General features: G+C 63.8%; 45 protein-coding genes and 1 tRNA gene (2 of these 46 running past the window's edge). 19 read left to right on the forward strand and 27 right to left on the reverse strand.

The genetic code is table 11. From position 1 onward, the window contains the following. The 8 genes from C7450_RS10280 to aepX all read right to left on the reverse strand — a co-directional run. On the reverse strand, positions 1–964 hold the 5' portion of the coding sequence (locus tag C7450_RS10280; RefSeq protein WP_245449592.1) for a succinylglutamate desuccinylase/aspartoacylase family protein. 107 nt of this gene lie to the left of the window's left edge; 964 of the gene's 1,071 nt are visible here — the first part of the coding sequence; the start codon lies at positions 962–964; its stop codon lies beyond the left edge, outside the window. A gap of 1 nt (position 965) precedes the next feature. After that, entirely contained in the window at positions 966–1,793 is an 828-nt protein-coding gene (locus C7450_RS10285) for a class I SAM-dependent methyltransferase (RefSeq protein WP_110374364.1), read from the reverse strand. A gap of 53 nt (positions 1,794–1,846) precedes the next feature. Further along, on the reverse strand, positions 1,847–2,440 hold the full coding sequence (locus tag C7450_RS35080) for a GNAT family N-acetyltransferase (protein ID WP_425351173.1): 594 nt from the start codon (positions 2,438–2,440) through the stop codon (positions 1,847–1,849). After that, positions 2,440–3,576: an aminotransferase-like domain-containing protein gene (locus C7450_RS10290; RefSeq protein ID WP_146227317.1), complete on the reverse strand. Its 1,137-nt coding sequence runs from the start codon at positions 3,574–3,576 to the stop codon at positions 2,440–2,442. Before C7450_RS10290 ends, C7450_RS35080 begins: the two co-directional genes overlap by 1 nt. Before the next feature lie 34 nt (positions 3,577–3,610). Next, positions 3,611–4,231 (reverse strand): CDP-alcohol phosphatidyltransferase family protein, encoded by a 621-nt coding sequence (locus C7450_RS10295; RefSeq protein WP_110374366.1) that lies wholly within the window; start codon positions 4,229–4,231, stop codon positions 3,611–3,613. Further along, positions 4,231–5,043: a phosphocholine cytidylyltransferase family protein gene (locus tag C7450_RS10300; RefSeq protein WP_110374367.1), complete on the reverse strand. Its 813-nt coding sequence runs from the start codon at positions 5,041–5,043 to the stop codon at positions 4,231–4,233. Before C7450_RS10300 ends, C7450_RS10295 begins: the two co-directional genes overlap by 1 nt. A gap of 40 nt (positions 5,044–5,083) precedes the next feature. Continuing rightward, on the reverse strand, positions 5,084–6,280 hold the full coding sequence (locus C7450_RS10305; protein WP_110374368.1) for an aminotransferase class I/II-fold pyridoxal phosphate-dependent enzyme: 1,197 nt from the start codon (positions 6,278–6,280) through the stop codon (positions 5,084–5,086). 70 nt (positions 6,281–6,350) lie between these two features. Beyond that, positions 6,351–7,244, reverse strand: coding sequence for a phosphoenolpyruvate mutase (gene aepX / locus C7450_RS10310; protein WP_245449594.1), 894 nt, complete (start codon positions 7,242–7,244; stop codon positions 6,351–6,353). Positions 7,245–7,662: 418 nt separating this feature from the next. Between aepX and C7450_RS10315 the strand changes: the two genes are divergently transcribed. Then, a complete protein-coding gene (locus tag C7450_RS10315; RefSeq protein WP_170147181.1) occupies positions 7,663–8,379 on the forward strand; it encodes a GntR family transcriptional regulator in 717 nt (238 codons plus the stop codon). 555 nt (positions 8,380–8,934) lie between these two features. On the opposite strand, the gene C7450_RS10325 is transcribed toward C7450_RS10315, so the two are convergent. Further along, positions 8,935–9,864 carry a GntR family transcriptional regulator gene (locus C7450_RS10325; protein WP_110374371.1) on the reverse strand — a complete coding sequence of 310 codons (930 nt, stop codon included), beginning with the start codon at positions 9,862–9,864 and terminating at the stop codon, positions 8,935–8,937. 850 nt (positions 9,865–10,714) lie between these two features. Here C7450_RS10325 and C7450_RS10330 point away from each other — a divergent pair. Genes C7450_RS10330 through C7450_RS10340 form a run of 4 tightly spaced genes read left to right on the forward strand, consistent with a single transcriptional unit; the run spans position 10,715 to position 17,721 of the window. Then, positions 10,715–13,204: an FG-GAP-like repeat-containing protein gene (locus C7450_RS10330; protein ID WP_170147183.1), complete on the forward strand. Its 2,490-nt coding sequence runs from the start codon at positions 10,715–10,717 to the stop codon at positions 13,202–13,204. Next, on the forward strand, positions 13,194–16,112 hold the full coding sequence (locus C7450_RS10335) for an RHS repeat-associated core domain-containing protein (RefSeq protein ID WP_110374373.1): 2,919 nt from the start codon (positions 13,194–13,196) through the stop codon (positions 16,110–16,112). The genes C7450_RS10330 and C7450_RS10335 overlap by 11 nt, the downstream gene beginning before the upstream one ends. A gap of 11 nt (positions 16,113–16,123) precedes the next feature. Continuing rightward, positions 16,124–16,795, forward strand: coding sequence for a hypothetical protein (locus tag C7450_RS33520; protein WP_146227318.1), 672 nt, complete (start codon positions 16,124–16,126; stop codon positions 16,793–16,795). A 23-nt stretch (positions 16,796–16,818) separates the two neighbouring features. After that, the gene (locus C7450_RS10340) at positions 16,819–17,721 is read left to right on the forward strand and encodes a DUF4214 domain-containing protein (RefSeq protein WP_146227319.1); all 903 of its coding nucleotides are present in this window, start codon (positions 16,819–16,821) and stop codon (positions 17,719–17,721) included. Between the two features lie 254 nt (positions 17,722–17,975). Here C7450_RS10340 and C7450_RS10345 read toward each other — a convergent pair whose 3' ends face one another. After that, positions 17,976–18,305, reverse strand: a complete 330-nt coding sequence (locus C7450_RS10345) for a putative quinol monooxygenase (protein WP_110374375.1) — start codon at positions 18,303–18,305, stop codon at positions 17,976–17,978. After that, the gene (locus C7450_RS10350) at positions 18,302–19,117 is read right to left on the reverse strand and encodes a helix-turn-helix domain-containing protein (protein ID WP_110374376.1); all 816 of its coding nucleotides are present in this window, start codon (positions 19,115–19,117) and stop codon (positions 18,302–18,304) included. The genes C7450_RS10345 and C7450_RS10350 overlap by 4 nt, the downstream gene beginning before the upstream one ends. Before the next feature lie 108 nt (positions 19,118–19,225). Here C7450_RS10350 and C7450_RS10355 point away from each other — a divergent pair, with 108 nt between their 5' ends. Continuing rightward, complete coding sequence (locus C7450_RS10355) at positions 19,226–19,588, forward strand: nuclear transport factor 2 family protein (RefSeq protein WP_110374377.1); 363 nt, start codon at positions 19,226–19,228, stop codon at positions 19,586–19,588. A 371-nt stretch (positions 19,589–19,959) separates the two neighbouring features. On the opposite strand, the gene C7450_RS10365 is transcribed toward C7450_RS10355, so the two are convergent. From C7450_RS10365 to C7450_RS10385, 5 genes are all read right to left on the reverse strand, one after another. Beyond that, positions 19,960–20,034: transfer RNA gene (locus tag C7450_RS10365), tRNA-Gln, on the reverse strand. Positions 20,035–20,216: 182 nt separating this feature from the next. Further along, on the reverse strand, positions 20,217–23,333 hold the full coding sequence (locus C7450_RS10370; protein WP_110374379.1) for an efflux RND transporter permease subunit: 3,117 nt from the start codon (positions 23,331–23,333) through the stop codon (positions 20,217–20,219). A 98-nt stretch (positions 23,334–23,431) separates the two neighbouring features. Further along, the gene (locus C7450_RS10375; protein WP_110374380.1) at positions 23,432–24,565 is read right to left on the reverse strand and encodes an efflux RND transporter periplasmic adaptor subunit; all 1,134 of its coding nucleotides are present in this window, start codon (positions 24,563–24,565) and stop codon (positions 23,432–23,434) included. Positions 24,566–24,775: 210 nt separating this feature from the next. Next, a complete protein-coding gene (locus C7450_RS10380; protein ID WP_110374381.1) occupies positions 24,776–25,534 on the reverse strand; it encodes an ABC transporter ATP-binding protein in 759 nt (252 codons plus the stop codon). A 21-nt stretch (positions 25,535–25,555) separates the two neighbouring features. Then, complete coding sequence (locus tag C7450_RS10385; protein ID WP_110374382.1) at positions 25,556–26,365, reverse strand: ABC transporter permease; 810 nt, start codon at positions 26,363–26,365, stop codon at positions 25,556–25,558. 553 nt (positions 26,366–26,918) lie between these two features. Between C7450_RS10385 and C7450_RS10390 the strand changes: the two genes are divergently transcribed. Continuing rightward, on the forward strand, positions 26,919–27,626 hold the full coding sequence (locus tag C7450_RS10390; RefSeq protein WP_110374383.1) for an orotate phosphoribosyltransferase: 708 nt from the start codon (positions 26,919–26,921) through the stop codon (positions 27,624–27,626). 194 nt (positions 27,627–27,820) lie between these two features. Here C7450_RS10390 and C7450_RS33525 read toward each other — a convergent pair whose 3' ends face one another. Further along, the gene (locus C7450_RS33525; RefSeq protein ID WP_146227320.1) at positions 27,821–28,063 is read right to left on the reverse strand and encodes a hypothetical protein; all 243 of its coding nucleotides are present in this window, start codon (positions 28,061–28,063) and stop codon (positions 27,821–27,823) included. Between the two features lie 298 nt (positions 28,064–28,361). On the opposite strand from C7450_RS33525, the gene C7450_RS10395 reads away from it, so the two are divergent. Both C7450_RS10395 and C7450_RS10400 read left to right on the forward strand, forming a co-directional pair. Continuing rightward, the gene (locus C7450_RS10395) at positions 28,362–28,718 is read left to right on the forward strand and encodes a hypothetical protein (RefSeq protein WP_146227321.1); all 357 of its coding nucleotides are present in this window, start codon (positions 28,362–28,364) and stop codon (positions 28,716–28,718) included. Between the two features lie 188 nt (positions 28,719–28,906). Further along, on the forward strand, positions 28,907–29,500 hold the full coding sequence (locus C7450_RS10400; protein ID WP_110374385.1) for an SCO family protein: 594 nt from the start codon (positions 28,907–28,909) through the stop codon (positions 29,498–29,500). Here C7450_RS10400 and C7450_RS10405 read toward each other — a convergent pair. Next, entirely contained in the window at positions 29,451–31,334 is a 1,884-nt protein-coding gene (locus tag C7450_RS10405) for a glycosyltransferase (RefSeq protein ID WP_170147184.1), read from the reverse strand. The two genes, C7450_RS10400 and C7450_RS10405, sit on opposite strands and share 50 nt — an antisense overlap. 256 nt (positions 31,335–31,590) lie before the next feature. On the opposite strand from C7450_RS10405, the gene C7450_RS10410 reads away from it, so the two are divergent. Next, positions 31,591–32,448 (forward strand): transporter substrate-binding domain-containing protein, encoded by an 858-nt coding sequence (locus C7450_RS10410; protein WP_245449596.1) that lies wholly within the window; start codon positions 31,591–31,593, stop codon positions 32,446–32,448. Positions 32,449–32,687: 239 nt separating this feature from the next. Next, the gene (locus tag C7450_RS10415; RefSeq protein ID WP_110374388.1) at positions 32,688–34,403 is read left to right on the forward strand and encodes a lysine--tRNA ligase; all 1,716 of its coding nucleotides are present in this window, start codon (positions 32,688–32,690) and stop codon (positions 34,401–34,403) included. Positions 34,404–34,453: 50 nt separating this feature from the next. On the opposite strand, the gene C7450_RS10420 is transcribed toward C7450_RS10415, so the two are convergent. Beyond that, a complete protein-coding gene (locus C7450_RS10420) occupies positions 34,454–35,083 on the reverse strand; it encodes a S24 family peptidase (protein WP_110374389.1) in 630 nt (209 codons plus the stop codon). A 477-nt stretch (positions 35,084–35,560) separates the two neighbouring features. Between C7450_RS10420 and C7450_RS34480 the strand changes: the two genes are divergently transcribed. Continuing rightward, positions 35,561–35,920: a DUF952 domain-containing protein gene (locus C7450_RS34480; protein WP_245449598.1), complete on the forward strand. Its 360-nt coding sequence runs from the start codon at positions 35,561–35,563 to the stop codon at positions 35,918–35,920. After that, positions 35,917–36,999 carry a quinone-dependent dihydroorotate dehydrogenase gene (locus C7450_RS10430; RefSeq protein WP_110374391.1) on the forward strand — a complete coding sequence of 361 codons (1,083 nt, stop codon included), beginning with the start codon at positions 35,917–35,919 and terminating at the stop codon, positions 36,997–36,999. Before C7450_RS34480 ends, C7450_RS10430 begins: the two co-directional genes overlap by 4 nt. 14 nt (positions 37,000–37,013) lie before the next feature. Here C7450_RS10430 and C7450_RS10435 read toward each other — a convergent pair whose 3' ends face one another. After that, complete coding sequence (locus tag C7450_RS10435; protein ID WP_245449600.1) at positions 37,014–37,346, reverse strand: DUF6460 domain-containing protein; 333 nt, start codon at positions 37,344–37,346, stop codon at positions 37,014–37,016. A 36-nt stretch (positions 37,347–37,382) separates the two neighbouring features. Here C7450_RS10435 and C7450_RS10440 point away from each other — a divergent pair, with 36 nt between their 5' ends. Then, complete coding sequence (locus tag C7450_RS10440) at positions 37,383–38,327, forward strand: alpha/beta hydrolase (protein ID WP_110374392.1); 945 nt, start codon at positions 37,383–37,385, stop codon at positions 38,325–38,327. A gap of 13 nt (positions 38,328–38,340) precedes the next feature. Here C7450_RS10440 and C7450_RS10445 read toward each other — a convergent pair whose 3' ends face one another. The 3 genes from C7450_RS10445 to C7450_RS10455 form a co-directional block, all read right to left on the reverse strand. Then, a complete protein-coding gene (locus C7450_RS10445; RefSeq protein ID WP_110374393.1) occupies positions 38,341–39,000 on the reverse strand; it encodes a LuxR C-terminal-related transcriptional regulator in 660 nt (219 codons plus the stop codon). A 126-nt stretch (positions 39,001–39,126) separates the two neighbouring features. Further along, complete coding sequence (locus tag C7450_RS10450) at positions 39,127–40,848, reverse strand: cisplatin damage response ATP-dependent DNA ligase (RefSeq protein WP_110374394.1); 1,722 nt, start codon at positions 40,846–40,848, stop codon at positions 39,127–39,129. Next, entirely contained in the window at positions 40,845–41,924 is a 1,080-nt protein-coding gene (locus C7450_RS10455; protein ID WP_110374395.1) for a ligase-associated DNA damage response exonuclease, read from the reverse strand. The genes C7450_RS10450 and C7450_RS10455 overlap by 4 nt, the downstream gene beginning before the upstream one ends. A 294-nt stretch (positions 41,925–42,218) precedes the next feature. On the opposite strand from C7450_RS10455, the gene C7450_RS10460 reads away from it, so the two are divergent. Next, positions 42,219–44,717: a ligase-associated DNA damage response DEXH box helicase gene (locus C7450_RS10460; RefSeq protein WP_210206419.1), complete on the forward strand. Its 2,499-nt coding sequence runs from the start codon at positions 42,219–42,221 to the stop codon at positions 44,715–44,717. Between the two features lie 39 nt (positions 44,718–44,756). Then, a complete protein-coding gene (gene pdeM / locus C7450_RS10465) occupies positions 44,757–45,479 on the forward strand; it encodes a ligase-associated DNA damage response endonuclease PdeM (protein ID WP_110374397.1) in 723 nt (240 codons plus the stop codon). Positions 45,480–45,483: 4 nt separating this feature from the next. Here the strand turns inward: pdeM and C7450_RS10470 are convergent, their stop codons facing one another. From C7450_RS10470 to C7450_RS10480, 3 genes are all read right to left on the reverse strand, one after another. Continuing rightward, a complete protein-coding gene (locus tag C7450_RS10470) occupies positions 45,484–46,242 on the reverse strand; it encodes a TIGR02186 family protein (RefSeq protein WP_110374398.1) in 759 nt (252 codons plus the stop codon). Then, a complete protein-coding gene (locus C7450_RS10475) occupies positions 46,242–47,162 on the reverse strand; it encodes a sulfite exporter TauE/SafE family protein (protein WP_110374399.1) in 921 nt (306 codons plus the stop codon). The genes C7450_RS10470 and C7450_RS10475 overlap by 1 nt, the downstream gene beginning before the upstream one ends. Positions 47,163–47,320: 158 nt before the next feature. Then, the gene (locus C7450_RS10480) at positions 47,321–50,413 is read right to left on the reverse strand and encodes an SEL1-like repeat protein (RefSeq protein WP_146227322.1); all 3,093 of its coding nucleotides are present in this window, start codon (positions 50,411–50,413) and stop codon (positions 47,321–47,323) included. 353 nt (positions 50,414–50,766) lie between these two features. Between C7450_RS10480 and C7450_RS10485 the strand changes: the two genes are divergently transcribed. From C7450_RS10485 to C7450_RS10495, 3 genes are all read left to right on the forward strand, one after another. Further along, positions 50,767–52,575: an acyl-CoA dehydrogenase C-terminal domain-containing protein gene (locus tag C7450_RS10485; RefSeq protein WP_110374401.1), complete on the forward strand. Its 1,809-nt coding sequence runs from the start codon at positions 50,767–50,769 to the stop codon at positions 52,573–52,575. 67 nt (positions 52,576–52,642) lie between these two features. Next, complete coding sequence (locus tag C7450_RS10490; RefSeq protein WP_110374402.1) at positions 52,643–53,851, forward strand: acetyl-CoA C-acetyltransferase; 1,209 nt, start codon at positions 52,643–52,645, stop codon at positions 53,849–53,851. 27 nt (positions 53,852–53,878) lie between these two features. Next, a complete protein-coding gene (locus C7450_RS10495) occupies positions 53,879–56,083 on the forward strand; it encodes a 3-hydroxyacyl-CoA dehydrogenase NAD-binding domain-containing protein (protein ID WP_110374403.1) in 2,205 nt (734 codons plus the stop codon). 243 nt (positions 56,084–56,326) lie between these two features. On the opposite strand, the gene C7450_RS10500 is transcribed toward C7450_RS10495, so the two are convergent. Next, positions 56,327–57,671: the final stretch of a PAS domain-containing hybrid sensor histidine kinase/response regulator gene (locus C7450_RS10500; RefSeq protein ID WP_110374404.1), read on the reverse strand. It continues 2,237 nt past the right edge of the window; the window shows 1,345 of its 3,582 coding nt (coding positions 2,238–3,582); the start codon falls outside the window, past its right edge; it ends in the stop codon at positions 56,327–56,329.

Genomic DNA, 57,671 nt, shown 5'->3' on the forward strand with positions numbered 1-57,671 from the left:
GCACGACGCCGCCAACTCCAAAATAGACCGGTATAGGCTTCCGCCATGGCTCGTCCGTAAAATGGATGCGGCCCGCGTCCTGACCATCGTCCACAGTATCGCCAAGGTTTACGAGTGGCTCGAACAATCCATTTGCTGGCGCATAGACGAACTCCTTGGGTTGAACGCGATAAAGAAGCCGGATTGAACCAGATTGAGGCTCCTCGGGAGCCTTAGCGAGGAGACCAACGTGATGCAGTAGGCGGGCAAGTCCATTCTCCGCCGCAGTGAGCAATCCGAGTGAGGCGGTGCCTCCACCGCCCAACTCAGTCGAGAGACAAGGGATTCCTCCTAGGCGATCGCAGGCGCCGGTCAGGCTGCGGTCTCCCCCTGTGGACCCATCGGTCGCGAACCCGACAGGCAGCCCAAACACCCGCATGAGGTCAAGGTCCCGGCGAAGTTGCGAGGTCGACTTCGAGGAAACAACCACCGTTGAAGGCAGGTATTCCAATGAACCTCCTCCTGAGTGAAAGTCGCAAACGAGGTCGCAGCCGGGCAATAACACCGTTTCAATGAAATGAGCGATCATCATGGTTGGAGGTCCGTTGGGATCTCCTGGAAAACTACGATTCAGGTTGCCATGGTCAAAAGGTGAAACACGCTGACCAGCCTCAACGGCCGGAGCGTTCGCTCCTGGCAGAACGATGAGCTGTCCCCGAACGTCGTCCGATTGCAGTGACTGGATCAGCTTGATCAACATGATCTGGCCTTCCCATTCGTCGCCATGGCTGCCCGCGATCAACAGAATCCGAGGACCGGATCCGTTCTTGATGCTCGCGATGGGAACGGGAATCCATCCATATGCTGACTCGTTTGTCGAGATTGGCACGCGAAGGTAACCAGTCGTCTTTCCCTCTTTTTGAAGATCGATTTCGGTCCAGATCCTTGACCTTTGCATCGTTGTCCTGCCTTGCATGGTCGACATGTCAAGCGCCACAAATAGCGGTTGTAAGTTCAGTGGTGTATGTCACATCGATGATGCCGTTCGCATCGCAGTGATCGGATATAATTGACCGCAACTCGCCCATAATCGCGGCGTCGCCCCTCTCCGCACGGGCCATTTTGACTTGAATCGTCGACAAGGCAAAAGCTTCAAAGCCCTCGGAAGTAAACTGTCTCGGCCAGTCCCACTTTTGCAGCAAGACACCTGAGAAGCGATCATCCGAGGTCAGTTCTGCATGGAAGTCAGCAGCCGAATGGCCGCCCCGAGCATCTGCGTACGTGCCGGTCCGGTATCCAGGAACGAACTTTTCGAGGAATACCTCGAAGGACCGAAACAGACCGGCCTCACACCTTCGCTTGTTTTGCAACAGGGCGAGAAGACCTTCACTGACCAAGACCCGATGGGCCTCGGTATAAAATTGCTCCCGATCGAAGAGCTGTGCGGCGCCGGCCGCAGTTATCACAGCAACGGATCGATCACCGAACGGAAGCCGCTCGGCCGGAGACTGCACAAATCGGATCGGTCGAACTGTTGTTGTCGCTTCGAGAGCTCGCTGGATCATCATTGAGCTTGGTTCAAGACCACGGATTTCAAACGTTTCGCCAAGAGCGTCCGATAGCATCCGTGTGAAAATACCTGTCCCACAGCCCACGTCGACTATCCGACGCGAGGAGCTGCCGAGAGCGAGAGTTCGCTTTGCGATCTCTTGGACGACGTCGTCTGGATATCCCGGTCGTTCCTTATCATAGTGTTCGCCAAGCGACTGATAATGTTCCCACGCAATGGGCTTCGTCAGAATTTTGGTCGACATGACATTTCTCCAGAGAGCGCGTGCGACTTTTGATCCTGCATGTCTGCAGCATATCAAGACCCGCGGACGTCCACGTGACACCGGCGAAAAGGTGCGGCTCGGGCGAGCTTGCAAGCGCCCGCGCTCGGCCGCCCCAAATGTCGTGCGAACCGATAGTGGGGTTGGAGACCCGGGATATTTCGCTCGCCACCAATTTGCCTGAAACTATGATGCCGATAAAATCCACCTGCTGTTGTTCTCCCGTTGCACCACACCAGGACACCCCCGCGCCTACGAATTTCGCGTAAACCGTGCTCCAACACGGCGCTGGCAAATCCAAGCCGTCGAAACTCCGTAGCCGTTGCCATGCCGCGGATCCTCCAAGCGCTTCCCGGGACGCGCATTTCCTCAAGTCCCATATCTTCGAGAATGAAACTGCCGACAGAGGCCAGGAGCGGACCGCAGTACGCTCCGACGTGAAATACCTCGTCGGCGTAGGGATATGCCGGCACTGGTTTCGGCGGCGCAGGGGCCAACGCCATAGTCCGAAGCTCGAAGCCCGCCTCCTCAGAAATCAGACAGACGCGCAGATCGGTATCAGCCAAAGGGACCTGACCAATCGTCCCTGGGTGAGATGAGTAATTGTTCACTTTCACCTCCCTTTTCATCAGCGCGCGTCGTGAAGAGACGCGATGATCGCCAGTCCGCGTTTGAGTTCGTCTTGGGTCGACGGCACTCCAAGGCCGATTCGAAACTTGTGATCTCCACGTTCATTGTTGACTGCGAAGGAATCGCCGGCGCCCACAACCACTCCGGCGTCGAGAGCTGCCTTCACGAATTCCGAGAGCTGCCAGCCTCGTGGCAAGTCGATCCAAAGATGATAGTTGGACGCCTTCGACGATATCTGCTCACAGGGCAGGATTGATGCGGCGAGAGCCCGGCGTCTCGACGTCTCCAATCGCACTGACCGCAAGATCTCATACGCAATGCCGCTTGAGAGCCAGTGCGATGCAACCTCGGCCACCAGAGGTGCAACCATCCAATTTGTGGTCCGCACTCCGGGCCAAAAGACATCCTTTGTGATATGGGCGTTTGGCCCAACGACATAAGCTACTCGCAGCTGCGCAGCGAGCGACTTACTCAGTCCAAGCATGTACCAGCTGCGCTCAGGCGCATAGACGGACAGCGGAGGAGGGGAATTTTCAGGGAGCATGCCATAAATGTCGTCTTCGAAGAGCCATAAATCATGGCGTCGAGCCACTTCTGCAATTTCGGCACGTCTAGCATCCGACATCGTGGCCGAGGTGGGATTATGCAATGTAGGCATGCAATAAAGTGCACGAGCATCATCGCGCATCTCTGCGCAAGCTCGCTCGAGGCTGGTGGGAGTGATCCCCTCATCATCCATCGACACAGGATGGAGCTTGATTCCAAATAGTCTCGATAGAGGCTTTATGGCTGGATAAGTCAGCTCTTCAACGAGCAGGGTACCTCCTGGCTTGACGAAGTACGCCATGAGCATAGCGAGAACATTTTGCGAACCGCTCGACAAAACCACGCGTTCCGGATCTGGCTTCTGGTCGAACCGTTGCGCAAGCCAGGTCGATGCAGCTTCTCGATCGCGGGCTGTCCCCATGAAGCGTGGAAAACGGATCGCGTCGGCGATGTTTGCCCCTCCAAGATCAACAAAACTGTCCTCCAAGGCGCGCTGAACCAAAGGGCTCGGTGGCGGAAAATTCCGTCCGAAGTCGATAGATGATGCGGGGACTTGCGCAGCCTTTTTGATACCGGAAAGATCGTCCACAATTTGCCTCCCTAATCATGTGTTTTTCACGAGCCTAAGGCTCCATCGTTGACACCATCGCGAGCGCAATCGAAGCGGCGAGCGCGAAGGCCGTCGCGATCGGGACAGCCACGCCACGAATGGCCGGGACACGAATTGCGGTCGTCACATGCAAGATCGCCAATATGATAAAGGCCGCTGCGACCAACGTCGGAAAGACGGAAGCCGGAATGACCGGGCGCGATAGGAGCATGATGGCCAGAAGCGGAGTGTCGTAAGAAACCGGAATGCCAGTGAACCGCGCGCCGCTTGTCAGCCCAACGTTCTCGAAGTAGCTGAGCCGTATCGCACCTGCCAGAACCAAGAGCAAACTTGCGACCAGCGATAAGGCGCTGCCTTCGCCAACGAGAATGATCACTGCGGCCGGAAACACAACACCATGGATGAAGTCTGCAAAGCCATCAAAGCTTTTCCCAAAGTCAGCCACGCCTGGGCGGCGAAGGTGGCCCGTCTTGCGGGCGACATGCCCGTCCCAGTGGTCGAGGAACCACGTCCAGAGCATCGCGGACGTGCCGAGCTCGACATGGCCGTTCAGCGCGAGGAACAGGCCGGCGATCGCGAACACATAGCCGACGGCGGTGATGGCGTTGGCGTAATCGCGGAGATAGAGCAGCATCATCGCGCTCCTTCTTGCAATCGCGCCAGCACGCCCCCTTCGGCTCCCCGCTCTATGCGATCTGCGAAGATGCTCTCGGCGATGCGCAGATCGGCCTCGCTATCGATTTCGTACCATTTGAGGTCGTCGCACCGGGCTGCCGCCAGCCGCAGCCCATGCCGTTCGATGAGGCGCGCGAACAACTCCTCCGTATAGGATTTGACCGCGCCCGCACCGACGATCTCGTCGAGATAGGGAACGATCTTCGAACGCAGGTCCGTGCCCGACAATCGAATGAGATTCATGGTCTTGAAGAGCTGCGGCGACCCGCTGGCGAGATCGGCGGCCGTTTGCTTCATGCGGAACTCGGCGATGTAGCCGTTATCGGCAAGGACGACAGCAGAGCCTTCCATCATGGAATCGAACGGCGCGACAGCCGTGACGTTCTGCGCGTCGCCTAGGTTGAGGCAGCGCAGCGCGTCGAGCTCGAAAAGCACGTCGCCCTCAAGCAGATAGGTGTCGCCCTGCAGCAGCGCCTCTCGCGCCAGCCAAAGCGAATAGGCGCTGCCTGTTCTGTCGAAGACGCTGGATTCGACATAGGTGATGTCCAGATTGCCGAAGCGGAGGCCGCATGCATACTGGATAGCATCCTTGCGATAGCCGACGACGATGGTCACGTCCTCGACTCCGACGGCTTCGAGATTGCGCAGCGCGTTGAAGAGGATTGGCGTCCCATGCACCGCCACGAGGGACTTGGGCATGAGATCGGTATGGGGGCGAAGACGGGAGCCAAGCCCTGCGGCCAGAATGACGGCCTTCTTTATCTGCGTCATGATCAATCTCCGGTTCGAGGGATGGAAATGAGGTGGCGGCCTAACGGCTTTTCAGGGCGTTGAGCGTGCCGACCAGCTTTTCCAGGGCTGGGATCAGAAGCTCGGGCAGCGCGCCGAAGGACAAGCGCAACCCGACCGGATCGCCGAAGGTCGAGCCGGCCACGGAGGCGACGCCGGTTTCCTCGAGGAGGAGGCGCGCGATATCGTCGACCGTCTTGACCGGACCTCCGACCGGCAGCCCGGCAAGCAACTCGGTCAGGTCGAGATAGAAGAAGAACGAGCCATCCGCCCGCGGTACGGGCACATCGGGGAGCCGCGCCAGGATCGCTAGCCCGTCAGTCCGCGCTTTGGTCAGGCGCGCGAACATATGCTTCTCGAACACGCCGTCCGTGGCCGAGAGGTGGTGCAGGATTGCGTGCTGGGCGATGACATTGGCATTGGACGTCGTGTGGCTCTGCAGTTTCTTCGCCGCCGAGACGATCTCGGGTGGAGCGGCGAAGTAACCAAGGCGCCAGCCGGTGATCGCGAGTTCCTTGGAAAAGGCATTGACCAGGATCGTTCGCGAGCGGACACTCGGATGCGCGGTAACGATCGATTCATGCGCCTCGCTGGTGTAGACGAAGCTCGAATAGCATTCGTCCGAGATGATCCAGAGCTGATCGTTTATGGCGAGGTCGCCGATCGCCTGCAGGGTCGCCCGGTCATAAACGGCACCCGTCGGGTTGTTGGGCGAGTTGAGGATGATTGCTTTCGTCTTCGGCGTCACCGCGGCTCGGATGCTGTCGATCGTCGGGACGTAGCTCGGTCCCTTGACGTCGACGAAAACGGGCTTGGCGCCGGCGAGCAGGACCTGCGACGGGAAGGTCGGCCAGCAAGGCCGGAAGATGATCACTTCGTCGCCGGGGTTGAAGACGGCCAAGGCCGCATCGAGGAGCGCCTGCTTGGCGCCGTTGGTGATGACGATATTCTCGGCGGTCCATTTCACAGGTGTGCTCGCCGTCAATTTCGTGGCCACCGCTTCGCGCAGCGGCATGATCCCGATGGAATCGGTATAGCGGTTGACGCCGGCGTCGATTGCGGCAATGGCGCCGTCGCGTACCGTCTTCGGCGGTGCGATGATCACCTCTCCGGCCGCAAGGTCGATGATCTCTTTTCCGGCTGCGGCTGCAACTTTTGCGGCCTCTCTGGCGGCGGCGGTTCCCGATCCCGAAAGCAAAGACATCCGTTGCGCAAGCATGTGCGCCTCCTTTGATCGGACTGTTGGTGGTGTGGCCTTTGGCGGCTGTTTCAGCGCCGGCCGACGCGATTCATGCGTGCTTGGGCAGGTAGCGATCTTCCGCTGCCGCGAGCTCGTCATAGTGGAGAAGGCCAAACACCTCCTCCAGCGTCGCCACCTCCGGCTCGACACCGGCGATGCCTTCCTCGGCCATGATGCGGTCGCAGGTGGTGCGCATGGCAGAAATCGCCGCACGCATATTGTGATTGGCCCAGATCACGGTGGAGATTTGCGCGTCGCGGTAGGCCGATACTGGAGTTTTATAGTATTTTGTCGGCACGATCACGATCGGCAGCTTGCCCGCCCACCGACGGGCAAAGTCGAGAATCTCGGTCGCCTCGCTTTTGCGGGAATGGATCAGGATGGCGTCGGCACCGGCATCCGCATAGGCGTCGGCGCGATGCAATGCCTCGTCGAGGCCATAGCCGGCGATCAGCGCTTCGATCCTTGCGACCAGCACGAAATCGGGTCCGGTCGTGTCCTTGACCGCCTTCAGACGGCCCGAAAACTCATCGATTTCGGCGAGTGGGTGGCGATTTCCGACGAAGGAATTCATCTTGGGAAAGCCCTTGTCCTCGAGGCACACACCGGAGGCGCCGCGCTGCTGCAGTTTCCCAGCCAGCAAACGGGCATTGTTGAAATTGCCGAAGCCGGAATCTCCATCGACCAATATCGGCAGGTCGCTGGCGTCCGCCATACGCTCGACCACATCGACGACCTGGGTCCAGGAAGCCTCGTTGGCATCGCGATAGCCAAGGCTCGACGAGATCGACAGGCCAGACGCCCAAAGCCCCTTGAAGCCGGCCTGTCGGGCGATTGCCGCCGAGAGGCCGTCATGGGCTTCCATCAGATAGGACAGGCCTTTCGATACGATCAGATCGCGCAAGGTTTCGCGCGCCTGGTTGGGCGGTAACGCAATATTCATGGATTTGGTTTGTAGCATACGATTCATTGTCATATTCCCTTCACAACTCGCGAATTTGATATCAAACCACCAACCGTCAAGCAAAGATAAATATCATTCAAGCAAAAATTGCGATAAAACAAGCAATGATTGCTATAAGAGAGATATATTAGAGAGTTTGTAACTAGTGGGTTCTCGATTATTGAATATAAGAAGAGGAGAATATCGGCATTTAGGCCATTGATTGAGAATTATATTAACTGAGATAAAGCCATCTATAACGACTACTATAACCGTCATTATAGTGGCCGATATATCGACGAATATAATGTGATCCGGCTAATGAAAAGGGAGGCGTCATTCCGCGGCAACGCGAAATGGGATGCTCCCGGCTTCAGCCGGAAAGCGGATGCAGACTGGCGCGTGAGGGCGGATAGCGGTGACAGAAGAGGAGGGCGGGCAGGCCGATAGGGGCCTTAGTTCCGCGATCTACCAGAGGCTGAGGAATCTCATCATCAAGCACGAGATTCCCGCCGGTCAACGTCTGGACACGCGCCGCTTGGCTGAGGCCTTCGCGGTCAGTTCCGGACCGGTACGAGATGCCATCAACCGGCTGACCGGGGAGGCCCTCGTGCAGCATGTCGCGTCACGGGGCTATTTCGTCCGGCCGATTTCCGAGGTCGACCTCATCGAAGCCCATGAAATGATCTTCATGGTGCTGCGCCATGCCGTGCTCTTCCCCAGGAGACCATTCGAAACGGTCGGGCTGCAGATGGCCGCAGCACAGCGCGTAGCCGGGGTCCTTCCGGATGCCGCGGAAGAAATCGTGAAACAATACACTTTCTTTAAAGAGACCCTCTTCGAGCGGATCGCCGGATTGAGCGGCAATGCGACGGCGGTCGCATTCACACGACATTGTCTCGACAGGACGCATTATGTCCGGACCCGCGATCTGCTCGATCCCCTCCATCTTGAGGCCGTGGGCGGATTGATGGAAGAACTCTTGCAGAATCTCACCATTGGCGAACGCGAAAGGGCGCTGCTGGTGCTGGAGACGTTGCTCGACCGCAAGCTGCCGCGACTGTCGGTCCTGGTGGCTCAAATCGAAAACCAGATCCTGGCGCAGGACCTGTTGTTTGGTGACCTCGATGATTGATCCGGAGACTGCGTAACGAACGATATTAAAAGAAATGAGCACATGAGCCGAGACGACGCCAAGATCCGTTATCTGCTCATACAGTCGCCCGCATCATTGATGATTTCGAGCTCGTCTTCCTGATCCTGCGGTACGGGGTGAACAGCAATACATGCAGCTTCAGCCGCGCCGGCCTGCAACCACCCTTCGAGATCAACTTCTGTCAGGGCGGCATCGTTGTGGAAATCAACTCGGAGATATATGGGTCGTCCTTACCGACCGATTTTACCGAGCGGATCGCAAATCGGACAGACGACGTCCAAATGATCAGCGCGGTCTGCGGCTGCATCGATCGGACCCTGCGGCTCGCCGAAGCGCAGAACCGCGTCTATTGCGAGGAAGATGCACGAAGCCTGCTCGCTCTCACCGATGCCATGATGCGCCGCGACGCAGGGGATGCAACCGCCAGCCTCGCCGCACAACGCACCGGTCACGCCGACAGGCTTCCCGAACTAACGGGCGTAACGGTAAAGCCGTTGGCTTATCGTCCTTCCATTGCGGAGCCGATGCCGCCCTTCAATGATGCTGCTGAGGATTCCGATTGCCGCGCTTCACCAATGCCGGCCGGGCTATATTCAATAGAACGCCTTCCATGGTGCCGGCCGAGCTATTCTGCAATCGGCGGGCTCGCATGACGGCTTCTGCGTAACGTTGATAATGGACGGTGAAGCGGTTCATTTCATGCGCGATGATCGCATCGATGCTGCCGACCGCGAGATCGAGGCGTTTCGCCGCGATCTGTTCGGTCAGTTGCGCCAGCATGGGCGCAAGCTCGAAGGCTGCTTGTGACTCGTGCGAGACCACCCGCCGGAACGCCAGTGTCTGATCGAATATCCTGAGCAGATGCCATCGCGGCTGACGCGGATAACAGGTTCGGGCCAGGCGGCGAATGATGGCTTCTATCCACCAGAAAGCGTGATCGGCATTTGCACTTTCGCACAGCGCGCGGCGGCAGCGTTCGGCGGACAGTCCTACAGCGACGATGGCCTCCTGATGCCCATGGAGGAACACCTCATCCAGCCCGACGACCGCGATCGCCCGGCTAATCGAGCAGGCCTGAACGATATCGGTCTGCGAGAGGCTCTTCGCAAAGAAGCCCTTCTCGGCACGGTGACGAATCAATCCCTCATGCGATGCCCGGAACAAGGCCTCTCGGACAGGTATGTGACTCACTCCGATCGCGTTGGCAAGTGCCTGAACATTGATCGGAGCCCTGTCTGAGAGAACATTATGCGTTACATAGTTCTTTATATATTGGAACGTTAGGCTCTGCCTATGCGATACCAAAGGTGCCTCCCAGTGCAAATTACGGCTCGGGACCTCACCATTGCTTGTCTGGCGCATTGCGGATCTATAATGATTACCTAACCGGGCGCGGTCTCGCAACTGTAGATATCGACAGTACGCTCCGAACGCGATTTCCACCAAGAGGATCGGGCCGCGCATCACTCTGCCGTCGTTTGTAGATTTCGCCAGCGGCTGACGCCCGCAGTACTCCGGCCGAGACGTTCGGCGGCATCTCGGTGGGGCGCATCAGAGGAAACCGCGGTAAGCACCCGAATGCGCAGATCGACCGAACGGGCGTTCGACACATCCGCCGCCCTCCACCGGCAGATAGTTTGAATCAGACCGGGCCTGGAAGCCCGCTGAGCACCTGCGTGCCATCGGAGTCAAAGGCGATGGCGGCTGTGATAGTCGCCATCGCCCGGAGCACTCCGCAAACGGCCATCTTAGACTTAAGTCTAATCCCCTTGCCTGATGCGAGGCATTCCAGGTTAGCGGGAAAATCAGAGCAATTTCCGATCGTTCTACGGTTAACGGTCGATAAAACAAATTTATTGCCAATTGTCGCGAAGCATTTAGGCTTGAGCCTGGGCATTCGAAGCTTGGGGAGAAGCAGATGTTGTCTGGCAACGGCACCCGTGCGTCCGCGTTTTGCTGGACGTTGCTTAGCCCCCTCAAAGATATCGCCAGACGTGCGGCGATCAGCGGGCTGGCGGTCAGCGTCGCGCTCGGCACGATGCCGGTGCAGGCCCAGACGGCAGGGCCCTCCCCCGCCGCGACAGCGCCCACGGCACCAGCCTCCAGCCCGGCTCCGTCCCAGGCGGCGCCCGGTGTGCCGCCGATGGGGCCGCAGATCCGGGCGCCGCGGCCCCTGGGGCCGCCGGTTTTGCCAGGCCCAGCCTCTCAGAGCCCGCAACCGACAGCGGCACAGCCCTCACCAACACCATCGCCCGCGGAGATGGCCACCGGTCAGAGGGCGCCGGGGACGCCGGTTCCCTCGGGGGCCGGTGGGGTGACCCCCGATCCGGTGAAGAGCGAACCGCCTGCCATGGCGACGCCCAAGTCGGGGGCCAAGGCGGAGGCCAAATCCGAGGCCAAATCCGAAGCCAAACCGGATGCGGCCAAGGCCGAGACGGACAAGGCGAACACCGACAAGGCTGATACGGACAAGAAGGACGCGGAGAAGGCCGAGACCGAGAAAGCAGGCGGCCCGACGGTCCTGGCTGAGCAGACACCCTCGGCCATCACGATCGGTGACTTCGACAAGAAAGCGCCGGAAGACCCGGAAGCGCCCTTCAACGGCAGCTTCACCCAGCGCATTCCGCTGGAGGTGCCGGGGTTCCGCGGCCTCGAGCCGAAGCTCAGCCTCGTCTATGATTCGAGCCAGGGCCTGCGCGCCGGCGGCATGACGGCCGGCCTCCTCGGGGTCGGCTGGGACCTCGGCGGCCTCTCCGACATTGTGCGGGTGTCGCGCGTCAATGGCGCACCGCGTTTCAACACCGACGACACCTGGCTGCTCGATGGCGCCGAGCTTGTGCCCTGCGCCCAGGCCCCGTCCAGCCCGAGTTGCAGCTATGGCGGCAACTTTACGACCCGGGTCGAGAGCTACAAGCATATTCTCTTCAACGAAGGTGAGAACTCCTGGACCATCAAGGCCAGGGACGGCACCCGCTATATCTATCAGTCGTCGCTCTGGTTTCAGGGCGTGCCGGAGTCGCCCGAGGCCGGGCATTACCGCTACATGTTGCAGCGGATCGTCGACTGGCGGGACAACGAGGTGGTGTTCGGCTACGAATGCCCCTCCTTCGTCGTCTGCTATCCGATCCGGACCGAATACAACGGCACCCTGATCAAGTATTTCTGGCAGAGCCAGGGCGACCAGCAGAAGACCCAGCTCGCGGCCGGAACGGTCATTGCCGTGGCCGATCGCCAGTTGCGCAGCGTCTTCGTCACGAACGACAACGTGACGATCCGCGCCTACGGGCTCGACTACGAAGTAAGCCCGGCGACAGGCCTGTCACGCCTCATCCGGGTGCAGCAATACGGCAAGGACGCCGTGTTCGACAACGGCGCGGTGGTCGGCGGCACCGCGCTGCCGGCGATCGAGATCAGCTACACCAATACGGGGGTGTCATTTACTCTGGTTCCCGGCATCGCAGGCGGCAAATACATCGGCGACTTCAACGGCGACGGCCTTAGCGATGTTTTCGCCGCAGCTCCAGAAGGGAACACACAGGTCCCACCTGAATGCATACCTTATCCTGCCTACACTTACCTATCGACGGGGAGTGGCTACGATGCGGGGCAAGCGCTGAACCTCTCCTATCCCGCCCTGAACTGCTATGTCGATGTCGGTAACGACCGATGGGCGGTCGGCGACTTCGACGGCGATGGGCGCTCGGACCTCGTTCGCAGCTATCAGGTGGTAGACTATCCCACCAACCCCAACGATCCGAACGCGCCAAAGATCACAGGCTTCGGCTTAACCTTCTATCGCTCGACGTCTTCGGGCTGGGTCGCGTCCAGCCTGCTCGACCCACTTTCATCTGTACCTGTTTATACGGGTGGGGAGATAGCTGCAGCCGATTTCGATGGCGACGGACGCGATGAACTGGCGGCATTTGGCACAACTGCGGGCGGTGGAGGCCTATCCGGACGTTTTGTCTGGAACGGCACCACATTGGTGCTGGACCCGAACCTCGCGCTGCCGCCTATCAGCATAGGAGGCGTCCCTGCCCAGCCTCCGCTTTCGCGGATTAGTGACTTCAACGGCGATGGCAAAGCCGATTCCATCGTCTTCAGCCAGGGCCCGACCGTCGGCGACACGTCGTATGAGATTTGGTTATCCAATGGGATGGGGTTCATTTCCCAGGGGATCCAGACCTTTTCAGGCTTGCCCTTCTTCACCCTCCAGCAGGGCATTCAGAGCGGCGATTTCAACGGCGACGGCAAGGCTGACGTGCTGCTCTTTGCAGCCCGCGGTGATGGCCAGTGGGATGTCAATGTGGGGCTCTCGACCGGGCGTTCACTCGATCGCCAGATCTGGGCGGCGCCACAATGGGTCGCTTATACGCCTGGCACTGAAGGCGGTATTGCGATCGGCGATCTGGATGGTGACGGGCGAAGTGATGTTATCATCGCCGCTGCCACGGAAGCACGCTTGCTGCTCTCGCGCGGCACGAGCTTCGCCATCAGCTCCGCGCCGATCGCAGGCCTTGTGAGTACACCGGGAGATGTGAACGGAGATGGCAAGGCCGATATCGCTAGCCTTCTCGGCCTCTATCTCTCGCAAGGCGGCATCCCCGACCTCCTCTCTCAATACAAGAACGTCTTCGGCGGCTACACCCACGTAGAAGGGCACGAGCTCGACGCCCCTCCTCGACACCCGCTATCTCTGGGACAACCAGCCCTACACGGTCTATCCCTCGACCGGCAACCTGACCCAGGTCGACCAGTGGCGCAACACCGACAACACGCTCGCCGTCACGGCGATGACCTATGATCAATGGGGCAATCTGACGGCCCAGGTCGATCCGGTCGGCAACCGCTTTGAGTACACCTACGACGGCACCTACCACATCTTCCCCATCAAAACGCGCAACCCGCTCTACTTCGCGCCGGTCATTGATACCCGGCAGGAAACCACGGCGACCTACGACACCCTCTGCGGTCTGCCGGCGACCACCACCGATATCGACAGCCTCGTCACCACCTATGGCTATGATGCGCTCTGCCGGCCGACCTCGGTGGTCAAGCCCGGCGGCGACTATACGCTGACCACCTATACCGAAATCGGCAATCCGCAGACCCAGGCGGTCACCACCCTGACCCCGCCAGCCACCGGCAGCCAGCAGGTCTGGACGTCGCGCTTCTTCGACGGCATGGGCCGCACCTATGCCACCACCATGGACGGCCTCATCGTCGAAGGGCTCGCCTTCAACCCGCGCGGCCTCGTGCGCCAGCGGGAGGCGCCGCATTATTCAGGCCAGCCAGCCTATCCCACGAACTTGACCTATGACGCGCTCGATCGCCTGGTGCTGACCACCAATCCGGACAACAGCACGGTCACGACGAGCTACCAGGCCTCGCCCGATGCCTTCGACCAGACGACGGTGGTCGATGAGCTCGGCCGCACGACCATCACCCACCACGATCCTTACGGCAACACGGTCTTCCTCGATCGCTTCAATGCCGGCGTCCGTAACCGCATGTCGATGCAGTATGACGCGGTCGACCGGCTGTTTCGCGTCACCGACCAGCCCGGCAATCTCTGGGTCTATGGCTACAACTCCCTGTCGAACCGGGTGTCGGCGCTCGATCCCAACCTCGGCCAGTGGTGGTATGCCTATGACCTCGCCGGCAATCTCACCTGGGTCACCGATGCCAAGGGCCAGCACACCACCTACACCTATGACGGCCTGAAGCGCGTCAAGACGAAGACCCTGCTCGCCACCACGCCGCAGGCGACGACGACCACCTCGACCTATGACGAGACCCGGCCGGGCTATGCCAATGGCGGCAAGCTCACCACGGTCACTGACGCCGCCGGCACCATCCAGTACGACTATGACGCCAACGGCCGGCCGGTGAAGACGAGCTGGCAGGTCGACGGCACCACCTATGCCTTGACAGCCACGCTCGATATCGGCGGCTATGTCCGGGGCAAGACCTATCCGGACGGCGACCAGATCGGCACCCCGGGCCAGCCCTGGACCTATGACATCTACGGCTCGCTCAAGACCATCCCGGGTCTCGTCAGCACTATCGACTACAACGCCCGCCGCCAGACCACCGCCATCACCTATGCCAATGGGGTCTCGACCAGCTTCGTCTATAACGACGCCCGCGGCTGGCTGAACAGCTACACCACCACGAAGGGCCCCAGCGTCTATCTCGGCGGCCATTACAGCCGCGCCGCCACCGGCCGCATCAATAGCGTCACCGCCTCGCCGGGCTCCCCGGCCGACGGCTGGCAATATGGCTATGACGACCTCGACCAGCTGCTGACGGCGACCCATCTCGACTTCCCCGGGCTGCTCTCGCAAAACTTCACCTACGACGCCGCCTTCAACATGACGTCGAACTCGCAGCTCGGCACCTACACCTACCCGGCACCGGGCCAGCCGCGCCCGCATACGCCGACCCAGGTCGGGGCCTCCGCCTATAGCTACGACGCCAACGGCAACCTCTTGGCCGGCTCCAACCGCAGCTACAGCTGGGACGGCGACAACCGCCCGGCGACGGTCACCATGGTCACCGGCATCACGACGGCCATGACTTATGGGCCGGACGGCTCACGCCTGAAGAAGGTCGCCAATACCGGGCCCAACCGCACGCCGCAGACGACGCTCTATCTCGGCCCGGAGATCGAGCGCGGCCCCGACGGCGTCTGGCAGAAATACCCCTATCCCGACATCAACAAGCGCGGCACGGCGGCGACCTTCCTGCATCGCGACCACCTCGCCACGGTGCGCTCGATCACCGACGCCGCCGGCGCCGAGGTGCTGCACCGCTATTACCGGCCCTACGGCCAGATCCCGATCACCACCTCGACCTTCAAGGAGGCCAAGGCCTTCATCGGCGAGCGCCAGGACAGCGAGACCGGCCTCCTCTATCTCAACGCCCGCTTCTACGATCCTGCCCTCGGGCGCTTCATCTCGCCGGATTGGTATCTCCCCACCGACCCCGGCGTCGGCACCAACCGCTACGCCTATGCCTTCAATGATCCGATCAATAAATCCGATCCGAATGGGCATATCTGGCAGGCCCCGGCTCGGGGCGCGCTGATCGGGGCGGCCTCTTCGTACGCGGTGCAAGAGGCTGAGATTGCCTTGGGATTACGCACCGAAATTAACTACAATGCTATAGCTTATGAGGCTCTTATCGGAGCGGTCACCTTGGGGCTTGCCGGTCGCGAGAAGGAGGTTGATCTCGCGGTGCATATGTTCAGCCGGGCACTTGGCAGGGCACTGTTTAGCGAGAGTAGGACTAGGTTTGATGAAAACCGCGCTATCGGAAAAGCTGGAGAGCAGCTGGTAGGGCAGGATCTCAAAGGGAGAGGTTATGAGGTCTTTGCGCAAGTTGGACTTCGAAGCAAGGATGCGTTCGCGATTTTCGATTTTGTTGCTGTCAAGGATGATGTGATCACAGCGATCGAGGTCAAAACGGGAGACGCCATATTGTCCAAAGGTCAGGAAGCAATTAGAGATGCCTTTAAGGCCGGGTATGACGTAGTGGTCGCTCCGACATCTAAAAATGCGCCGACTTTAAGAGGGCGTTCTGTGGGAGCTGTGCAAGAAAATAGGCTAAGCAGAGAAGACGTTCTTGGTAAGGCGCGAGGAGTAGATCCATTCGAGGCAGCTCAGGACGAAACCAATCCAGATGACGAAAATTCGGCGGAATTTCAGTAGTAGAGTGATAAATGTCTACAGAAGCGATTATCCCCACGACGGTCGATGCAGAGGTTTTCCGGGCGGCGGAAGACTTTCTTACTCTCGATCAATTCAAGTGTCGGGCAAGCAATGGCGCTCTGAATGCGGTCCGCTCTATCGATAATGAGACGGTTTTTCTTATTCACATTGCCCGTAAGAATTATTTCCGCGAGTGGAAATACGAACTGTCATGCTCCATTAATTGGAAAATTATCTACAGTAATATTTCCATATTGGGAGGCAATTTCAACGAAAGGCAGTGGAAAAATAGGGCTCTCATTTCTACTGGGACAAGCAAGGCGTCGGTATATAGAGATTGGGGGGATAATCGTTTCTCGTTCACTAAAATTGATGACGCAAGTTATATAATTGGAAATATGCGAGAGTTTTACAATAAAATCTGCGTGCCTTTTTTTGAAAAATGGAATTCATTTGAGATTTCCAAGAATGAGTTCTACAATCACTCCAAATCGGCTGAAGATATTGTTCTTCTGCGTAGAGATTTATCGTTAATCGCAATATCTATAGCTATAATTAAACGTGATGTTGATATTGATGAATTGATAGAAAATCACAGATTATATCTTGCCAAGATAAATGAGAGCTCAGTTGATGTTATTGACGACTTCGTTGGAAGACTTCGGGACGCTGGACTGTTGTGATTGATGATCTGGAGAGCATCGCCATGCCCGCCCAACAATTCACCGCACAGATGTACAATGCCTTCCTCGGGCGGGCGCCGGAGCCGAACGGCTATGCCTGGTGGGTCTCGCTTTATCCCGGCATGACCGAGACGGCCTTCATCAATGCCTGGGCGGCCACGGCGGAAGCCAAGGCCCTCAATCCCTGGATCGACAGCCCGACGCTGACCAACGCCCATATCTTCATCGCCTCGCTCTATGTCCATCTCTACGACCGCATCCCTGACGCGGCCGGCCAGACCTATTGGGCCAATGAGCTCCAGGCCAGCGGCATCGCCCCGGTGCTGCTGACGCTGCTCGGCGTCGGCGGAACGGACGGCGCCGTGCTCGCCAACCGCACCGAGGTCGGCGTCTATTTCGCCGAGAAGTTTCTGGCCGCCGGCGCCGCCCCCGCCTTCTCCTGGCAGCAGTCGATCCTCAACAGTGTCGATGCCACGTCAGCCTCGGTGACGGCAGCCAAGGCCCAGATCGACGCCTGGGTGGCGGCCGCGCCCCTCGACACCACGCTCGGCACCTATGCCCAGGTCCTCGCCCGCGCCAAGACCTACAATATCACCGGCCTCCCTAGCTTCATGACCTATGAGCTGGCGAGCGAGATGCTGGCGGCCGCCAACCCGACCGGCAACGTGGTCGGCTTCGTCCACAACGGCGCCAAGCTCGGCCTTGTGCCGCTTTATCTCACCGCGACCGCCATCGCCGAACTCGGCCCGGCCTCCGCCCAGACCGTCGCCAGCGTCTTCGCCGACGGCCCGATCGCCCGCGTCACCCTCGACGGCCAGCCCGTCATCTGCGTCAGCGTCAACGGCGATTTGACCTTCTCCGTCACCACAGACTTCGTCCTCACCGGCCTCGGCGCCGCCACCATCACGGATTTCGTGCTGGCGTAGGCGCCGTCGATGGCCGGACAGGCCCTGCCGGGCAGACACGGACAGCCTGGCAAGATGCCGCCGGGCCGGCGCGGGGCGTGATCCCGGGGTGGCGGCCCTCCGGGGCGAGGCGCCCTTTGGCTCGCGCGGCGGTGAGGCGTGCAGGCCGGCAGGGCACGATACGGCGGATCCGGAGCGACGGAAACAAAGCCCGATTTGACTGCCGCTCTATGCCGTAAGCGCTTCTGTCCCGGCGGCATAAGGCCTACGCAAGGTCAGGGACCCGGCGGGACCGCCGCTGCGGGCGTCGTACTCCGGATCGCCTCCCACATGCTGATCCGTCGCGGCTCCTGCAGCAGATCCGGCAAGGCTGCATGCCAGGCGGCGCGATAGGGGCGCTTAAGCTCGATGTCGATGACGTCCTGGTGGTTCGCCCAGGTCTCGTAGAGCATGAAATGGGCGTCGTTCGCCGGATCGCGATGCAGCACAGCGTTCCTGAAGTTGGTTTCGGCACGCATGGCGTCCAGAACGTCGTTGAGAAGGGCGAGGAACCGGTCGCGCTCGGCCGGCTTGACGTCGAATTCGATGACGTAGGTCACGCTCATGATGAATCTCCCACAGCGTCGGGGAAGGAAAACGGGGTCAGCAGCGCTGCGCGCGTGGCGGCATTGGCCGGGTAGAAGCATTCAAGGGTGAGCTCCGCCAGCGTTACGTCCATGGCGGAGCCGAAGACGGTGGTCGTGGAGAGCAATGACAGGCAGACGCCGCCGTCCTGCTTGAGGTTAAGCGGCACCGCGACGGCGTTCGCGGCAGCCGGGCGCGTTCTGCTGGCGCGGAACGGCAGGGCCGAGAGCTCCGCCAGCAGCCCGGCCAGCACGGGGTCCCCTGTCACGTCGCTTTGCCTGGCGAGGCGATTGAGCAGGTGGTGGCGCCATTCGGCCAGGTTCTCGATGCGCGGCGCCAGCCCCCGGGGATGGAGGCTCAGCCGCAGCACATTCACGGGAGGCGTCAGCAGTTCGGCCGCCACGTCCGCCAGCAGCGGTGTCAGCGCTGCATTGGCGAGGACGAGGTTCCAGTGGCGGTCGACGGCCAGGGCCGGGAACGGCATATGGGCTGCAAGGACCGCCTCCACGGCCTCACGAGCCGCTGTCATGTCGGGTGCAGCAAGCGCGCGCTCTGGATGTTCCGGGGCAAAACCGCCCGCGAGGAGCAGACGATTGCGGATCCGCAGCGGCATCGCAAGCTGCTCGGCCAGGCGCAGCAACATATCCCGGCTCGCCGAAGCCCGCCCGCTTTCCACGAAGCTCAGATGGCGGGTGGACAGGGCTGCCTCACTCGCGAGATCGAGCTGGCTAAAGCGGCGTCGTTTGCGCCATTCACGCAACAGATCGCCCACACTCTCGGCTGTCGTATCCATGGGGACACTATAACGGAGTGTTCGCCCGCTGGACGATTACCTCCGAGGTAATCGCAGTGGTCTCCCCGTCCTGGCAAGGTGGTCATCGCCACCACAGGAGTGACCGACATGATCGACAGCCGAGACATCGCAGACATCTATCTTGCCACCTGGAACGAAGGTGATGCCGGGCTTCGGCGGACGCTCATCGCGGCGCGCTGGGCCGCGGATGCGCGCTATGTGGATCCGGTGATGTCCGGCACGGGCGCTGACGGGATCGCCGCGATGATAGAAAGCGCGCGCGCACAATTTCCTGGTCACTGCTTTGCATTGCGGGGAACGCCCGACAGCCACAATCGCCATGTGCGCTTCTCCTGGTCGCTCGTGAGCGGTGAGGGGAGGCCCGTGGCCGGTGGAACCGACATCGTCCGGCTGGACGATGCGGGACGGATCGCGGAGGTCACTGGCTTTCTCGATACCCTACCCGCATGACAGGGGCTGCCCCTGAGATCGTCCGGCCCAGGCTTGCGAACGACACACGGGGCCGAGCATGCGAGCGCGGCGGCGAGAGCATTTTCGAGCGAAGTGGACACCGGTTCGCGTGAAGAAAATGCGCTAAAACAAAAACATGGAGCATTTTCGCGATTCGGAGAAACGCGAAAATGCTCCAGAGCAAATCCGGCTTGGATGGAATTGTCTGATATCGCCTAACCCGCTGAATATGCACGTCAATTTTTGAGCGTTGCCAAGTTCGCAACAGACGGACCAGCTCTAAAGCCAAGCGTTCTCAGACTGGCGTTCTCAGGCCGGGTTTCTGGGCCGGCGCTTCTCGGGAGCGGGGAGCATTGAAGGAGAAGAATGCCTGGCTGGGGCGGGAGGATTCGAACCTCCGCATGGCGGAATCAAAATCCGCTGCCTTACCACTTGGCGACGCCCCAACGTGTTGCACGCTCTGTCACCATAGGCGACACCGGTGTTGCAAGCGGGCGGACCATAATTCGCCGCTTGGGCGATGGCAATGGTCAACCCGGGGGCTTCTCGCAGAAATCTCGGGCGCGGAAGCCCCGCGCGGATTCGCTGGCCGGGCTCCGTTCGCCGCATGGCCTGCGGAAATCGTGAACTACTCCGCAGGCGTCAGATGTCCGGGCGCGTGGTTCCCCTTGCCTTCGGGATGATGGCCATGGGCATGGGCCTCGTCATGCTCCTCATGCGGCTTGTGGATCCGCCCCACGAGGCTGTAGACGGTGGGCACCACGAACAGCGTGAGCAGTGTGCCGAGGGTAAGGCCGCCGACGATGACAAGGCCGATCTGCTGGCGGCTCTCGGCGCCGGCACCCTCTGCAAAGGCCAGCGGCATGGCGCCGAGCACCATGGCGCCCGTCGTCATCAGGATGGGCCGCAGGCGCATCGTCGCTGCCTCGACGACGGCGGTCAGCCGGTCCTTGCCGGCCTCCTGCTGCTGGTTGGCGAATTCGACAATGAGAATGCCGTGTTTCGTGATGAGACCGACAAGGGTGACGAGGCCGATCTGCGAATACACATTGAGCGTCCCACCGGCATAGTAGAGCGCGGCGAGGGCGCCGGTCATCGACAACGGCACCGTCAGGAGGATGATGACGGGGTCGCGGAAGCTCTCGAACTGCGCCGCGAGAACGAGATAAATAAAGCCGAGCGCCAGCACGAAGACCACAGCGAGGCTCTGGCTGGACGCATGAAACTCGCGGCTCTGCCCGCCGTAATCCGTCTGGACCGTTGCCGGGAGGACCTCCTGTGCGGCCTTGTCGAGATAGGCAAGGCCATCGCCCAGGGCGTAGCCTGGCGCGAGATTGGCCGAGATGGTCGCGGAGCGCAGCTGGTTGAAGCGTCGGAGCTCCTTGGGGGCGACGGATTCGGTGACTTTGACGATATTCGAGAGCTGCACCATCTGGCCGTTGGGTGCGCGCAGGAAAATGGTGGAGAGCGTCGAGGGCGAGGCGCGGTCTTCCGCCGCCATCTGCACATAGACGTCGTATTGCTCGCCCTCGACCTCGAAGCGGGTGACCTGGCGGCCCCCCAGGAGCGTCTCCAGCGTCCGGCCGATAACCGAGACCTCAAGGCCGAGGTCCGCCACCTTCGCGCGGTCGAGCTCGATGCGGAACTCAGGCTTGTTCAGCTTGAGGTCTGAATCGAGATTGACGAAGCCGGGGTAGTCACCGACCCGCTTGAGGAAGGTGTCGACATAACCCTGCAACTCCTCGTAGGTGCCGGACGTCTGCAGGATGAATTCGATAGGGCGCGACGAGCCGCGCTGGCCGAGCGAGGCCGGGTTGTTGGCATAGGCCATGACGCCTGGAATGCGCGCGAGCTTGCCGCGCATCGACGCCGCGATCTCTTGCTGGCTGCGCTGGCGGACATCCCAATCCTTCAGGCGGCCGACGATCATGAAATCCGTGATCTCGGGGAAGCCCAGAATGACCAGGACCGACTGCATCTCCGGAATTTCGCGGAGCGAGTCCTCGATCTGGCGGGAATAGCGGCTCATATAGGCGAGGGTTGCGCCCTCCGGGCCGCTGCCGCGAATCATGATCACGCCGCGATCCTCGACAGGCGCAAGTTCAGCCCTGAGATGCGTGAAATAATAGCCGCTCATGCCGGCGACGCCGATTGCCAGGAGAATGATGAGCGCACGCACCTTGAGCGAACCGACGAGGAGGCGGCGATAGCCGTGCTCGAAGGCATTGAAGCCGCGCTCGAGCACCCGGAAAATAAAGCCGGGGTTGGGCTCGTGCTTCAGGATCTTCGAGCACATCATCGGCGTGAGCGTCAGCGCGACGAAGCCGGAGACCAGAACCGCGCCGGCGAGCGTCAGCGCGAATTCCAGGAACAGGCGGCCTGTGCGGCCCGGTGAGAAGGCCACCGGCGCATAGACTGCGACCAGCGTGAGCGTCATGGCGACGACGGCGAAGCCGATCTCCTTGATGCCCTTGATGGCCGCCGCCTTCGGCTTCATGCCATGTTCGACATGGCGATGAATGTTCTCGAGCACGACGATGGCGTCATCCACCACGAGGCCGATCGCCAGCACCATGGCCAGCAGCGTCAGGGTGTTGACGCTGAATCCAAGCGCATACATCAGCGTGAAGGTGGCGATCAGCGAGATCGGGATCGTCACGATGGGGATAAGCGAGGCGCGCAGCGAGCGCAGGAAGAACAGGATGACAAGGACGACGAGGACGATGGCCTCGAGAATGGTGTGAAAGACGCTCTGGATCGAACGGTCGATGAAGACCGCGTTGTCGTTGGCGATCTCGGCGGTGACGCCATCAGGCAGCGAGGCGCTGATATCGGGCATGACCGCCCTGAGCGCCTCCGACACGTCGAGCGGGTTGGCAACGGCCTGCTTGACGATGCCGACGGTGACACTCGTCTGGCCGTTGTAGCGGCCATCGCGCCGCTGGTCCGCCGCGCCGAGCTCGACGCGGGCTATGTCCTTCATCTTGACCTGATAGTTGCCGGACAATTTGACGACGATATTCTCGAACTGCTCCGCATTCGTCAGGCCGGTGCGCGACAGCACGGTGAATTCGCGGTCGCGGCTCTCGATGCGGCCGGATGGCAACTCGACATTCTGGGCGCGCAGCGCCGCCTCGATGTCCTGGACGGTGAGGTTGTAAGCGGCCAGGCGTTCGCGATCGACCCAGATCCGCATCGCATAACGGCGCTCCCCGAAAATCGAAACGTCGGCGACGCCGGTGAGATTCTTCAGGCGGTTGGTGACATAGCGGTCGATGTAGTCGGTCAACTCCAGGGCGTTCATGGTGGTGGCCATGAACGAGATGAAGATGATCGGCTGGGCGTCGGCCTCGACCTTGGCGATGACGGGCTCGTCGATTTCATCCGGCAGGCGCCGGCGCACGCGGCTGACGCGGTCACGCACGTCGCTCGCGGCCACGTCGGCATCGACGCCAAGGCGGAACCTGACGGTGATGCGGCTTGATTCCGAGCGACTGGACGATTCCAGCACATCAATGCCGGCGATGCCGGCGATCGAGCCTTCGAGAACCTGCGTCACCTGGCTTTCCATGATGGTGGCCGAGGCGCCGGGGTAGGTGGTGGCCACGGAGACCACGGGCTCATCGATGTTGGGGTATTCGCGCACCGTCAGGCGCTGGTAGGAGACCGCGCCGATCAGCACAATGATCAGGCTGAGCACCGTGGCGAAGACCGGCCGGCGGATGCAGAGCTCGGAAAAACCCATATCAGCCGTGCCTCTCGGATTGGTCTGGAACGCGTCGGGCGTAGCCTGGACTTACAGGGGATGAACGGTGGACGTCCGCGGCAGCGCGGTGTGAAGCGTCAGCTCTGCCGCAGCGCGTTGGCGACGACATCAACGCGGACGCCATCGCGCAACCGCGCCTGCCCGGATGTCACCACCAATGCATCGGTGATCAATCCCTCGAGCACCTCGACCTCGCCGGCCTTGCGGCTGCCGAGACGCACCTTCGTCTCCACGGCCTTGCCATCGACGATCTGGTAGATGAGGGCGTCCTTGCCGCGCGGCACGACGGCCTCTTCCGGGACGAGCGAGACATTCTGCACGCTCGGGCCCTTCACGGTGATGCGCGCGAACAAGCCGGGGCGCAGGGTGAGATCCGGGTTCGGCAGGCGGGCGCGGATCGTGAGTGCCCGGCCATTCACGTCGACCATCGGGTCGATGGCGTAGATGGTGCCGGTAAAGACGCGCCCGGGAAGCGCGTCGACGGTGATTTCCACCGTCTGACCAACGGAAACGCGTGAGAGGTAGACCTCCGGCACCTTAAAGTCGACTTTCAGGGCGTCGATCTTCTCCAGATTGACGATGGCAGCGCCGGGACTGAGATAGGCGCCGACGGATATCTTGCGGATGCCGAGCACGCCCGGGAAGGGCGCCAGGATCGACAGCTTGTCGAAGCGCGCCTGGATAAGCGACAGGGTCGCCCGGGCTGTGGCCAAGCCGGCAAAGGCCTCGTCATTGGCGCGCTGGGTGGCATTGCCGCCTTTTGCCAGCACATTGGTCCGCTTATAATTGGATTCCGCAAGGTCGAGGCGTGCCCGGGCGTCATCGAGTTCGGCCTGGGTGAGCGAGCCGTCAAGCTTGGCAAGCAGGGCACCCGCCTCGACCTGCTGGCCTTCCTTGAACAAAATCTCGGCAACGCGCCCGGCGATTTCCGACGAAACGATGACCGATTCATCGGATTGCAAGCCGCCGACCGCGAGAATGTCGGATGTCGCTTCCCCACGCCGCGGTCGCACCGCTTCAACCGGCATGGCGGCTGCCTGACGAACCGGGGCAGGCGCAGCACTTTGGTCGCGCGCGCGCGCCTCGCCGAATACCGCCTCCCGCAGCCGCTTGACTTCGGCGGACAGGTCCGTTCCACCGCGCTCGAGCACGAAAGCGCCGGCAGAGGCCAGAGCAATAAGACCCACAACTGCCCATACCGACTTTCGCATTCTCGTCTCATCCGCTGCGGAGTGCTCTGGATCCTCTAAGCAACTCGCGTGCCGATCAAGTTAACATTTGCTCATGTAACGCCGAAGGGCGCGATCAAAGCATTATCCGGCATTTGTTCGCGCTCCGCCATCACGTGTTCGAGACCGCGTTTCGTCCCATTGTCGGACAGGCCCAGGCACCCCCCTGCCGCGGCGCTGGAGAGAGCCGGATCAGTCCGCCGGGGCGGCGCGCGACGAGGCGTAGACGTCCAGGATCTCGTCGACGCCCCCCTCGGCAATGACCCGGCCTTCGCGCAGCATGATGGCACGATTGCAGTATTGCCGGAGGACGCTGCTGTCATGGGACGCGAGCACCAGAATGCTGGCGTTGTTCATCATGTTCTCGGTGCGCTGCAAGGCCTTGTCGGCAAAGCCCGCGTCACCGACGCTGATGAGCTCGTCCAGGAGCAGGATGTCCGGCTGGACGGCCGTGGAGATGGCAAAGGCCAGCCTGAGCGCCATGCCGTTCGAATAGGTTCGCATCGGCAGGTCGATATAGCCGCCGAGTTCGGAAAAATCGGCGATCTCGCCGATGCGCGATCTGGCTTCCGCGATCGACATGCCCACGATGACGCCACGCAGGATGATATTTTCGGCGCCGGTGAGTTCCGGGTCCATGCCCATGCTGATGTCGAGCAGGGAGGAGACACGCCCGTCGATGTCGACGGTGCCCTCCGAGGGCTCGTAGGAGCCGGAAAACACGCGCAGCAAGGTCGATTTGCCAGCGCCGTTGTGGCCGATGATGGCCAGGCGATCGCCGGCCTTGAGCGACAGGTTGATATTGCGCAGCGCCTTCACGGTCACGACGTCGCCGTTCTCGCTTTCGATCTGGCCGCCGACGCGTTTCAGGAGGCTCGACCGCAAAGAGCGTCCGCGCGCGTTGTAGATGGGGAATTCAACCGAGGCATTGACGAGGTCGATCGACGGCATGGCCCTGTCCGATCTCATAACTTAAAGCCAGTAGACAATGCGCGCCCGGAACCGGGCGAACAGCGGTGCCGCGATGAGCGTCAACACCGCGATGACGACGAGGGCGCTCGCATAGGTTGCGACGCCGGGGATGCGGCCGTGCAGCGGCTCGGCCACGATGCGCAGGAAGACCGCGAACGGATTGAAGCCGACGATATACCATGCGGCGGCGCCCATCTGGTCCACCCGCCACATCACCGGTGTCATGAAGAAGGCGATCTGCAGCAGGTTCTGAATGATCTGCGGCAGGTCGCGAAAGCGTGTCGACAGGATGCCGATGATCATCGCGGACAGGAAGGCGGCCACCATCATCAGAGCGAGGCCGGGGATCGCGAGCAGCATGGCCGGGCTCGGAACCACCAGAAAGCATATCCAGACGATGGGAATGATGATGAGATTATGCGCGAAGGCGATCAGATTGCGCACGAGAAGACGGAAAACGAAGACCGTCTTCGGCATCGCCTCCTGGCGCAGATAGACGGAGGCCTGCACGAAGGTGAGGGTTGCGTCGTTGACGATGCCCGCGATCAGCGTCCACACCACCATGTTGACCGCCAGGAAGGGCAGATATTCGCGGATGGGCTGATTGAACAGGAAGGCGTAGACGATACCGATGCCTGCGACAAAAATGCCCATGCTCAGCGTGATCCAGAATTGTCCGAATTTGGATCGCTTGTAGCGTTGGCGAATGTCGCTGAAGCCGAGCAGCACCCAAACGTGCCAGGCGGTGATACCATGCACGACATCGTTCAGCATAAGCCGCCAGTCGCGACGGGTCGGGCTCAGGGACATTGACGGTTTCTCGGAAACGGTTCTCGACTAGACCAGATCAGGCCGGTGGCAGAAGCTTGAAAAACCTCGTCAGGTCATTGCTTCCGCCTCCGTTCGGCGCGGCATCGTACCGGGCGTAGCACGGTGGAGGCACGCCTTGCCGGGCCCGCGCCGCAGGGGCAGTCGTGCAGCGCGGAGGTACCCGCACGTCCGGCCAGCCTGTGCGGCTGTCTAGCGAAGGCCGCGATGGGGGTCAAGGCGACCGGGATGCAGCGGGGCAAGGTCAGCACGGTGGGGACGGAGGGAAGACCGGTTCACGGAGGCGGCAGGGACAGATCGGCATTGGATTGCTCGTGCGGGCTATCAAACGGGCTTGTCAGGATCGGCCCGCCGGTGTTCTTAAGCGCCCAGCGGGGCGAGCCGCCGCTCGGTGATCTCGGACGCCTTGATGCCCGACAGCGGGAGCCCAAGACCGGGCACCCCGTGTCGGAATATCGTGGCTGCTTCATGGGCATGCGGTGGCCGCATAATGGCAGGCAGAGAGGCGTGAGGCGCCGGGATGATGGAGAGAGTGATGGTGAAAGCAGCGTCCCTGGCGGACAGACAAACGATCGCCCACCAGACCGCCCGCATGATGCTCGAGGTCAAGGCCATTCATTTCAACGCCGAGACGCCGTTCATCTTCACGTCGGGCTGGGCGAGCCCGGTGTATACCGACTGCCGCAAGCTGATCTCCTATCCGCGGCTGCGCGCCGGGCTGATGGATTTCGCCGCAACCACCATTCTGCGCGACATCGGCTACGAATCGATCGATTGTGTGGCGGGCGGTGAAACCGCTGGCATTCCCTTCGCGGCGTGGATCGCCGACCGGCTGATGCTGCCTATGCAGTATATCCGCAAGAAGCCGAAAGGTTTCGGCCGCAACGCGCAGATCGAGGGCGAGGTGGTGGAAGGCTCGCGCACGCTTCTCGTCGAGGATCTGGCGACGGATGGTCGCAGCAAGGTGACGTTCGCCGATGCCATCCGCAATGCCGGGCAGACCGTCGATCATTGCTTCGTGCTCTTCTTCTACGATATTTTCCCGACGGCTCGCGCCGACCTGAAGGCCATAGGCCTCGATCTCCACGCGCTGGTGACCTGGTGGGACGTGCTGGAGGTCGCGAAGGCGAGCGGCCATTTCGATGCCGGTGTGCTTGCGGAGGTGGAAGCCTTCCTGCATCAGCCGGCGCAGTGGTCGTCGGCCCACGGTGGGATTTCCGAATTCGGCGGCCCGAAGAGCTAAATCTGCCCTCAGCGCCCCGGGCTTCTCCGGGGATGTCGTGTGTTCAAGCGACACATCACCTCCCCGACCTCGGGTCAGGCCTGTCGCTTCAGCGCGTGCCAGAGGCTGCACAGGGCGATCCCGTCGCGGCCGCGCGCCGCATGGTTTGTGCGGCGCGGGCCCATCTGTCGCGCTGCTGCTTGCGGATCTGCGGGTCAAGTCATTCCTGGTTGCAGCTGTGCCGAGGGCAAACCCACAGCCAGGAGCAGATCAATCAGGCGACGCACCCGGCGGGTCGGTGAAGAGTGAAGCGCGGCCTGATTTGCCCGATCGTCCAGACGCGCCATGGCTTCCTCGAGTTCAGCCGTGCTCGCGCCGGTACCAATCATTTCAGTGGCAATCATGTCGTCTACCGTGCCAACGAGCGTGTCGATGTCACGCCGTGATATGCCAGTCATTCAACTTCTCCCGCGCCGTTCCCTTGGCGTAGAACATTTTGCATGACAAGTGTTACAGCGGTTCTAGGAGCGCCAGGAGGCGCACCTACTTATTTTCTTATAATTATTACAAATATTATGCTCTAATGTCACAAATCCTTATTATTAGGGCTGCTCTGAGGTATGGCGAATGCAGGAATCACGATCCTGATTCGCACCTCATCATACAGAGTTCGTGCCGTTATTCTAACCATCCCTCGCGAGCGCCTGCTTGTGGCTGTGGGTTGTGGCATGCATCCGCCCGACCCGTGCTCGTGGAATGAATTTGACGTTCGGTACTCGCTCGATGTCGGCCTCGAGACCGAATGTCAAACTCGAAAATTCCACGCGAATCATAGACATTCTGGGGATGCTCCTGTTTCCAAGAGCGGTGTCGCGCATTATCTTTAATGAAGCCGTCTGTGACCGGCTGATCATGAGGAGCCTTTTCGCCATGGCCCCGTCCGAACCCGTTATCGGGCCCACTGAAGCGCTTTCTGACAACCGCGGGCTGATCATCGGGCTGTCCGCGGCTGGCGTTATCGTGGCGCTCGCTGCGGGCGCGATGCTCTGGGCGAGCCAGGGCGACGGCGTATTCCTGACCTGGGTGACAGCTGCGATTGCGGGTTGTTTTTAAGGGTGCGGGCATGGCGCAGCGCCGTGGTTGGCTGCAGCCCCTTCAGGTCTCCATGACGTTTTCGCGAGGCGACCATCTGCCGCCTTCTCCTGCAGGGCTTTGGCGGCGTATAGCGATCCCGCCGGTGCTCGCTGCCGAAGGTCGTGGGGCGTCGGCGCCGCCTGCGGATGGAACGGGAGCAACGCATTATGAAGCATGACCGCCTCCGGCGTCTGGCGCTGCCTCTCCTCACGTTCCTTGTCAGCGTTGTCCTGCTCGGCATCGCGATCGTCTCGCTGGTCGATTTTCGTCGTGAGGAGCCGGTGACATCCTCGGTCGGTGGGCCATTCACCCTGACCTCGCAGGATGGACGCACCGTCACGGAGAAAGATCTCCGCGGCGCACCGTTCCTCGTGTTCTTCGGCTTCACCCATTGCCCCGATGTCTGTCCGACCACGCTGTTCGAGGCATCCGAGCTGCTGCGCGCGGCGGGGTCGCAAGGCGACAAGCTGCGTATCCTGTTTGTGACGGTCGATCCGGAACGTGACACCCCTGAGGTCATGAAAAGCTATCTCAGCGCGTTCGATCCACGGATCATCGGGCTTTCCGGTTCGCCTGAGGCCATTGCCGCCATTGTCAAGTCTTACAAGGTCTATGCGCGCAAGGTTCCGACCAGCGACGGATACACCATGGATCACACGGCCATGGTGTATCTGATGGATGCCAAGGGGCGCTTCGTGAACGGCTTCGATCTCAAACGCGCACCGGACGTCGCGGCGAAAGATCTTCTGAGCTACCTGTAATCTGGAGGCTGCGGCGTCGGGCGGATAGTCCATGTTCCGTCTTGTTCCAGGTGAAGGGCGACGTGACGAGGCCGGCGAGGCCGCGCCACGAAGCCACGGACACGAGGACGTAGTAGAACGGCAGCAGCGGCACGTAGAGCATCAGCCTCCAGGGGCCGCGCCGGGCGATGCCGATGACCGGGGGCAGCAGCATCGAGACGAAGCCAGCCGCGAAGACGACCAGCGCCAGCGCCGCAAAGCCGGCGTCGGCCATCGAGGAGACCGGGACAGCACCGCCGTTCAGGACGAGCCTCGTCATCGCGATGACGGCGAGCGCGGCGAACAGCGGATAACCCAGCGCTGTCGCCACAGTGCCGAAGGCCATGGTCAGGACGCCGAGGGAGCCGGCGCCGCCGAGCGCCCGGGCCGTGGTGAGGGGCATCCGGCTGTGGGTGACGCAGACTTGCATCCAGCCCTTCATCCAGCGCGCGCGCTGGCGCATCCACGCCCCGAGTTGCATCGGCGCTTCCTCGAGGGTTGCCGACGGCAGGTCGGCGACGTCGTAGCCGCGGCACGCGAGCCGCACGCCGAGGTCGGCATCCTCAGTCACGTTCCAGGCGTCCCAACCCTTGATGTCACGCAGCACCTGCGTCCGGAAGTGGTTGGAGGTGCCGCCGAGCGGCAGCGGCAGGCCGTAGCTGGCGAGGCCGGGATTGATGACGTCGAACAGCGCCATGTATTCGATGGCGAAGAGGGTGGCGAGCAGGCCGTCCTTGAGATTGTCGATGACGAGACGCGCCTGGAGGCAGACCACCGAGCGGGGCATGCGCGCGAAGGTCGCGACGGCAAGGCGCAGCTGATCACGATCGGGTACGTCTTCGGCGTCGTAGACGACGACGAACTCGCCCCGGGCGAGCGGCAGGGCCACGTTCAGCGCGCGCGGCTTGGTCCGGGGCTGTCCCACGGGTGCGATGAGGACTTCGATGAAATTGGGCATCTCCATGGCGCGCACGGCCGCCCGCATGGGCGCATCGTCCTCTTCCAGGACCAGCTTGATGTCGAGCTTGGCGGCGGGATAGTCGAGCGCCTGCAGCGCACCGACGATCTGTCGGAGCACCCGCGTCTCCCGGAACAGGGGAACGATAATGGTGTAGACCGGCAGGTGCTCATCGCCTCGCTCTTCATCATCCGGCGCAAGGGCAGGCTTGCGGCGCTGGCGGATCGGCACCCGCTCGAGGCAACAGGCCAGCCGGACGGTGATCATGGCGAGGAAGACGAGGCTGATCACGCCGATGACGACCTGTTGCATGGTGTCCGGCGCCAGTGTCGCCATGAAGCTGGCCGCGCCCACGGCTGTCGCCAGAGAGATGACCTGTGCCTTGGTGGCGCCGTCGCGCGCGGACAGGGCAGGGTCCTCATCCGGCAATTCATTGGCGGCGCGCTGTGCGATACGGTCCGCGGACGCGGCCATCACGCGTTCGGCCAGGCGCCGCGGCGAAACCAGCGCGACGCCCTGTCGGGCGAGCTTGGGTCCGCGCAGCAGCAGTTCCTGCACGGCACTGCCGCGCGGGGCGATGGCGAAGGCCAGATGTCGCCGGTTTGGCTGCAGTGCAACGATGCCGGCACGGATGCCGAGGTCGTAGGGCGCGCTGGGGCTGACCGCGATATCGGCCGGCAGGAGCGGAATCCCCGTTTCGGCCGCCAGGGCCCGGTAGAAGGCCTCTTCGTCCATGAAGCCGAGCGCCAGCAAGGCCTCGGACGGTGTAACGCCCCACAGGAGCGCATAGCGCTTGGCTTTGATGAGTTGCGGTATAGTCACCCCGTGCGCCGCCAGAAAGGCGATTTCGGGTGGCAAGGGCTCCTCATAGCCCTCTGGTGACCACCGATAACGCAACAACCAGCCTTCCCCGCTGGCATTGCTGCCCCGATGCATCGTCGTCCCCCAAATTGTCCCCGGAGCGTATTGTGATAGGAGTTTGGCAAGGAATGCGAGTCAAATCCGACTCGTTTCATGGTCGAATTGGCCCCTGGCTCCCGCGATGCCTGGATCAGAAATGAAGCCTTTCCCATTGCCGCATGGCCGGGCTGTTCGGTGGCCTTGGCCGCGGTTCGTGACGGCTGCCGTTCTGGCGGCTCTCCTCGTGGCGGTCTTCGGCACAGGGCCCTCCCTGAGCCAGGATGGACGTCTGCGCGCAGGCCCGGGCGAGGTTGTCGTGCCGAATTTCTGGGACCGGCAGAATTCACCCAACAAACCGGATCTCACCGGGGTCCGGGTCATCCGGTTTCTGACGGATGATTTGTATCCCCCTCTGCATTTCGCGGATGCCGAAGGACTGCCGGCGGGCTTCTCGGTGGATCTGGCGCGTGCCGTCTGTGACGTTTTGCAGGTCGCCTGCACCATTCAGGTCCGGCGTTTCGACACGCTTCTCGACTCGCTCGCTGAAAGCCGTGGCGATGTCATCGCCGCCGCCATCCCCATTCGGGAGGGGCTGCGGCAGCGTTTTACGGTGACGTCCCCCTACTACAGAACGCCGGCGCGCTTCGTGGCGCGGGCGGGAGGCGACCTGCCGGAGCCCACGGTGGAAACGCTGGTCGGCCGCACGGTGGGTGTCGTGGCGCAATCAGCCCATGGTGTCTATCTCAAGGTGATGTTCCCGGGCGCAAAGGTCGGGACCTTCCCGAACCTCGGCCTGGCGCAGGATGCGCTGCGCGACAGGAAGGTCGACTACGTCTTTGCCGATGGGTTGAGCATGGCGCTCTGGCTGAACGGCAGCGATGCTGCGGGCTGCTGCCGCTTTATCGGCGGGCCATACACCGAAAGCCGCTATTTCGGCGAAGGGGTCGGATTCATCATCCGGCGGGACGATCCCATTCTGCGCCAGGCCCTCGACTATGGCCTGCAGAAGGTATGGGAGGACGGCACCTACGCCGAGCTCTTCCTGCGCTACTTTCCCGTGAGCTTCTACTGACGCGAACGGACGCCGGCCGGTGGCCCGCCGTGCGGCCAGGGCGACGGCCACTCCAAGGGCCGCGCGCCGTCATATTTCGCGGCTCTATCCTCTTGTTCGGGCAACGCATTTCCCCAGAAACCGCGTGCACTTTGGCCGTCGATGTTCTAGTGTCCGCCGCGTTTGCGTCAGACCGGCCCTTGTCGAGCCTGCTGCCGGCAGACCCTTTCGATATCCTGAAAACCTGAAAGTTTGAGTTCATGACGACCCCTCTCGCGCTCGATCGCGGCGTTATCGATGCGGCCCGCGCATCCCAGGCCTGGCCTTTCGAAGAGGCCCGCAAGCTCATTGCACGCCTGGAGCGCTCGGGGAAAAAGGAGATCCTGTTCGAGACCGGCTACGGGCCTTCCGGCCTGCCCCATATCGGTACCTTCGGGGAAGTGGCGCGCACCTCGATGGTCCGTCATGCCTTCCGCGTGCTGACCGAGGACGAGGTGCCGACCCGCCTCGTCGCCTTCTCGGACGACATGGACGGCCTGCGCAAGGTGCCGGACAATATTCCCAACAAGGAGCTCGTCGCCGCCTATCTGGGCAAGCCGCTGACGCAGGTGCCGGACCCCTTCGGCACGCATCCGAGCTTCGGGGCGCACAATAATGCGCGTCTGCGCGCCTTTCTCGATGCCTTCGGCTTCGACTATTCCTTCCAGTCGGCCACCGAGAGCTACAAGGCGGGCATCTTCGACGCCACGCTCAGGCTGGTCCTCGAACGCTATGACGCCGTCATGGCCATCATGCTGCCGAGCCTCCGGGCGGAGCGGGCGCAAAGCTATTCGCCGTTTCTGCCCGTGCACCCGAAGACCGGCATCGTCATGCAGGTGTCGATCGACGAGGTGAAGCCGGAGGCCGGCACCATCGTCTGGCGCGATCCGGACACGGGCGAGCGCTTCGAGACACCGGTCACCGGCGGGCATGCCAAGCTGCAGTGGAAGCCGGATTGGGCGATGCGCTGGGTTGCGCTCGGCGTCGATTATGAAATGGCCGGCAAGGACCTGATCGACTCGGTCAAATTGTCGGGCCAGATCGCGCGCGCACTCGGCGCGACGCCGCCGGATGGCTTCAACTACGAGCTGTTTCTCGACGAGAAGGGCCAGAAGATCTCGAAGTCCAAGGGCAACGGCCTGACGATCGAGGATTGGCTGGCCTATGGCATGCCCGAGAGCCTGGCGCTCTTCATGTATTCCAAGCCGCGCGAGGCCAAGCGCCTCTATTTCGACGTCATCCCGCGGCAGGTCGACGAATATGCCGCCCATCTCGCCGCCTATCCCCGGCAGACGGAGCCGCAGCGGCTGTCGAACCCGGTCTGGCATATCCATGGCGGCAATCCGCCGGCGCCGGAAACCATCGCCGAAGCCGGCGACAACGGCGGGCGCAGCCAGCTGTCCTTCGCGCTGCTGCTGAATATCGTCGCGGTCGCCAATGCCGAAAGCAAGGATATGCTCTGGGGTTATATTCGCCGCTACGCACCGGGTGTCGGGCCGGAGACGCATCCGCGGCTCGATGCGCTCGTCGGTTATGCCATCCGCTATTTCCAGGACTTCGTGAAGCCGGCCAAGACCTATCGCATGCCCGACGACGAGGAGAGGGCGGCGCTTGAGACGCTCTCGGCGGCGCTCGCCGGGCTTCCGGCGGATGCCACGGCCGAGAAGATCCAGGAGGTTCTCTACGATGTGGCCCGGCCCATCCCGCGTTACCAGGACTTCAAGGCCAAGAACGCGACGCCTGAGCGGCCGGGCGTGTCAAACGCCTGGTTCAACACGATCTACCAGATCCTGCTGGGCGAGGAGCGCGGGCCGCGTTTCGGATCGTTCGTCGCCGTTTACGGCATTCCCGAAACGCGTGCGCTGATTGCAAAGGCTTTGGGCGGCGAGCTCATCGCGGAGCATCAGGCCTTCCTGGCAGCGCGCGGCACGGCCTGAGCCGCTTATCCCGGGGCTTCGCGCCGGCGAAGTCCCGGAACGGCGGCCGTCTACTGGCTCGCCCACATGACGCGGGCCATCCAGGAGACATCGGCCAGCGACAGCACGCGATCGGCATGATCCGGGTTGAGGGAGCGCAGCTCCACGGTTCTCACCGTGCGGCGCTTCAGCTCCTTCACCATCACCTCACCCTCGGTGGTGCGCACAACCACCCGGTCGCCCCGGCGCGGCGCGGCTGTGGGCGAAACGATGATGACATCGCCGTCGCGATAGAGCGGCATCATGGATTCGCCGGAAATCTCCAGCGCATAGAACCGGTCATCGCCCATGTCGGGAAAGGCGACCTCGTCCCAGCCTGTGCCCGCCGGAAACCCGCCGTCGTCGAAATAGCCACCCTGGCCGGCCTGGGCAAATCCGAGCAGTGGCAGACCGCGCGGCGCACGGCGCCCGCCGCGCTCCAGGTTCGCCATGAATTCGTCGAGGGAGGCCCCCGTTGCTTCCAGGATCTTGGCGATCGATTCCGTCGATGGCCAGCGCAGGCGGCCATCGGGACCGACGCGCTTCGACCGGTTGAGGGACGTTGGATCAAGCCCGGCCTTGCGGGCCAATCCGGATGGCGACAGGCCGTATCGCGCCGCGAGCCCATCGATGGCTGACCAGATCTGATCATGCGAGAGCATCGAAGCGGCTTTCATGCGGGGGCTAGGATTAAGCCCTTATTATAGGATAATATGCCTTTCCGCAAGAGGCGCGAGCTTGAAGAGGCGGGCATTTGGCTGGCGTTGGCATTTCGGCAGGGGGCCACAGGGACCCCCACCCCGTACCCCTCCCCGACGGATCTTGGACTTGTCCAAGATCCGCAGGCATCTACGCAAGTCGCGAAAGCTCGACTTGCGTTGGGGAGGGGGGCGGCAGCGTCGAGCCTTTACCATCAAACCGCGTGTATCGGAACGCTTTGGGGCATCAACGCGCTGTCCAGAAATCGCAACGTGGAATACTCCCCTCCCCCTTGCGGGGAGGGGTACGGGGTGGGGGACACGCGCCGCTATCAGCGTCCCGGCCGTTATCACTTAGCCTGGCCTGGCAAGCATCCCCTGCATCGACGGGTTGATCTCCGGCGGCGCCTGCCCTACCCACCTGATGAGGAGGCGCTGCCCGTGTCGACCATCAACGATATCCGTATCTACAAGATCTGCCCGGCCGCCTTGTGGCGCGAGGCCGAACGCGCCGGCGTGTTCATGGGTGCGCCGGTGGATCATGCGGACGGTTTCATCCATTTCTCGACGGCCGCACAGCTCCGCGAGACGGCGCGCCGTCATTTCGCCGGGCAGGAGGACCTCACGCTGGTTGCGATCGATCCCGCGGCACTTGGCGCGGCGTTGCGTTTCGAGCCTTCGCGCGGCGGCGATCTCTTTCCGCATCTCTACGGGACGTTGCCCCTGTCTGCCGTCCGCCGTGTCGCTCCGCTGCCGCTCGGTCCCGATGGTGCCCATGTCTTTCCGGAAGAAATCCCATGATGTCGATGCTCGCCTCCCTCGCGCGGCCCTTTCTGGCGCAGCTTGATGCCGAGACGGCGCATCGCCTGACCATCCGCGCTTTGGCCGCCCTGCCGCCTGCCACGCCCCCACAGAGCGACCCGAAGCTCAGGGTCGCGGCCTTCGGGTTGCGCTTCGCCAATCCCATCGGCCTTGCCGCCGGCTTCGACAAGAATGCTGAGGTGCCGGACGCGATGCTCGGCTTCGGTTTCGGCTTCGTCGAGGTGGGCACGCTGACGCCGCGGGCGCAGGAGGGCAACCCGCGCCCGCGCGTGTTCCGCTTGCCGGCCGACCAGGGTGTCATCAACCGGCTCGGCTTCAACAACGGTGGCCATGCCGCGGCCGAGGCACGGCTCGCGGCGCGGCGCGGCCGGGCCAACCCGTCGGCCATCCTCGGCATCAATATCGGTGCCAACAAGGATTCCGCCGATCGGGCGGCCGACTACGTGGCGGGGGTGAAGGCCCTCGCGCCCTATGCGAGCTATTTCACCGTCAATATCTCATCGCCGAACACGCCCGGACTGCGCGATCTGCAGCAGGCGGCAGCCCTCGACGATCTGCTCGCCCGCGTGATCGAGGCGCGTGACAGCGTCGGCGGCCCGCGCCGTCCGGTCATCCTCAAGATCGCGCCGGATGTGACGCTCGCCGAGCTCGACGATATCGTCAGGGTGGCCCGCTCCCGCGCGATCGACGGCATGATCGTCGGCAATACCACGATCAGCCGGCCCACGACCTTGCGGGATCCGCGCGCGAACGAGGCAGGCGGCTTGTCCGGCCAGCCGCTGTTTCCGCTGGCAACGCGCATGCTGGCCGAGACCTTCCTGCGTGTCGAAGGCGCTTTCCCGCTGATCGCGGCGGGCGGCATCTCCTCGGCCGAAACCGCCTGGCAGAAGGTTCGGGCCGGAGCGACGCTCATGCAGCTCTATAGCGCGCTGGTCTATCACGGCCCGGAACTCGTCGGCGTCATCAAGCGGGGGCTTCTCACCAGGCTTGCGACGGAAGGCGGGTCGCTCAGCGATCACATCGGCCGCGATGCCAGCGCCTGGACGCGCGAGAGTTGAATGTCGATGTCGCTCTAACGCCCCCGGCTGGTCAGGCGCAGGATGAGCCAGATCGGCACGACGATGATGGCACCATACAGCAGCCAGCGGCCCACTTCGATCAGCGTCTCCAGCCCCCGGCCGAAGATGCGATGGATGAAATTGACGATGCCGTCGACCAGGCTCAGCGGTGTGATGTCGAGAAAGGCCATGAGCGCGCCGACCAGGATCGACAGGAAGACCAGCCGCACCAGAACCGCTCCCGGCGAACCGCCGAGGAAACGTTGCAGCGAACCATTGGTCATACGCGTGCTCCTGTTGTCGACATCCGCGTCGTGCTGGACGACGATCACTCCCTGATGTTTCATCGCAGGCCCGTCCCCCGAGTGCAACCGGTCTGTCACATGCTTGATCCCGCCTTGTTCGATCCCGCAGCCGTCGATCTGGAAACGGCAAGGCTTAATGCCGACATCGTCGCCAAGGCCGACCAGGCGCCCGACCAGTGGAGCCTGCCGCCGGCGGTCATTCGCGACATGCGTGCGAGGGGTATCGGGGCCTTTCCCCTGGCGCCGAAGAGCCCGCGCGCCGAGACCGTGACGATCCCCGGCCCGGCCGGGCCGATCGCGCTGCGCATCATCGCGCCGGCAGAGCCGCGCGGCGTTTACTTCCACATTCACGGCGGTGGCTGGACCTTCGGTGGTGCCGACCTGCAGGATGGCCGGCTCGAGCGCTGGGTCGAGACGGCGGGACTGGCGTGTGTGTCCGTGGAATACCGGCTTGCGCCGGAACATCCCTATCCTGCCGGGCCCGATGATTGCGAGGCGGCGGCGCTCTGGCTGGTCAGCGAGGCCAAGAGCCGCTTCGGGACGGAGCGGCTGTTCATCGGCGGCGAATCGGCCGGGGCCCATCTGTCCGTCGTCACCTTGCTGCGCCTGCGCGACCGGCACCGGCTCACGCCCTTCCGTGCGGCCAATCTGGTGGCGGGGGCCTTCGATCTCGGCATGACCCCGAGCGCCCGGCAGTTCGGCGAGGAGAAGCTGATCCTGAGGACGCTCGATATCCACCTGTTCGTGCAGAATTTCCTGCGCAACGGCGGGGATCTGCGCGATCCCGATATTTCACCGCTCTATGGGGATCTGCGCGGCCTGCCGCCCGCGATTTTCACGATCGGCACGCGCGACGCGCTGCTCGATGACAACCTCTTCATGAGCGCACGCTGGACTGCTGCCGGCAATCGCGCCGAACTCGCGGTCTATCCCGGCGGGTGCCACGTCTTCATCGGCTTTCCCAGCGCCCTCACGGAAGAGGCCCTTTGCCGCAGCGAGGCCTTTTTCGCCGGCATCCCGTGATGCGCCGCGCCGCTCAGGCCGCGGTTCCAGTGCCGGTGACACGCCCCGCGAGGATGACAGCCTGCGTACGGCTCTCGACGCCGAGCTTTTGCAGGATCGCTGAAACATGAGCCTTCACGGTGGCCTCCGAGACGCTGAGCTCATAGGCGATCTGCTTATTGAGGAGGCCTTCCGTCAGCATCATCAGCACGCGCAACTGCTGCGGCGTCAGGCGGGAGAGACGCCTCGCGGCATCACCCACGGCCGCGTCGCCGGCGGTCGAGAGGTCGATGTCGGGCGGAACCCAGGTGTTCCCCGCCAGAACCGACCGCACCGCCTCGCCGATGCTTGCGACGCCGAGGGACTTCGGGATGAAGCCGGAAGCGCCGCAGTCCATGCAACTGCGAATCACCGCCCGGTCGTCATTGCCCGAGACGATGACGACGGGCGTGCCCGGGTATTGGGCGCGAAGATATATCAGGCCAGACAGGCGCTGGGCACCGGGAATGGCGAGATCGAGCAAGACGAGATCGACGCCCCCCTTTTCCGCCAGAACCGCAACCGCGTCGTCGAAAGTGCCAACGTCGATCACCGTCGCTTGGGGCACCAGCGTCGCAATGGTTTGTTGCAAGGCCCCGCGATAAAGCGGGTGGTCATCTGCGATGACGATCTGCACTGGTGGCTGATCGTTCAATGAATGGGCCTCCCGAATTTTGCCACATTGTTTCGCGTTGCGCCTTTCGGCGCAAGAGTTACTCTAAAAAAACGAGAAATTAGTATGATTTGGCGATCGTCGACCACATAGGACAGTGTCCTTGCCCTAATTTCGCCCTCTGAGCAAGGCTTCGAGGAATTCGATGCGGTCCGCTTCCCGGGGCGGCTTGTCCCAGCGGATGCGGCTGATGCGCGGAAAGCGCATGGCGATACCGGATTTATGCCGCGGTGAGGATTGCAGGCCTTCGAAGGCCACCTCCAGCACCAAGCCGCTGTCGCGCCCATGTACGACCTCGCGCACAGGGCCGAACCGATTGATCGTCGACTGGCGCACGAAGCGATCGAGCTGGCTCAGTTCCTCGTCGGTGAAGCCGAAATAGGCCTTGCCAACCGGCACCAGCTCTTCCTCGCCTTCAGGGCCTCGCCACACCCCGAAGGTGAAATCGGAATAGAGCGACGAGCGCTTGCCATGGCCGCGCTGGGCATACATCAGGACCGCATCGACCGTGTGGGGGTCGCGCTTCCACTTGAACCACGGCCCCTTGGGACGGCCGGGGACATAGGTGCTGTCATGGCGCTTCAGCATCAAGCCTTCGATGGCCGCGGCATCGGCGCCGCCGCCGGCCGATGCGGGATCCGCGCGGGCGGCCGTCAGCGCCTCCCAGCTTGCTGCTGGAACGAGAGGCGACAGATCGATGCGTGACGTGGCAAGGCCTGTGACGAACGCCTCCAGGCGCTCCCGGCGCCCGCGGAAGGGGAGGACGCGGAGATCCTCGCCCGCCTGCGCCAGGAGATCATAGGCCCGGATATGTGCGGGATACTCCGCCATCAGCTTCGGCGTGACGGATTTGCGATTGAGGCGCTGCTGCAGCACGTTGAAGCTCTGCACGAGCCCGTCGCGCATGATGAGCAGTTCGCCGTCGATGGCGCCGTCGAAGGCCGGATCGAGAAGGATCGCCTCGATGAGATCGGGAAAACCTCCCGAAATATCCTCACCCGTGCGTGTATAGAGCCGCACCTGCCGGCGCCCCTCGCGCTGTCCTTGGCGGCTCCCCGCCACGGCCTGGATGCGGATGCCGTCCCATTTCCATTCGGCTGAGAAATCCGCCGGGTCGAGCTTCGCGACGTCCATTTCCTCAAGGGCATGGGCCAGCATCGGCGGGCGAAAGGGAACGGCCGAGGCGCCTTCCGGCTTCTCGCCGCGCCCCTCGACCCAGGCGAACAAGGGCTCGTAGGGTGCCTCGAGCCCGTGCCAGACTTCCTCGATGGCATCCGGGTCGAGGCCGCCGAGTTCCGCCACGGCCGTCTTGGCGAGCCGTGCGGAGACCCCGACGCGCAGGCCGCCGGTGATGAGCTTCAGCAGGGCCCAGCGCCCGGTCTCGTCGAGCCCGTCGAGCCAGCCGGCGATCAGGTGAGGCAGGTCGGGCTTCAGGGTCGCGGTGAGTGCCTCGATGACTTCGGTCAGCGTCGGCGCGGGCGGGTGGTTATGTCCCCGCGAGGCGAGCCCTCGAGATCCCTCCCTTTGAGGGGAGGGATCCGGGCGGCCGGCAGGGGGAGGGCCCGGCCACATCAGGGCGACGGTTTCCGACAGGTCGCCGACATAGTCATAGGACAAAGCGAACAGCACGGGGTCCGTGCGCTCGGCGATCAGGGCACGGATGACGCCGGGCTTCGCATTGGCAAAAGACAAGGCACCGGTCAGCGCCGCGAGCGCGAAGCCGCGTTCCGGGTCCGGCGTCTCGCGGAAATAGGCCGTCATCAGCCGGAGCTTGGCATTGCGGCGCGGCTCATAGGCGAGGCGGTCGAGCAGTTCGGCGAAACGGTTCATGACGGTTTGTTCTCCGCCGGCGCCTCGCTCTCCGCTGCCGCCGCGACACCATCGGCCGCGGCTGCCTCCTCGTCGTCGCTGTAGCCGATGAGGTGCAGCGGCTTCGCTGTGAGCCCGCGGTTTGTGCACCAGTGGACGAGGGCGTCGGCCTCGCCATGGGTCACCCAGATCTCGGAGGCGCCCGTCTCGCAGACGGTCGTGCAGAGGTCTTCCCAATCGGCATGGTCGGACACCACGAGCGGCAGCTCGACGCCGCGCTGGCGGGCCCGGGCGCGCACGCGCATCCAGCCCGAGGCAAAAGCGGTGACGGGATCGGCGAAGCGGCGCGACCAGATCTCCTGGGTGGCGCTCGGCGGACAGAGGATGATCGAACCGGCGAAGCTGGTGCGGGCGGCCTCCTTGCCCGTTGGCACCTTGCGGATGTCGCCGAGCGGCACTCCGAGCGTCTCATAGAGGGCCATCAGCCGCTCCATGGCACCGTGGATATAGAGCGGCGCGTCGTGTCCCGCCGCGCGCAGGAGGGCTGCGAGCCGTTGCGCCTTGCCCAGCGAATAGGCGCCGACGAGATGGCTGCGCTCCGGAAACAGGGCGACGGAATCAAGCAGCCTGGCGACCTCGTCGCGGGCCGGCGGGTGGCGGAACACCGGCAGGCCGAAGGTCGCTTCGGTGATGAAGACGTCGCAGGCGATCGGTTCGAAAGGCGTGCAGGTCGGGTCCGGCTCGCGCTTGTAGTCGCCGGAATTGACGATGCGGCAACCGCCGGCCTCGATCAGGATCTGCGCCGAGCCGAGCACGTGACCGGCGGGATAGAAGGTGACGGTGACGTCACCGAGCCGCATCGGCTCGCCCAGCACGGCGGCCTGCCGCGTGCCGCAAAACCCTTCGCCGCACCTGACCGCCATGATCGCCAGCGTTTCCGTCGTGGCGAGCACCGCGCCATGGCCGGGCCGGGCATGGTCGGAATGGCCATGCGTGATCAGGGCCCGCGGCACGGGCCGCAGCGGGTCGATGTAAAAATCGCCGGGCGGGCAATAAAGCCCCGCGGGCGTGAGCGTGAGAAGATCGGTTGGGCGCATGGTCCTTGACAAGATAAGTCTTTCCGCGGCCATGCACAGGGTTCCGGGTTCATTGTCGCATGTGTTGCGGGAGAAACGCTTCTGGAAAGACAGCTGTGGCTTCCCTTCCCGGCGCTTCGCGCCGCCGGGAATGGCGCGGGGGGAGCCGTCGCCCGGATCCCTCGCTCACCCCACCCGACCTCGCTGACGCGAGGTCACCCTCCCCTCGAGGGGAGGGATCGAGGTGGCGTCCAATGGAGGCCAGATCCGCCAAATCCGCATACACTTTTCGGCGCAATGCACTAGATTGGGATCGTGCCCGACGCGCCGCCCATATTCCCTTTGCCGGAGCCTTTCGCCGGCTGGTTCGCCGCCCGGGGCTGGACACCGCGCGTCCATCAGCTCGAACTTCTGGCCAAGGCCGAGGCCGGCCGTTCGGCGCTGCTTGTCGCGCCGACCGGTGCCGGCAAGACGCTGGCCGGCTTTCTGCCGAGCCTCGTGGAGCTCACCGCGCGCGGCAGGCATCCCGATCTATCCCGCGGAATCCACACGCTCTATATCTCGCCCTTGAAGGCGCTGGCCGTCGATATCGCCCGCAATCTGGAAACGCCGGCGCGCGAGATGGAGCTGCCGGTGCGCGTCGAGACCCGCACGGGCGACACGCCGGCCCACAAGCGCGCGCGGCAGATCGAGCGGCCGCCGGACATCCTGCTGACGACGCCGGAGCAACTGGCGCTTCTTCTCGCCCATCGGGAAGCCGAGGCTTTCTTTGGAGGGCTGAAGCGGGTGGTCCTCGACGAATTGCATGCGCTCGTCACCTCCAAGCGGGGTGACCTGCTGTCGCTCGGTCTCGCCCGGCTCGGACGGCTCGCGCCGGGCCTCGCGGCGGTCGGCCTGTCCGCGACGGTGCGGCAGCCGGAGGTGCTCGCCCGCTACCTGCCGGGGCGGGAGCCGGCCGACATCGTCGTGGTGAAGGGAGGCGCGCCACCGGATATCGGTATCCTCGAAACGAAGGTCGCGCCGCCGCTCGCCGGCCACACCGCAGCCCATGCCATGCGCGAGATCTATGCGGCGATCCGCGACCACAAGCTCAGCCTTGTGTTCGTCAACACCCGCATGCAGGCGGAGTTCCTGTTCCAGGAGCTCTGGCACATGAATGACGACAATCTCGCCATTGCGCTGCATCACGGCTCGCTCGACGTCGGCCAGCGCCGCCGCGTCGAGGAGGCGATGGCGGCGGGACAGCTCAAGGCCGTCGTCTGCACGTCGACGCTCGATCTCGGGATCGACTGGGGCGACGTGGACCTCGTCATCAATGTGGGCGCACCCAAGGGCGCGAGCCGCCTGATGCAGCGCATCGGCCGTGCCAACCACAGGCTCGACGAGCCGTCGCAGGCTGTGCTGGTCCCGTCGAACCGCTTCGAGGTGCTGGAATGCCGGGCGGCGCTCGATGCCGTGGCCGAAGCCGCGCAGGACACGCCGGATGCGCGGGTCGGGGCGCTGGACGTGCTCGCCCAGCATATTCTCGGCATGGCCTGCGGCGCCCCCTTCGCGAGTGACGCGCTCTATGACGAGGTGCGGCAGGCGGCGCCCTATGCCGGCCTCAGCCGTGCCGATTTCGACGCCACCGTCGATTTCGTGGCGACGGGTGGCTACGCGCTCAGGAGCTACGAGCGCTTCGCCAAGATCAGACAGGGGCGCGACGGGCTCTGGCGCGTCGCCAATCCGCGCGTAGCCCAGCAGTACCGGTTGAATGTCGGCACCATCGTCGAGGCTGCGATGCTCAAGGTGCGTGTCTCGAAGCCGCGCCGGGGTGTCCAGCCCACCCAGGCCTGGATGCGCGGCGGCCGCGTGCTCGGCGAGGTGGAGGAGTATTTCGCAGAGGGCTTGTCGCCGGGCGATACCTTCGTCTTCGCCGGGGAGGTTCTGCGCTTCGAGGCCATCGTCGAGAACGAGGTGATCACCCAACGCACGGCGCCCGGCACCGATCCCAAGATCCCGTCCTATGAGGGGGGCAAGTTCCCGCTCTCGACCTTCCTTGCGGACCGCGTGCGCGCCATGCTGGCGACGCCGGACGACTGGCATCGTCTGCCCGCACCGGTCGCGAACTGGCTGGAGGGGCAGCGCCGGCTGTCGCGGTTGCCGGGTCGCGAGGGCCTCCTGGTCGAGACCTTTCCCCGCGCCGGACGGCATTTCCTCGTCTGCTACCCCTTCGAGGGGCGCCTCGCCCACCAGACGCTCGGCATGCTGCTGACCCGGCGGCTGGAGCGGGCGCGGCTCAACCCGCTCGGCTTCGTGGCCAACGACTATGGCCTTGCCGCCTGGTGCCTGTCGGACCTCGATGCCGCCATTGCCACCGACAGGCTGTCGATCAATGGGCTCTTCGGCCAGGACATGCTGGGCGACGACCTGGAGGAATGGCTTGCCGAATCGGCGCTGATGAAGCGCAGCTTCCGTCAGTGTGCCATCATCGCCGGCCTGATCGAGCGGCGCTTCCCCGCGCAGGAAAAGTCCCAGCGCCAGGTCACCATGTCGACCGATCTCGTCTACGACGTGTTGCGCCGGCACGAACCGCAGCATCTCCTCCTGCGGGCGGCGCGGGCCGATGCGGCCACGGGCCTGCTTGACCTCGCGCGCCTCGCCGGCATGCTGGGGCGCATCGAAGGTCGAATCACGCACCAGCCGCTTGAGCGGCTTTCGCCGCTGTCGATTGCGGTCATGCTCGAAATTGGCCGTGAGCTGGTCTACGGCGAGGCTTCGGAGGCGATCCTGGCGGATGCGGAGGCGAGCCTTGTCGAGGAGGCGATGGGCTGAAGCGCGGCCACGGATGATGGGCAGGACGTCGGTTTGAGCATGGTGGTGGCGAGAGACGACGAGGTCGCCGGGCAGGACACTGCCGGTGCGCTGGTGCTCGGCCTCCATGCCGCCAAGGCCGATCCGAGCGGGGCCCTGTTCCTGTGCGAGGCACAGATGCTCGTGGTGGCTGATCTTCACCTCGAGAAAGGGTCATCCTATGCGCGGCGCCGCATCTTCCTGCCGCCTTATGACACGCGTGCCACGCTGGAGCGGCTGGCGGCGGTGATCGACACCCACGCGCCGCGTATCGTCGTCGCCCTCGGCGACAGCTTCCACGACGATGGCGGCGGATCGCGGCTCGATGCCGGAGATTGGGAACGGCTGGCGACCTTGCAGCGCGGCCGCCAGTGGATCTGGATCACGGGCAATCATGATCCCTCACCGCCGGCCGGCGTCGGCGGCGACGTGGTCGCGGAGATCGCCACCGGCGGCATAGCCTTGCGGCATGTCCCGGGCAGTGCGCCGGATTGCCGTGCGGCTTTCGAGCTTGCGGGCCATCTCCACCCGGTCGCCAAGGTCGCGGCGCGCGGCCAGGTCGTCCGTCGTCGCTGCTTTGCCTTCGGGCCGCGGCGCGGCATTCTGCCGGCGTTCGGCGCCTATGCGGGCGGCCTCAATGTGCGGGACAGGGCCTTCGCGCCGCTCTTTCCCGATGGGCTGACGGCGCATGTGCTGGGTCGCCGCACCTTCGCCATCGCTGCGCCCCGACTGCTGCCGGATTGAGCGGTCACTCGCGGCGGAAGACGACGGTGGCGAGCCAGCCCAGGACGAGCGCGCTCGCAGCGGCGATGAGGCCGTAGATGAAGCCATGGTCGCGCGCCAGCACGACGGTGGCCTGTTCGAATCCGGTTTTCTCGACCTCGAAATTGGTCGATTGGCGCGATAGCGGGACCCCATCGGACAAGAGGATCGTCTCCACCTCGTAGAGGCCGGTAGGCGCGATGGCCGGCAGGTCGATCTTCGCCCGGAAGAGGTTCTGCGTCAGGAAAACGACCCCCTCGGGATCCTCCTGAAACAGACCCTGCTGGCGCCGGAGCCGGATGAAGGCTTCGACGAAATCCTCGCCCATAAGGTTCGGGCCCGGCAGCGGGGAGGCGAACTCGGCCTCCAACCCCAGCTTCAGCCGTTCGCGCATGGGCGCCGCCGCGATGTCGTCGATCGCGCGGGAACTCACGACCGCCAGATAGACCGGCTGATCGACGAAGCGGCGCTGTCCCCGGGTGATCCAGAGCGGGCCGAGCGGCTCCTTCTCGCGCACCAGCGCCGTGCGGCGGGGCCCGCGTACCGTGACGACGAGATCGTAAGGTCCGGCGCGCGGCGCCGTGCGGGCATCGCGCTCGATCGAGCCGAACAGGATGAGGGAGGCCCCGGTGTAGTTGGAGTTGATCGCGACGCGATAGGTCGACAGCGAGGTGACGAGCGTCTCCGCCGTCGCTGTCGCCATGCTGGCGAGACAGATGAGAAGGGCCAGCGCGCTCCGTTTCATCAGTTGTCCAGCGTCACGAGGGAGAATGTCTCCTCCGGCTTCAGGACGATGTCGCCCGCGAAACGGATGCCGACGGCGAGAATGAGCAAGGCAAGCAGCAGGCGGAACGCGTCGCCGCGCAGGTTCCTTCCTGCGATGGCGCCGAACTGCGCGCCCATGACGCCGCCGACGATGAGGAGCAGCGCCAGAACGAGATCGACGGAATGGTTGGAGGTGGCGTGCATGATGGTCGCCGCCACCATCGTGAGCAGGATCTGGAACAGCGAGGTGCCCACCACGACGGCCGCGGGAATGCGAAACAGGTAGATCAGCGCGGGGACGGCGATGAAGCCGCCGCCGATCCCGAGAACCGCGCCGACAAAGGCGATGAGAAGCGCGAGCAGTGCGAGCGGTATGACGCTGCCGTAGAGCTTCGACTGGTGAAAGCGCATCTTCAGGGGCAGGCCGAGGTACCAGGGATGCTCGCCCGAGCGGCGCGCGGGGCGGCGTATACCCTTGCGTTTCAGCCACATCGCCCTGAGGCTTTCGAACAGCATCAGCCCGCCGATGATGCCGAACAGCACGACATAGGCGATGGCGATGATGACATCGAGCTGGCCGAGCCGGCGCATCACGTTGAAGAACCAGACGCCGAGCACCGTGCCGATCAGGCCGCCGCCGGCCAAGACGAGGCCGAGCCTCATATCGACGGCGCGTCTTCGCCAGTAGCCGATGGAGCCGGTCATCGAGGAGGCAGCGATCTGGGCGGCCTGGGTCGCCACGGCGATGGCGGTGGGGATGCCGATGAAGATGAGCAGCGGTGTCATCACGAAGCCGCCGCCCACACCGAACAGGCCGGAAATGAAACCGACACCGCCGCCCATGGCCAGCAGCAGCAACCAGTTCACCGAGACATCGGCGATGGGGAGATAGATCTGCACGACGCGCCTTACACCAACGGGATCAACCCATAGCACTACGCTCCAGCGTCGTGGGGAACGGCGCCGGTCTCAAGAATATGGCGCATAGCTCTTGGAGAAGGTCGATCAACCCCGTGGACTACGCGTTTGTCTCACGGTTACTCCCCCGCAGGGAAAGGTCAACCGCGCGATTTCGTCTTGCCACCTGTGCTGGCATCGCCAGTCGTGCCTCTGGGGACGGACGGCTTGTTCCATTCGGGCGATACCTCGACCGTATTGGCGGCCGGGTCCGGCGTCTTCACCACCCATTGGTCGGCGGCGGCGCGCGCCAGTGTGAGATCCGTCGGGGACAGGCGGGCTCCGACGCTGTCACGCTTTTCGGCCGCATCAGCGTCGCCGTTCTCCGCGAGAATAGCGAACCATGTGTAGGACTGTGCGAGGTCGGCCTCCATGCCGAGGCCGCGGGCGGCGAGGATCGCCAGATTGAACTGGCTGTCGCGGACGCCGAGCTCGGCGGCCTTGCGGAACCATTTCACCGCTGTCGGATAGTCGGGCTTGCCGCTGACGCCTTCCGCATAGAGCACCGCCAGATTGTGCATGGCTTTCGCGTTGCCGGCCTCGGCGGCTCGCTGGTACCATTCGCGTGCCTTGGCGAGATCCCGATCGACACCGAAGCCCTTCTCATAGTGATTGGCGATGCGATACTGGGCCGGCGCGAAACCGGCTTCCGCCTGCGCCTCGAACAGCCGCGCGGCCATCTTCATGTCCCGCGGCATGCCGCGCCCTTCCGCCAGCCGCGACGCGAGTTCATAGACTGCCGCCGCATTTCCCTTCTCGGCAGCCTGCCGCAGGGCTTCCGTGCCGATGCTGGCCGGGATGCCGGCAAGCATGCCCTTGGGCAGGGCGGTCGTCATCTCGCGCGGCTTTGCCGATTCGGGAGCCGCGTCCAAAGCGGCGGCCTTGGTCTTTGGGGCGAGCGCCTCAGGCAATGGCTTGATGGAGCCCGTGGTCATGGCGGCGTCCGCGCTGGCGGCAGGGGGCTCGGGGGGCTGCGCCAGGGGATTGGCGAAGTCGCTCAACACCAGCGGGTGGACGGGGCCTGATCCCGCCGCGTCCGTGATCTGCGCGTCGGGCGCGTGCGGGGTTGTTCCATGCGCACTGGGCTGCAGCGCAAGCGGGCTGGGCAAGGCGCTTTGCGGCTGGGCCAGGGCGAGGCCCGACATATCCGCGGCAGGCTCACGTGAAACGGCGCCGTGCTGCCCCATTGCGGGAGGTGCCGTCCCGTCGTTCGACAGGCGCCCATAGGACACGATCAGTTGCGCGGCGCCGATCGCAATCACCAGCGCGGCGATGCCGAAAACCACGTTGCGACGGCGTGTCGTGCCATGACGCAGGCGCTCGATCAGGGATTCGCCGCGCCCGCGCACCATCGTCGCGGCGTCGGCTTTCGCCGCGGCGGGACCTGGCCTGCCCGAAGCCGTCTGTTCGGGGCTGACGCCTGGCGCGGCGGCCGGGCCCGCCATTTCCAGGGTTGCCGTCTGGGCGGCGCGGCGTGCGGCGGCGATGAAGCTCGACTTGACATCCGGGGTGGCGGTTGGCGCCGTCTCGGTGCCTGCCGCGCGTGCGGGTTCCGCGTGGCGCGACGCTGCCGTGGCGGGAATGGCTTCGCGATCAGTTGCAAGGATCTGCGCTGCCTGCGTCTCAAAAAGTGCACGCGAAAGGTCGGGCTTGCGGCCCAGGGCACGTTCGGATTCCATGAGCGCGAGGCGCTGGACCACCAGCTCCAGCGTCTGATGCACGGCACGGAGGGTGTCCTGCGTGCGCTCGCTCGCGGCGCTGTGCACAGATTTGAGGTCGGCTATGTCGGCCTTGAGGCCGTTCATATCGCCCGTGCCGTCCCAAATCTTCGCGCCGAGGGCCTCCGTCACCGCAGTGCGCGTCGCGAATTCGACGGACTGGATGGCGTCCTTCTGCATGCCCTGCGCGCGATCGACGAGGCCAATCATGAGCGCCTCGAGATCGGCCAGCTTTTTGTCGAGCGTGGCGTCGGTCGGCTTGCTGCGCAGCGCCTCGTCGACCCGGCGCGCCAAATGCGCGATCTGCGTTTCGAGCGCGTCGAGGCTTTCCGGGTCGAGTGCGTTGCCCTGGTCCGATTCAAGCCGCGCGGCGACGGCGGCGAGCAATTGCTCGACGCGCTCGACATCGACGGGACGTTTCGGATGCGCGATATGGGCGTCGATGCGGTCGAGCCGTTCGATCACGCCGTCCAATGCGGGGAATCGGCCGGGTACGAGCAGCGCGTCGATCTTCTCCGTCAGCGTCTCCAGCCGTTCCGTGAAATCCGCCGTGTGGCCGCTTGCGACGGCCTGATCCGAGGACGTGGCCGGCCCGCTTGCGGAGCCGGTCGCCCCATGGGCAGGACGGGCCTTGTCAGTGTCGTCCATGGCGGCGTCTTCCGTGTCGGCCAGCGTGTCGGCCCGGGTGGTGGCCAGCGTGTCGGCCAGCGTGTCGGCGATGTCCCTTTCGCCTTCTTCCGACAGTCTGGCCTGCCGGCGGCGGATCTCGGCGATGGTCGCCGCGAAGCGGTCGCTGTCCGTATCACCACTGCCGGGGCGGGTGATGGGCTCGTGAAAGGGAGTCGCCCCACGCAGGCTCATGGCCTTGCGGGGCGAGGCGGCCGGCTCCTGCTGGTCGCCACTTTCGCTATATCCGTCATCGACATGTCTCGCGGCCTCCCGCCGGGGCGCGATCGCCGCGCTCGCATCCGGACCCAGCCGAACGATGATGTCGGTCAATCGCGTTTCGAGCGTACGCAACATGTCTTCCGCCGCGGTTGCACCGGACGGTTGTACCGCCGCGGTGAGGGACTCCAAACGTTGTTCAAGCTTCTCGACCACGGACAGCATCGGCTGCGATGCCTGTTCGCTATCAAGACGTGCTTCCATGGCATCGAGGCGCTTGGCGACGCTCTCGAGCAGATTTTCGAGATCGCCCGGGCTACGCTGCGCTCCCTCCTGGGGAGCCGCCGCCTGGGCCTTCAGCGCCGCGGTTTCGCGGGAAAGCCGATCGGCCGCATCCGCAAAGATATCCTGCGATTCGCTGTCGAAGGAGAAGCGATGGAGACCGCCGCCGCCACCCGGCTGCGTCGTCTCCGCGATCATACTGTTCAGCCACGCACCCAGCGTCATGCCGGCCTTGCGCGCGGCATCCTTTGCGGCCTCGCGGGCTTGCGGATCGATCCCTTTGACACTCCAGGGAACGTTTTGAGTCATGATCGCAAAGGTCCTCGTGCGGTCACGTGCTATCGCAGACATCCTTCTGAATTGGGGCCGCCGCGACGCCACAAAACGGGCGGGACCAAAAGTCTGCCTCGCCGCCCTACTCTTTTCAATTTACGGTTAACAACCAGTTAACGAATAACGTGGATGCTTGCACCGAATGGTTGTAGTGTTCGCAAATCGCGTGTTTTCTCTGATCGATCCTTGCATGGCGGTGTTTTCCGCCTGTCGTCCGCTTCCTGTGGACGGGAAGCGAATGTACCATTCGTGTGCGCAGAATTGGCAAATGCCCGGGCCCTTCCTAGCTTACAGAGAGTGGGGGACGTTCCGTGGGAGGAGACACTATCGTGCCGAGCTACAAGGCGCCTTTGGACGACGTGCTGTTCCTGATCAACGACGTGTTTCCTCTCGATGGCTACAACCATCTCGATGCCTTTGCCGAAGTGACGCCGGAGCTTGCCGGGGCGGTGCTGACAGAAGCTGCCAGGATCACCGAAGAGGCATTTGCGCCTCTCAATGCCACGGGCGACCGGCAGGGCTGCCGCCGTGATTCTGCCGGCAGCGTGCGGACGCCGGAAGGCTTCGCCGAGGCTTATGGAGCCTTCGTGAAGGGCGGCTGGGTAGGCTTGGCCACACCGCCGGATTATGGCGGACAGGGGCTGCCCTATACCTTTGCGGCCATCGTCAACGAATTCGCCTCATCCGCCAACATGGCGCTCGCCATGTATCCCGGTCTAACGCAAGGGGCGATCGCGGCGATCCTGCTGCACGGCACGGCGGAGCAGAAGGCGCTTTACCTGCCGCCGATGGTGTCGGGGGCCTGGACGGGCACTATGAACCTCACCGAGCCGCAATGCGGCACGGATCTCGGCCTCATCCGCACCAAGGCCGAGCGCAAGGGGGATGGCACCTATGCCATCACCGGCACCAAGATCTTCATTTCGGCGGGCGAGCATGATCTTGCCGGCAATATCGTCCATCTCGTTCTCGCCCGCGTGGAAGGGGCGCCATCCGGCACAAAGGGCCTCAGCCTGTTCATCGTGCCGAAATTCATGGCGGCCAACGGCGGCGTCAGGGGCGCACGCAACCGCGTGAGCTGCGGCTCGATCGAAGACAAGATGGGCATTCACGGCAATGCCACCTGCGTGATGAACTACGAGGGGGCGACGGGGTGGCTGCTCGGCGAGGAGAATCGCGGCCTCAATGCCATGTTCACGATGATGAACGAGGCGCGGCTCGGCGTCGGCATCCAGGGCCTGGCGCTCTCCGAGGTCGCCTATCAGAACGCCGCGACCTATGCGCGCGAGCGCCTGCAGGGACGCGCGCTGACCGGCGCGGCCTTTCCGGCGCAGGCGGCCGATCCCATCATCGTCCATCCGGACGTTCGCCGCACGCTCCTGTCCATCAAGGCCTTCAACGCGGCGGCGCGGGCGCTGGTGGTGTGGACATCGCTCAAGGCCGATGTCGCGCGCCAGGCGACCGACGAGGCCGAGCGCCAGGCGGCTGAGGACCATCTCGGGCTGCTGACGCCCGTCATCAAGGGCGTGCTCACGGACATCGGCTTCGACAACACGGTCAAAGCCCAGCAGATGTTCGGCGGGCACGGCTATATCGTCGAGACCGGCGTGGAGCAGTTCGTGCGCGATGCCCGCATCGCCATGCTCTACGAGGGCGCCAACGGCATTCAGGCGATCGACCTCGTCGGCCGCAAGCTGCCGCGGGATGCCGGCCGCGCCATGCTCGCCTTCTTTGCGGAGGTCTCCGGCTTCTTGAAGGAGAACGCGGCGCATGATGGGGTGCAGCCCTACGTCGCCGGCATGAAAACCGCGCTGGACCACCTGCAGGACGCCTCCATGTGGTTCATGCGCAATGCGCTCGGCAAGCCCGACAATGCCGGTGCGGGCTCGACCGACTACATGCATCTCTTCGGGCTCGTGGCGCTGGGCTATATGTCCCTCAGGATTGCCAAGGCCGCCGCGGACAAGCTGGCCGCCGCGCGCGCGGCGAATGACGATTCGGCGACCGGGCCGATGGAGGCCCGGCTGACAACGACCCGTTTCTTCATGGAGCGGATGCTGCCGGAGACCGCGGTGCGGCTCAATCGCGTGACTGCCGGTGCAGAGGGCATCATGGCGATGCCCGCAGAGATGTTCTGACGGCGAAGAGCCTGACCGACGCGCAACGTGGTGGCCGGTGTGGCACCGGCCGCAAGGGAGATCCGAGATGCCCGATGCCTTCATCTACGACCACGTTCGCACGCCGCGCGGACGCGGCAAGCCGGATGGCGCGTTGCACCAAGTGTCGTCGGTGGCGCTCGCAGCCGGTGCGCTCTCCGCCCTCAAGGAGCGCAACGGGCTCGATACACGCCTCATCGATGATGTCATTCTCGGCTGTGTCGATCCTGTCGGCGAGGCCGGCGGCGATATCGCGCGCGCGGCCGTGTTCCTCGCGGACTATGGCAGTCACGTGCCCGGCATGCAGATCAACCGCTTCTGCGCGTCGGGGCTCGATGCCGTGAATATTGCCGCGGCGCAGGTGCTGTCCGGGCAGCACGAGCTCGCCATCGGCGGCGGCATCGAATCCATGAGCCGCGTCGGTATCGGCGCCTCGGGCGGTGCCTGGCCCGTCGATCCGGCGGTCGCGGTGAAGTCCTATTTCATGCCGCAGGGCGTTTCGGCGGATCTCATCGCCACGCGCTACGGCTTTTCCCGCGAGGCGGTGGATGCCTACGCCGTCGAGAGCCAGCGGCGCGCGGCCCTGGCCTGGCGCGAAGGGCGCTTCGCCAAATCCGTCGTACCGGTCAAGGATGTGAACGGCCTTGTCCTACTCGCCCGCGACGAACATATGCGGCCCGACACGACGCTGGAAACGCTGGCGGCACTCAAACCTTCCTTCGCGCAGATGGGAGAGCTCGGCGGCTTCGATGCGGTCGGCATTGCCGCCCATCCGGAGATCGAGGCCATCGACCATGTGCACCACGCGGGCAATTCCTCCGGTATCGTCGATGGTGCGGCCGCCGTGCTCATCGGCTCCGCCGCGGCCGGACGGGCCATGGGCCTGAAGCCCCGCGCGCGCATCCGGGCCTTCGCCAATATCGGCTCCGACCCTGCCTTCATGCTGACCGGGCCCGTGGACGTGACGCGCAAGCTCCTGGACCGGTCCGGGCTGTCGCTGTCCGATATCGATCTGTTTGAGGTCAACGAAGCCTTCGCGGCGGTGGTCCTGCGCTATCTCCAGGCCTTCGACCTCGATCCGGCGATCGTCAACGTGAACGGCGGCGCGATCGCCATGGGGCATCCGCTCGGCGCGACCGGCGCGATGATCCTCGGCACGGCGCTCGACGAACTCGAGCGGCGCCAGGCTTCGACGGCGCTCGTCACATTGTGCATCGGCGCGGGCATGGGGACTGCCACCGTCATCGAGAGGATGTGACCGGCACGGCCGGATGGGAGATCGACCATGAATCTCGTGAACTTCCGTTTCGAGATCGACGCCGACGGCATCGCGCTCGCGACCTGGGACATGCCCGACCGCTCGATGAATGTCATCACCGCGGAGGTGATGGAGGAACTCTCCCTGATCGTCGACGGCGTTGCCGCTGACGAGGAGATCAAGGGTTGCGTCATCACCTCGGGCAAGGAGAGCTTCTCGGGGGGGGCGGACCTTGCCATGCTGCAAGAGCTCGGCCGCAACCATGCGCTGCTCAAGGCCGAGCGCGGCGAGACGGAGGCGATAGAGGCCTTCTTCGACCAGTCACGTCGGCTGTCGCAGCTTTACCGAAGGTTGGAGACCTGCAGAAAGCCCTTCGCCATCGCGATCCACGGTATCTGCCTCGGGGGCGCCTTCGAGCTCGCGCTGGCGTGTCACTACCGGGTTCTGTCCGATGCCGACGCCACGCGGGTCGGGCTGCCCGAGATCAAGGTCGGTCTCTTTCCCGGGGCCGGTGGCAGCCAGCGCTTGCCGCGGCTGATGCCCACGCCTGACGCGCTGCAGCTGATGGCGCGGGGCGAGCAATTGCGGCCAGGCGCCGCGAAGAAGCTCGGCATCGCCGGCGCGGTGGTGCCGCGCGAGCAGATCGTCGAGGCGGCCAGGGACTGGATCCGTCAGGGCGGCAAGGCGGTGGCTCCGTGGGACGAGCCGGGCTTCCGCCTGCCGTCCGGCAAGGTCTATTCGCCCGCCGGCATGCAGATCTGGCCCCCCGCCAATGCCATCTACCGCCGCGAGACCCAGGACAATTATCCCGCCGGGCGCGCCCTTCTGCAGGCCGTCTATGAGGGGCTGCAGTTGCCGATGGATCAGGCGCTGACCGTGGAGAGCCGCTATTTCGCGTCCATCCTGCGCTCGCCGGTGGCCGCCGCGATGATCCGCACGCTCTTCCTGTCAAAGCAGGAGCTCGACAAGGGCGCACGGCGGCCGAAGGAGATCCCGCCGGCCAAACCCGCGACCGTCGGCATCGTCGGGGCCGGCTTCATGGGCGCGGCCATCACCTATGTCGCGGCGCTGGCCGGCATCAAGGTGGTGCTCGTGGACCGGGACCAGGAAACCGCCGACAAGGGCAAGAGCCTGTCGCACAAGCTGATGACCGATCAGATCATGAAGGGTCGCGCCAAGATGGCCGATCGCGACCGGCTGCTTGGATTGATCACGGCAACTCCAGACTATACGGCGCTCGGGGCCTGCGATCTCGTCATCGAGGCGGTGTTCGAGGATCCGAAGGTCAAGGCCGAGGTGCTCGGGCGCATTGATGCGGTGCTGAGGGACGATGCCATCCTGGCCACCAACACCTCCACGCTGCCGGTGAGCGGCCTGGCCCGCGCCGTCACCCGGCCGGAGCGCTTCGTCGGCATCCACTTCTTCTCGCCGGTGGAAAAGATGCTCCTCGTCGAGGTCATTCGCGGCCAGGGGACGGGCGACCGCGCGCTCGCGGTGGCGCTCGACTTCGTGCGGGCGTTGAAGAAGACGCCGATCGTCGTCAATGACGCCCGCGGCTTCTACGCCAACCGCTGCGTGCTCGCCTATGTGCGCGAGGGGCATATCATGCTGGGCGAGGGCGTTCCCCCGGCGATGATCGAGAACGTGGCGAAACAGGCCGGCATGCCGGTCGGCCCGCTCGCCCTCAATGACGAGGTTGCGCTCGATCTCGCGCTCCGCATCGTCCGGGCGACCAAGGCGGAAGTCGGGAACGACGCCGTCGATCCCGCGCAGGAGGCGCTGCTCGTCGCCCTCGTCGAGGGCGAAGGCCGGCTGGGGCGCAAGAACCGCAAGGGCTTCTACGACTATCCGGAGAACGGGCCGAAACGCCTTTGGCCGGGGTTGCGCGCCTTCAAGCCGGTGTCGCAGGACCCCGAGAGCATCGACATCGCGGTGTTGAAGCAGCGCTTTCTGGTCGTGCAGGCTCTGGAGGCGGCCCGCGCCATCGAGGAAAGGGTGCTGACCGATCCGCGCGAGGGGGATGTCGGCGCCATTCTCGGCTTCGGCTTTGCGCCGTTCACGGGAGGGCCGCTCTCCTATATCGATGGCATGGGTGCTGCGACCTTCGTCGGATTGAGCGAGCGGCTGGCCGCCGCGCATGGGCCGCGTTTTGCGCCCTGCGATCTCCTCGTCGAGATGGCCCGCACCGGTGGCGCATTCTATGCCGAGGACGCGCGCAGCGCGGCGGCGTAGCGCGCCGGGCATAAGAGCGGCCGGTTTTCGGCAAGTTGTGCCGATTTCACACACGAACCAAGCGTCATTCCGGGGCGGGCCGAAAGGCCCGAACCCGGAACCCATGAACACAACGGGAGACACATAGAGCGCCGCATCCAACGCGTCTTCTTGTGCGACGCCATGTTCATGGTTTCCGGGCTCCTCGCTGACGCGAGGCCCCGGAATGACAGTGTCGCGAGTGCATCTCTTCCAAGAGAGAGGTCACTCGGCGGCGATGTCAGGCGTCGACTGCCAGTGCACGAACAGCGCCCTGAGCGCCGCCGGCTTCAGGGGCTTTTCCAGCACGTGGATGCCGGTCGCACGGGCACGTTCGCGCACTTCCGGGGAACGATCGGCGGTCACAAGCACGGCCGGCAAGGCTCGGCCGAGCCTGCGGCGCAGGGCCAGAATGGCGGCGATCCCCTCGCCGTCGTCAAGATGATAATCGGCCACGAGAACGGCCGGCACGAAGCCGTCGGCAACCAGCGCCTCGGCTTCGGCGAGGCCGGCGGCCGTGGCGACGCGGCAGCCCCAGCTCGAGAACAGGACCCGCATGCCGTCCGCCACCACCGGTTCGTTGTCGATGGCGAGGATGGACAGGTTCTCCAGGGTGCCAAAGCTCGGCGCCGTGATGTCCTGCGTCGGCGTGGTCGCTGGCACCTTGTCGGAGATCGGCAGCTCAACGGCGAACACGGAGCCGCGGCCAGGTACCGATTTAAGGGTGACGGCATGGCCGAGCACGCGCGCGATGCGCTCGACGATCGACAGACCGAGTCCGAGCCCGCGCGCCATATGCGCGGCGTCGAGGCGCTGGAACTCGCGGAAGATGATGCGGTGCTGGCTGGTGGGAATGCCGGGGCCGGTATCCCAGACCTCGATCCGTACCGTGCCGTGGCCGGTGCGCCGGCAGCCGACCAGCACCCGGCCGGCTGGGGTATATTTCACCGCGTTGGAGACGAAGTTCTGCAGGAGGCGCCGCATGAGGCGCCGGTCGGTGCGCACGGCGAGGGACGAGCGCACGACGGTCAACGCGATGCCCTTCTCCTCGGCCATGAGTTCGAATTCCCGCTGGATGGGTACCAGCAGGTCATCGATCCGGAAATTGGAGAGTTCGGCCTTGAGCGCACCGGCATCGAGCCGGGCTATATCGAGAAGGGCCGTCAGGATTTCCTCGACGGTGTCGAGCGAAGCCTGCACATTCTCGGCAAGCGATGGGTCGCCCTCCCGGCGGTCGCGTTCGGCAAGAGCGGTCGCATAGAGGCGGGCCGCGTTCAGCGGCTGCAGGATGTCGTGGCTGGCCGCCGCAAGGAAGCGGGTCTTCGACGCATTGGCATCCTCGGCCTCGCCCTTGGCGCGGGAGAGCTCCTGGTTCAGCCGCTCCAGCTCCTCCGTGCGCTCCTTCACGCGCCGTTCCAATGTCTCGTTGGCGCGGGCCAGCTCCTCCTCGGTTGCGACCGTGTCCGTGATATCCGCATAGGTTGTCACGATGCCGCCGTCAGGCAGGCGGTTGGAGCGGATCTCGATGACGTTGCCGGAGGGAAACAGCTTGAGGCGCACCGGCGCGCGG

Source organism: Chelatococcus asaccharovorans (genome assembly GCF_003201475.1).
GTDB lineage: Bacteria > Pseudomonadota > Alphaproteobacteria > Rhizobiales > Beijerinckiaceae > Chelatococcus > Chelatococcus asaccharovorans.

What these genes read in the sequence shown, in the direction of transcription:
- C7450_RS10285 (WP_110374364.1), bottom strand. Translation starts at nt 1,793, where the DNA reads ATGTCGACCAAAATTCTGACGAAGCCCATTGCGTGGGAACATTATCAG.
- C7450_RS35080 (WP_425351173.1), bottom strand. Translation starts at nt 2,440, where the DNA reads ATGAAAAGGGAGGTGAAAGTGAACAATTACTCATCTCACCCAGGGACG.
- C7450_RS10295 (WP_110374366.1), bottom strand. Translation starts at nt 4,231, where the DNA reads ATGCTGCTCTATCTCCGCGATTACGCCAACGCCATCACCGCCGTCGGC.
- C7450_RS10300 (WP_110374367.1), bottom strand. Translation starts at nt 5,043, where the DNA reads ATGACGCAGATAAAGAAGGCCGTCATTCTGGCCGCAGGGCTTGGCTCC.
- C7450_RS10305 (WP_110374368.1), bottom strand. Translation starts at nt 6,280, where the DNA reads ATGCTTGCGCAACGGATGTCTTTGCTTTCGGGATCGGGAACCGCCGCC.
- aepX (WP_245449594.1), bottom strand. Translation starts at nt 7,244, where the DNA reads ATGAATATTGCGTTACCGCCCAACCAGGCGCGCGAAACCTTGCGCGAT.
- C7450_RS10325 (WP_110374371.1), bottom strand. Translation starts at nt 9,864, where the DNA reads ATGCGCGGCCCGATCCTCTTGGTGGAAATCGCGTTCGGAGCGTACTGT.
- C7450_RS10335 (WP_110374373.1), top strand. Translation starts at nt 13,194, where the DNA reads ATGACCTATGATCAATGGGGCAATCTGACGGCCCAGGTCGATCCGGTC.
- C7450_RS33520 (WP_146227318.1), top strand. Translation starts at nt 16,124, where the DNA reads ATGTCTACAGAAGCGATTATCCCCACGACGGTCGATGCAGAGGTTTTC.
- C7450_RS10340 (WP_146227319.1), top strand. Translation starts at nt 16,819, where the DNA reads ATGCCCGCCCAACAATTCACCGCACAGATGTACAATGCCTTCCTCGGG.
- C7450_RS10345 (WP_110374375.1), bottom strand. Translation starts at nt 18,305, where the DNA reads ATGAGCGTGACCTACGTCATCGAATTCGACGTCAAGCCGGCCGAGCGC.
- C7450_RS10350 (WP_110374376.1), bottom strand. Translation starts at nt 19,117, where the DNA reads ATGGATACGACAGCCGAGAGTGTGGGCGATCTGTTGCGTGAATGGCGC.
- C7450_RS10355 (WP_110374377.1), top strand. Translation starts at nt 19,226, where the DNA reads ATGATCGACAGCCGAGACATCGCAGACATCTATCTTGCCACCTGGAAC.
- C7450_RS10370 (WP_110374379.1), bottom strand. Translation starts at nt 23,333, where the DNA reads ATGGGTTTTTCCGAGCTCTGCATCCGCCGGCCGGTCTTCGCCACGGTG.
- C7450_RS10375 (WP_110374380.1), bottom strand. Translation starts at nt 24,565, where the DNA reads ATGCGAAAGTCGGTATGGGCAGTTGTGGGTCTTATTGCTCTGGCCTCT.
- C7450_RS10380 (WP_110374381.1), bottom strand. Translation starts at nt 25,534, where the DNA reads ATGCCGTCGATCGACCTCGTCAATGCCTCGGTTGAATTCCCCATCTAC.
- C7450_RS10385 (WP_110374382.1), bottom strand. Translation starts at nt 26,365, where the DNA reads ATGTCCCTGAGCCCGACCCGTCGCGACTGGCGGCTTATGCTGAACGAT.
- C7450_RS10390 (WP_110374383.1), top strand. Translation starts at nt 26,919, where the DNA reads ATGGTGAAAGCAGCGTCCCTGGCGGACAGACAAACGATCGCCCACCAG.
- C7450_RS33525 (WP_146227320.1), bottom strand. Translation starts at nt 28,063, where the DNA reads ATGACTGGCATATCACGGCGTGACATCGACACGCTCGTTGGCACGGTA.
- C7450_RS10395 (WP_146227321.1), top strand. Translation starts at nt 28,362, where the DNA reads ATGAATTTGACGTTCGGTACTCGCTCGATGTCGGCCTCGAGACCGAAT.
- C7450_RS10400 (WP_110374385.1), top strand. Translation starts at nt 28,907, where the DNA reads ATGAAGCATGACCGCCTCCGGCGTCTGGCGCTGCCTCTCCTCACGTTC.
- C7450_RS10415 (WP_110374388.1), top strand. Translation starts at nt 32,688, where the DNA reads ATGACGACCCCTCTCGCGCTCGATCGCGGCGTTATCGATGCGGCCCGC.
- C7450_RS10420 (WP_110374389.1), bottom strand. Translation starts at nt 35,083, where the DNA reads ATGCTCTCGCATGATCAGATCTGGTCAGCCATCGATGGGCTCGCGGCG.
- C7450_RS10430 (WP_110374391.1), top strand. Translation starts at nt 35,917, where the DNA reads ATGATGTCGATGCTCGCCTCCCTCGCGCGGCCCTTTCTGGCGCAGCTT.
- C7450_RS10435 (WP_245449600.1), bottom strand. Translation starts at nt 37,346, where the DNA reads ATGAAACATCAGGGAGTGATCGTCGTCCAGCACGACGCGGATGTCGAC.
- C7450_RS10440 (WP_110374392.1), top strand. Translation starts at nt 37,383, where the DNA reads ATGCTTGATCCCGCCTTGTTCGATCCCGCAGCCGTCGATCTGGAAACG.
- C7450_RS10450 (WP_110374394.1), bottom strand. Translation starts at nt 40,848, where the DNA reads ATGAACCGTTTCGCCGAACTGCTCGACCGCCTCGCCTATGAGCCGCGC.
- C7450_RS10455 (WP_110374395.1), bottom strand. Translation starts at nt 41,924, where the DNA reads ATGCGCCCAACCGATCTTCTCACGCTCACGCCCGCGGGGCTTTATTGC.
- pdeM (WP_110374397.1), top strand. Translation starts at nt 44,757, where the DNA reads ATGGTGGTGGCGAGAGACGACGAGGTCGCCGGGCAGGACACTGCCGGT.
- C7450_RS10470 (WP_110374398.1), bottom strand. Translation starts at nt 46,242, where the DNA reads ATGAAACGGAGCGCGCTGGCCCTTCTCATCTGTCTCGCCAGCATGGCG.
- C7450_RS10480 (WP_146227322.1), bottom strand. Translation starts at nt 50,413, where the DNA reads ATGACTCAAAACGTTCCCTGGAGTGTCAAAGGGATCGATCCGCAAGCC.
- C7450_RS10490 (WP_110374402.1), top strand. Translation starts at nt 52,643, where the DNA reads ATGCCCGATGCCTTCATCTACGACCACGTTCGCACGCCGCGCGGACGC.
- C7450_RS10495 (WP_110374403.1), top strand. Translation starts at nt 53,879, where the DNA reads ATGAATCTCGTGAACTTCCGTTTCGAGATCGACGCCGACGGCATCGCG.